Annotated in this window: 42 protein-coding genes (1 of these 42 running past the window's edge); 27 read left to right on the top strand and 15 right to left on the bottom strand. The window is 60.6% G+C overall.

Annotated elements, in window-relative coordinates:
* The 4 genes from CKO36_RS06415 to CKO36_RS06400 all read right to left on the bottom strand — a co-directional run.
* A protein-coding gene (locus tag CKO36_RS06415) for a carboxy terminal-processing peptidase (protein WP_200282120.1) crosses the window boundary here: on the bottom strand, positions 1–1,264 show its 5' portion. The gene continues 908 nt to the left of window position 1, outside the view; only the first 1,264 of its 2,172 coding nucleotides appear in the window; it begins with the start codon at positions 1,262–1,264; the stop codon falls past the left edge of the window.
* Positions 1,265–1,457: 193 nt separating this feature from the next.
* Entirely contained in the window at positions 1,458–1,931 is a 474-nt protein-coding gene (nudB, locus tag CKO36_RS06410; protein ID WP_200282117.1) for a dihydroneopterin triphosphate diphosphatase, read from the bottom strand.
* A gap of 43 nt (positions 1,932–1,974) precedes the next feature.
* Complete coding sequence (aspS, locus tag CKO36_RS06405) at positions 1,975–3,753, bottom strand: aspartate--tRNA ligase (RefSeq protein ID WP_200282114.1); 1,779 nt, start codon at positions 3,751–3,753, stop codon at positions 1,975–1,977.
* Positions 3,754–3,879: 126 nt separating this feature from the next.
* Positions 3,880–8,100 (bottom strand): glycosyltransferase, encoded by a 4,221-nt coding sequence (locus tag CKO36_RS06400; RefSeq protein ID WP_200282111.1) that lies wholly within the window; start codon positions 8,098–8,100, stop codon positions 3,880–3,882.
* Between the two features lie 264 nt (positions 8,101–8,364).
* On the opposite strand from CKO36_RS06400, the gene CKO36_RS06395 reads away from it, so the two are divergent.
* Positions 8,365–9,387: a glycosyltransferase family 2 protein gene (locus tag CKO36_RS06395; protein ID WP_200282108.1), complete on the top strand. Its 1,023-nt coding sequence runs from the start codon at positions 8,365–8,367 to the stop codon at positions 9,385–9,387.
* Between the two features lie 16 nt (positions 9,388–9,403).
* A complete protein-coding gene (locus CKO36_RS06390; protein ID WP_200282105.1) occupies positions 9,404–10,246 on the top strand; it encodes a glycosyltransferase in 843 nt (280 codons plus the stop codon).
* Between the two features lie 34 nt (positions 10,247–10,280).
* On the opposite strand, the gene CKO36_RS06385 is transcribed toward CKO36_RS06390, so the two are convergent.
* Together CKO36_RS06385 and CKO36_RS06380 are read right to left on the bottom strand one after the other, a co-directional pair.
* Positions 10,281–11,465 (bottom strand): BPSS1780 family membrane protein, encoded by a 1,185-nt coding sequence (locus CKO36_RS06385; protein WP_200282103.1) that lies wholly within the window; start codon positions 11,463–11,465, stop codon positions 10,281–10,283.
* Between the two features lie 49 nt (positions 11,466–11,514).
* Positions 11,515–13,452, bottom strand: coding sequence for a tetratricopeptide repeat protein (locus CKO36_RS06380; protein ID WP_242469427.1), 1,938 nt, complete (start codon positions 13,450–13,452; stop codon positions 11,515–11,517).
* A gap of 102 nt (positions 13,453–13,554) precedes the next feature.
* Between CKO36_RS06380 and CKO36_RS06375 the strand changes: the two genes are divergently transcribed.
* Entirely contained in the window at positions 13,555–18,555 is a 5,001-nt protein-coding gene (locus tag CKO36_RS06375) for an nSTAND1 domain-containing NTPase (RefSeq protein WP_200282101.1), read from the top strand.
* Positions 18,556–18,684: 129 nt separating this feature from the next.
* Here the strand turns inward: CKO36_RS06375 and CKO36_RS06370 are convergent, their stop codons facing one another.
* Positions 18,685–23,061 (bottom strand): TIR domain-containing protein, encoded by a 4,377-nt coding sequence (locus tag CKO36_RS06370; RefSeq protein WP_200282099.1) that lies wholly within the window; start codon positions 23,059–23,061, stop codon positions 18,685–18,687.
* Between the two features lie 235 nt (positions 23,062–23,296).
* Positions 23,297–24,661 carry a peptide-methionine (S)-S-oxide reductase MsrA gene (msrA, locus tag CKO36_RS06365; RefSeq protein WP_200282097.1) on the bottom strand — a complete coding sequence of 455 codons (1,365 nt, stop codon included), beginning with the start codon at positions 24,659–24,661 and terminating at the stop codon, positions 23,297–23,299.
* 278 nt (positions 24,662–24,939) lie between these two features.
* On the opposite strand from msrA, the gene CKO36_RS06360 reads away from it, so the two are divergent.
* Genes CKO36_RS06360 through CKO36_RS06345 form a run of 4 tightly spaced genes read left to right on the top strand, consistent with a single transcriptional unit; the run spans position 24,940 to position 29,976 of the window.
* Positions 24,940–26,589, top strand: a complete 1,650-nt coding sequence (locus CKO36_RS06360) for a tetratricopeptide repeat protein (RefSeq protein WP_242469426.1) — start codon at positions 24,940–24,942, stop codon at positions 26,587–26,589.
* Between the two features lie 3 nt (positions 26,590–26,592).
* On the top strand, positions 26,593–27,279 hold the full coding sequence (locus CKO36_RS06355) for a sensor histidine kinase (protein ID WP_200282095.1): 687 nt from the start codon (positions 26,593–26,595) through the stop codon (positions 27,277–27,279).
* A gap of 49 nt (positions 27,280–27,328) precedes the next feature.
* Positions 27,329–29,233, top strand: coding sequence for a VWA domain-containing protein (locus tag CKO36_RS06350; RefSeq protein ID WP_200282093.1), 1,905 nt, complete (start codon positions 27,329–27,331; stop codon positions 29,231–29,233).
* Positions 29,230–29,976: a hypothetical protein gene (locus CKO36_RS06345; protein WP_200282090.1), complete on the top strand. Its 747-nt coding sequence runs from the start codon at positions 29,230–29,232 to the stop codon at positions 29,974–29,976. The genes CKO36_RS06350 and CKO36_RS06345 overlap by 4 nt, the downstream gene beginning before the upstream one ends.
* A gap of 8 nt (positions 29,977–29,984) precedes the next feature.
* Here the strand turns inward: CKO36_RS06345 and CKO36_RS06340 are convergent, their stop codons facing one another.
* Genes CKO36_RS06340 through CKO36_RS06330 form a run of 3 tightly spaced genes read right to left on the bottom strand, consistent with a single transcriptional unit; the run spans position 29,985 to position 33,615 of the window.
* On the bottom strand, positions 29,985–31,454 hold the full coding sequence (locus CKO36_RS06340) for a TrkH family potassium uptake protein (RefSeq protein ID WP_200282089.1): 1,470 nt from the start codon (positions 31,452–31,454) through the stop codon (positions 29,985–29,987).
* A gap of 16 nt (positions 31,455–31,470) precedes the next feature.
* The gene (locus CKO36_RS06335; protein ID WP_200282086.1) at positions 31,471–32,835 is read right to left on the bottom strand and encodes a DUF3422 family protein; all 1,365 of its coding nucleotides are present in this window, start codon (positions 32,833–32,835) and stop codon (positions 31,471–31,473) included.
* A 57-nt stretch (positions 32,836–32,892) separates the two neighbouring features.
* On the bottom strand, positions 32,893–33,615 hold the full coding sequence (locus CKO36_RS06330; protein WP_200282082.1) for a DedA family protein: 723 nt from the start codon (positions 33,613–33,615) through the stop codon (positions 32,893–32,895).
* 189 nt (positions 33,616–33,804) lie between these two features.
* Here CKO36_RS06330 and CKO36_RS06325 point away from each other — a divergent pair, with 189 nt between their 5' ends.
* The 18 genes from CKO36_RS06325 (at position 33,805) to CKO36_RS06240 (ending at position 52,932) form a co-directional block, all read left to right on the top strand.
* Positions 33,805–35,205, top strand: a complete 1,401-nt coding sequence (locus tag CKO36_RS06325) for a Na(+)-translocating NADH-quinone reductase subunit A (RefSeq protein ID WP_200282079.1) — start codon at positions 33,805–33,807, stop codon at positions 35,203–35,205.
* The gene (locus CKO36_RS06320; RefSeq protein ID WP_200282076.1) at positions 35,202–36,422 is read left to right on the top strand and encodes an NADH:ubiquinone reductase (Na(+)-transporting) subunit B; all 1,221 of its coding nucleotides are present in this window, start codon (positions 35,202–35,204) and stop codon (positions 36,420–36,422) included. Before CKO36_RS06325 ends, CKO36_RS06320 begins: the two co-directional genes overlap by 4 nt.
* On the top strand, positions 36,412–37,263 hold the full coding sequence (locus CKO36_RS06315; protein WP_200282073.1) for a Na(+)-translocating NADH-quinone reductase subunit C: 852 nt from the start codon (positions 36,412–36,414) through the stop codon (positions 37,261–37,263). Before CKO36_RS06320 ends, CKO36_RS06315 begins: the two co-directional genes overlap by 11 nt.
* 4 nt (positions 37,264–37,267) lie before the next feature.
* Complete coding sequence (locus CKO36_RS06310) at positions 37,268–37,930, top strand: NADH:ubiquinone reductase (Na(+)-transporting) subunit D (protein ID WP_200282071.1); 663 nt, start codon at positions 37,268–37,270, stop codon at positions 37,928–37,930.
* Positions 37,931–37,935: 5 nt separating this feature from the next.
* The gene (gene nqrE / locus CKO36_RS06305) at positions 37,936–38,547 is read left to right on the top strand and encodes an NADH:ubiquinone reductase (Na(+)-transporting) subunit E (RefSeq protein WP_207161398.1); all 612 of its coding nucleotides are present in this window, start codon (positions 37,936–37,938) and stop codon (positions 38,545–38,547) included.
* A gap of 4 nt (positions 38,548–38,551) precedes the next feature.
* Positions 38,552–39,772 (top strand): NADH:ubiquinone reductase (Na(+)-transporting) subunit F, encoded by a 1,221-nt coding sequence (gene nqrF, locus CKO36_RS06300; protein WP_200282068.1) that lies wholly within the window; start codon positions 38,552–38,554, stop codon positions 39,770–39,772.
* Positions 39,773–39,787: 15 nt separating this feature from the next.
* Complete coding sequence (gene nqrM / locus CKO36_RS06295; RefSeq protein ID WP_200282065.1) at positions 39,788–39,985, top strand: (Na+)-NQR maturation NqrM; 198 nt, start codon at positions 39,788–39,790, stop codon at positions 39,983–39,985.
* 71 nt (positions 39,986–40,056) lie between these two features.
* Positions 40,057–40,473, top strand: coding sequence for a CBS domain-containing protein (locus CKO36_RS06290; protein WP_200282062.1), 417 nt, complete (start codon positions 40,057–40,059; stop codon positions 40,471–40,473).
* A gap of 217 nt (positions 40,474–40,690) precedes the next feature.
* Positions 40,691–42,082: a ribulose-bisphosphate carboxylase gene (locus tag CKO36_RS06285; protein ID WP_200282059.1), complete on the top strand. Its 1,392-nt coding sequence runs from the start codon at positions 40,691–40,693 to the stop codon at positions 42,080–42,082.
* 379 nt (positions 42,083–42,461) lie between these two features.
* Entirely contained in the window at positions 42,462–43,946 is a 1,485-nt protein-coding gene (locus tag CKO36_RS06280) for an Eco57I restriction-modification methylase domain-containing protein (RefSeq protein WP_242469425.1), read from the top strand.
* A complete protein-coding gene (locus tag CKO36_RS06275; RefSeq protein WP_200282056.1) occupies positions 43,943–44,896 on the top strand; it encodes a BsuBI/PstI family type II restriction endonuclease in 954 nt (317 codons plus the stop codon). The genes CKO36_RS06280 and CKO36_RS06275 overlap by 4 nt, the downstream gene beginning before the upstream one ends.
* A 33-nt stretch (positions 44,897–44,929) precedes the next feature.
* Positions 44,930–45,739: a CbbQ/NirQ/NorQ/GpvN family protein gene (locus CKO36_RS06270; RefSeq protein ID WP_200282055.1), complete on the top strand. Its 810-nt coding sequence runs from the start codon at positions 44,930–44,932 to the stop codon at positions 45,737–45,739.
* A gap of 18 nt (positions 45,740–45,757) precedes the next feature.
* Positions 45,758–48,010 carry a nitric oxide reductase activation protein NorD gene (locus tag CKO36_RS06265; RefSeq protein WP_200282053.1) on the top strand — a complete coding sequence of 751 codons (2,253 nt, stop codon included), beginning with the start codon at positions 45,758–45,760 and terminating at the stop codon, positions 48,008–48,010.
* 186 nt (positions 48,011–48,196) lie between these two features.
* Positions 48,197–48,811, top strand: a complete 615-nt coding sequence (locus CKO36_RS06260; protein ID WP_242469424.1) for an IS607 family transposase — start codon at positions 48,197–48,199, stop codon at positions 48,809–48,811.
* Positions 48,808–50,199 (top strand): RNA-guided endonuclease TnpB family protein, encoded by a 1,392-nt coding sequence (locus CKO36_RS06255; RefSeq protein ID WP_200282049.1) that lies wholly within the window; start codon positions 48,808–48,810, stop codon positions 50,197–50,199. Before CKO36_RS06260 ends, CKO36_RS06255 begins: the two co-directional genes overlap by 4 nt.
* Before the next feature lie 113 nt (positions 50,200–50,312).
* Positions 50,313–51,197 (top strand): ATPase, encoded by an 885-nt coding sequence (locus CKO36_RS06250; protein WP_200282047.1) that lies wholly within the window; start codon positions 50,313–50,315, stop codon positions 51,195–51,197.
* Between the two features lie 11 nt (positions 51,198–51,208).
* Positions 51,209–52,282 carry a homoserine O-succinyltransferase MetA gene (gene metA, locus CKO36_RS06245; protein WP_200282045.1) on the top strand — a complete coding sequence of 358 codons (1,074 nt, stop codon included), beginning with the start codon at positions 51,209–51,211 and terminating at the stop codon, positions 52,280–52,282.
* 404 nt (positions 52,283–52,686) lie between these two features.
* Positions 52,687–52,932 (top strand): hypothetical protein, encoded by a 246-nt coding sequence (locus CKO36_RS06240; protein WP_200282042.1) that lies wholly within the window; start codon positions 52,687–52,689, stop codon positions 52,930–52,932.
* An 87-nt stretch (positions 52,933–53,019) separates the two neighbouring features.
* Here the strand turns inward: CKO36_RS06240 and CKO36_RS20250 are convergent, their stop codons facing one another.
* Positions 53,020–53,688 carry an FHA domain-containing protein gene (locus CKO36_RS20250; protein ID WP_207161397.1) on the bottom strand — a complete coding sequence of 223 codons (669 nt, stop codon included), beginning with the start codon at positions 53,686–53,688 and terminating at the stop codon, positions 53,020–53,022.
* A 149-nt stretch (positions 53,689–53,837) separates the two neighbouring features.
* Between CKO36_RS20250 and CKO36_RS06230 the strand changes: the two genes are divergently transcribed.
* Positions 53,838–54,089: a type II toxin-antitoxin system prevent-host-death family antitoxin gene (locus CKO36_RS06230; protein WP_200282035.1), complete on the top strand. Its 252-nt coding sequence runs from the start codon at positions 53,838–53,840 to the stop codon at positions 54,087–54,089.
* Complete coding sequence (locus tag CKO36_RS06225) at positions 54,076–54,411, top strand: type II toxin-antitoxin system RelE family toxin (RefSeq protein WP_200282032.1); 336 nt, start codon at positions 54,076–54,078, stop codon at positions 54,409–54,411. Before CKO36_RS06230 ends, CKO36_RS06225 begins: the two co-directional genes overlap by 14 nt.
* A 106-nt stretch (positions 54,412–54,517) precedes the next feature.
* On the opposite strand, the gene glmS is transcribed toward CKO36_RS06225, so the two are convergent.
* The 3 genes from glmS to CKO36_RS06210 all read right to left on the bottom strand — a co-directional run bounded on the left by glmS (position 54,518) and on the right by CKO36_RS06210 (position 57,592).
* Entirely contained in the window at positions 54,518–56,380 is a 1,863-nt protein-coding gene (gene glmS, locus CKO36_RS06220) for a glutamine--fructose-6-phosphate transaminase (isomerizing) (protein WP_200282029.1), read from the bottom strand.
* 3 nt (positions 56,381–56,383) lie between these two features.
* Complete coding sequence (locus CKO36_RS06215) at positions 56,384–56,947, bottom strand: hypothetical protein (RefSeq protein WP_200282026.1); 564 nt, start codon at positions 56,945–56,947, stop codon at positions 56,384–56,386.
* 258 nt (positions 56,948–57,205) lie between these two features.
* Complete coding sequence (locus CKO36_RS06210; protein ID WP_207161396.1) at positions 57,206–57,592, bottom strand: DUF5615 family PIN-like protein; 387 nt, start codon at positions 57,590–57,592, stop codon at positions 57,206–57,208.
* Positions 57,593–57,671: the final 79 nt, after the last annotated feature.

The following is a 57,671-nucleotide window of genomic DNA, read 5'->3' as shown; positions in this document are numbered from 1 at the left end:
CAAGCTCGGTGACCAGTGTGCGCACATCGCGGGTGGTGCTGCGAAAATTTTTGCGGCCGGCGGATTCGGCGCGGAAATCACGATAAAAGGCCGGGACTTCAATCACTCCGATCTTCACATCCCGGGCATTGTCCGGGCCGTCGATCACATAGGATTTGGCCGCCTGATCCTCCAGCTTAATCTCGTTGCGAACCAGGGATACTTCACGCATGTGCCCACCGCCGGAGAGTCCCGCCTTGGGCAGCAGTTGCAGGCGCACCACGGACCCCTTGGGGCCGCGTATTTTATCGACCACATCTTGTAAGCGCCAACCAATGACATCCTCGAAGTCCCCATCAACGCCCTGGGCAACACCAACGATTTTGTCGCCGGTTTGCACCAGGCCCGATTGACGGGCAGGCCCACCCGGGATAGTGCGCTGAATCACAGTGTATTCATTATCCGCGCGCAATACGGCGCCAATGCCTTCGAGTGAGAGGCGCATGCTGATGTCGAAATTCTCCGAAGTACTCGGCGACATATAGGCCGTATGCGGCTCCAGGCTCTGGGTGTAGGCATTGACGAACGTCTGGAATACATCATCGGCATCAAATTGATGAATGCGCCGACTGATGCCTTCATAGCGTTTACGCAGTTGTTTGCGGATATCGGCATCGTCTTTGTCGGCAAGTTTGAGCGTCAGATAGTCATTTTTAACCCGCTGGCGCCACAGTTGGTTGAGCTCTGCCTCGTTTTGCGGCCAGGGGGCTTCGGCACGATCAAACTGGTACTGCTCAGGCTGTTGAAAATCAAAATTCTGTTGCAGCTGTCCCAGGGCGAATTCGACACGATTGTCGACGCGCATGCGATACACCCGAAAAATATCGAAGGCAACATCGACCCGACCCTGAATCAGCTCATCGTCGAGCTTATTGGCGCTGCCGAGAAAGCGTTTGATATCCCGCTCCAGGAAAAAAGAGCGATTGGGGTCAAGCGCTTCGAAGTAGTGGTGCAGGGCGTCGGTTGCAAAGGCTGGATTGAGCTGAAAATCCCGATAATGGAAGCGCTCCAGCACCTTATTGATGACCACAGCGGTTTTGGTCTGCCGCTCGGTCGGGAACAGGGTCGCGAGACTGACATCCACGGGTCGCGCCACGGCGTTCAGTGTGGTGCCGAGAGCAATCAGCAGTGCCAGGAGCAGGCTGAACGAACGCTTGGGTGGGCAAGGCTGTGGCAGTCGGGCGGCCAGCCAGCCAAGGACTGGTCGAAGCGCGAACTCTTTCATGAGGCGGACTCGTCGTAGTTGTCGCGAAGATGGATGTGTTGGATGCGTTGGCGGGTCTTTGGTTCAAGACCCAGGTTGATCTGTCCGATCCAACACGCTCTTTTCACTAGAGTAACGGCAACAGATAGACAGTTCAATGCAGGTGCGATCAGCGGCGATGCTGGGAATGCGCTTGCCTGAAGCCGGGCCGGATTCAGGCGGGTGTGACGCAACCGGCGAGCCAGCGCATGGCCTCACGGTTGGTCCAGGAGCTTGCCAGCTCCAAGGCTTGGCTGAGGCCGAGCCATTGATAGTGACTGTGCTCCTCGGCATTGAGCCGGATGAGGCGGCGTCCTGGCAGTGCAAGCGCAAACCAATGCTCACGGTTGAAGCAGTGGTTGGCGCGGTAACGCGCACGCCAAGCGGCGATAATCGGAAACAGCCGCGACTGTTGTAAATCAATCAGCTGTCCGCTGCCGAGCAGGCCGGTTTCTTCACGCAGTTCGCGCACGGCGGCCAGACGTGGGCTTTCCCCCGGTTGCAGGCTACCGGTGACGGACTGCCAGAAATGGGCCGGGCGAATGCGCTGCATAAGCAGAAATTCACCCGCCCGGGTAAACACCACCACCAGCACTGAGGCCGGACGTTTGAAGTTGGGCGCTTGCGTTGCCTGGGTCAGGCTTGCCATGATTGCGTTGCTCTTGTGGGCTTGGGGCCAGCGTGGCTCAACTTCAGGTGCTTGAGCGCAGGCGCAACGCCAGCTCTTTGAGCTGCCCCTGATCAACCGAGGCCGGGGCACCGGTGAGCGGACAGGACGCCGCTTGGGTCTTGGGGAAGGCCATCACATCACGAATGGAGGAGCTGGCGGTCATCTGCATCACCAGTCGGTCGAGCCCGAAGGCGATGCCGCCATGCGGCGGACAACCATACTTAAGGGCCGTGAGCAGGAAACCAAAGCGGTCATTGGCATCTTCCTCGCTGATGCGCAGCAGGGAGAAAATCTGTCGCTGCACGTCCTCGCGATGGATACGGATGGAGCCACCACCAAGCTCAGTACCATTGAGAACCAGATCATAGGCGCGCGACTTGCACGCTCCCGGATCGCTTTCCAGAAGGTCAAGCTGATCCTCGCGCGGCGCGGTAAACGGATGATGCAGCGCCTGCCAGTGACCGGTTTTCGGATCCTGGTCAAACATCGGGAAATCGACTACCCACACCGGGTGCCAGCCGTCTTGCGCCAGTCCGCGGTCATGGCCGAGCTTCACCCGCAGCGCACCCAAGGCTTCATTCACCACCCGCGCCTTGTCAGCGCCGAAAAAGATCAGATCGCCATCGACCGCGCCGGTGCGCGCCATCACACCGTCAATGGCGGCGTCGGTGAGGTTTTTCAGGATCGGTGACTGCAAGCCTTCGCGGTTTTTGCCCGCCCAATCGTTGACCTTGATATAGGCCAGTCCGCGCGCGCCGAAAATCCCCACATACTTGGTATAGTCGTCGATCTCCTTGCGTGAGAGCTTGGCACCGCCCGGTACGCGCAGCGCCGCCACCCGACCGTCCGGATCCTGAGCCGGAGTGGCAAACACCTTGAATTCCACTTCTTTCATTAAGTCCTTGAGATCGACTAGCTCCAACGGCACGCGCAAATCGGGCCGGTCGGAGCCGAACCGCTGCATGGCCTCATCGTAAGTCAGGCGCGGGAAGGGATCGGGTAGCTCGGTGTCGAGCACTGTACGGAAGAGTTCGCGCACCATTTGTTCCATCAACCCGGTCAGCTCGGCCTCATCAATGAAGGAGGCTTCAATGTCGAGCTGGGTAAATTCCGGCTGACGATCGGCGCGCAGATCTTCATCGCGAAAACAGCGCGCGATCTGATAGTAGCGATCCATGCCGGACATCATTAACAGCTGCTTGAACAATTGCGGTGACTGGGGCAGGGCATAAAACTCGCCCGGATGCACCCGGCTGGGCACTAGGTAATCGCGTGCACCCTCAGGCGTGGATTTGGTCAGGATCGGGGTTTCGATGTCCAGAAAGCCCTGCTCGTCGAGAAAACGCCGCAGGCGACTGGTGACCTGGGCGCGCGTGCGCAGCCGCTGTTGCATCTCCGGGCGACGCAGGTCGAGGTAGCGATAGCGCAGGCGCAACTCCTCGTTGACATCGGCATGGTATTCGTCGATCTGGATCGGCGGGGTCTCGGCGGCGTTCAGCACCTCAAGTTCGCTGGCCAGGACTTCGATCTCCCCGGTGGGCATCTCGGGGTTGATAGTCCCCTCGGGGCGAGCGCGCACCCGGCCCGCAATCCGCAGCACATATTCGCTGCGCAGGCGTTCAGCCTCGGTGAACATCTCCGCGCGATCCGGGTCAAATACCACCTGAATCAATCCGGTGCGATCACGCAGATCGACGAAAATCACCCCACCATGATCGCGCCGGCGCTGCACCCAGCCGCACAGCGTGATGGTTTGATCGATGAATCCGGCGTCGATGGTGCCGCAATAATGGCTGCGCATGGCTGTCGAAATCCTTGGTCGATGGTCGCAGAACAGAAACCAGCCCAAAGCCGGTTCGGCTCTCTAAGATAAACCGGCTAGCATAGCCATTCGCGCCCATTGAGACAAGTGATGGCGCAGGAGTTTCTAGCGGCGCTGTTCGCCTTTCAGCACGCCCTGTCCAAAGGCAATGCTCAGCAGCAGTCCGTAAACTTTGGCTGGCCAGGGCTTGCGGGACACGCGATCCAACAGGCTTAACACCGGACTGGCGAGCTTGAGCAGGGCGCCCAGGCGGCCAAATCTGCGCTGCACACTGACGCTCCCCATCGACGGCAGACTGAGCAGGTTGGGTTCCAAGGCCAGGAAGGTATGCAAGGATTCACCAATCTGCGCCTGGCGCTTTAGGAAGGTGCGCAGGCTCATCTGGTGACTGTGAACCGCGCGGGCGGCTGGATGATAGATGATGCGCAGTCCCTGTGAGCACAGCCGTAAGCCGAGTTCACAGTCTTCCCAGCCATAAACATCAAAGCGTGGGTCAAAGGGATTGCTGCCAAGCGCCTGACGGTGCAAAGAGATGTTTGAAGTATAGAAGCAGGTGAAGGGCGCTTCGTGCTGCGCTGTGAGCCATTTGTAGCCAAATTGGGCACCATCATAATTGACATGCTCCAGAAAGGGTGTGCTGCGCACCGTGGTTTCATCCCAGGCTGTGAGACCAAGAATAGCCACATCGCCGCTGCGATTATGCCTTTGGTGACCGCGCAGGTGCTCACTGATGAAGTTGGCATCGGGTGTAATGTCATCCCCGAGAAAGAGGATAAGATCGCCCCGCGCCTTTGTAATTCCGTGGTTACGAGCAATGCCCTGTTTCATGTTGGCCTGTTGCACGAGCTGGAAGGCGATAGGTAATGCACCGGATTGATCGCGCCAGCTTGCCACTGCCTTGGCGGTACCGTCGGTGGAGCCATCGTCAACCACGATTACCTCAAAACCGCTCACGGTTTGATTGGCTAGCGCATTGAGTGTGCGCAGTAGCACGGTTTTACGATTGTAACTGGGAATAATGACCGACATGGACTCAGGTCCATAGGTCGGTTGTATTTTGTGCTGTTCGACAAAGACCAGCTCACGCAGAGCACAGCCGAGCAAGCGCGTCTCCTGTTTGGGATAGACTTGCTCCGGCGACCAGAGTGAAGAACGAATCTCAATTTCAAGCAAGCCGTTGTTGTCTGCTTGCGCCGGGAGCTGGAGACGCATCCAGCGCGAACGCGGGTCAAATTCCCAGCGTCGCGCCTCAATACCTGGCTTGGCGTGACTACCGCAACGTACCTCGATCCAGGGCGTCTGCTGGCGATGATCCGTGCCAGGTGTGCGAACGCTGAGCGTCAACTGGCCGCTGGCCTGGGGCGGGAGCCACAGTCGACACCGCGCCAAGCCATTGGTCCAGCGCACGGGCACCGGATCAAGACAGCATGGCAACATGTGCTCGTCCTGCCCAGGGGCAAAGGCATCAAGCGGCGAAGTTTCGGCGGGATACCAGCCGATACCCAGACGGCGACTGATGGTTTCATCGGTGATACAGAGTTTGGGCGAGCGGATGGCGTCGGGTTCCGCCATTGCCGCCGCAGGGAGCGGTAAACAGGGTCCCCAGGGTGGTCGCGACGCGAAGGTCATGAGTCCGGACTCGAAAAAGGCCCGATCATCCATGCAGCGCCGGCGTTGAATGCGCCAGCGCTGCACCAGGGTGCCGGGCAGATGCAGGAGATTCCAGCCCAGAATCAGCGTCATGCTGAGGAACTGCCGGGTTTGCAGCCAGAGGCGCACCAGATCAAACAGCGCATGGGCCAGGCGGCGTGGCTGATAGCACTTGATCAGCGTGCGCAGATTGTGGCGCATGCCGAGGCGGTCGCGGAAGTGACTCGGTTGCAAGGTTGTGGTGGTACCGCCAAAGGCATGACGTACCACCGAGGCAGGACAAACATGCACCTGACCACCTGCGAGCCAGAGGCGCCAACCGAGATCGACATCCTCGTGATACATGAAAAAGGCCGGATCAAAGCCGCCCAGGCGCAGGAAATCCGCCTTGCGCATCAGCATGGCCGCTGCAGTGGGGAACAGCGTCGGAAAAGAAGTCAGCGCGCAGAGTTCCTGCACCCGGGGGTGATCGGTCGAGAAACCAAACAGGCGGTCATAGCTGTAACCCAAGCGGGACATACCACCGCCAAGGGCATTGACGATGTTAGGATGCTCAAGCAGCACCAACTGCGAGCACACCGCCAGGATTGGCGTCGGTTGGGCCGGTTGCTCCAGCGCGTCATTGAGCGGCAGCAGCCAATCAGCGGCCACCTCGGTGTCATTGTTAAGGAAGGCGATTTTGTGCCCTGCAGCGGCCTCCACACCCAACTGATTGGCCCGGCCGAAGCCGAGATTCTCTCCGGCAGCAATCACCTTAACTTGGGGAAAATGCGCAGCCACCCAGGCCAGGCTGTCGTCGCTGGAGCCGTTATCGACTAGGATCAGCTCCACGCCAAAGCGCGGCGCGGCCACCTCCACGGAAGCGGTTAGTGCCGGCAGGCAGGTTTCCAGATGAGCGCGGCCGTTGTAATTGACGACAATCACGGAGATTTCGGGTGTTGAGCCGGCCTGGGGCTTGGGTGTGTCACCCGCATCAGTGGAGATTTTGGTGAGATCGGTGCTGGCGGAATCGGAACTGGTTTCGGCCTGATCAGAGACGCTCTGGGATGGTTGTGCCACTACCGCATACTCAGCGGCGGTGGAGGCGACATCATCCTCGGCTTGGAAGCGGATATCATGGACGCCGACGCCCATTAAGCGCGCTTCCTGATGCCGGCCGGCCTGTTCCGGGCAATGGGTTGAGGAGCGCAGTTCGAGTGGAATGGAGCCCCGCGCATCAGCCTGAGCACTGACACACAATAATTTCCACTCCGTTTTGTTTGAAAAAATAAAGCGCTCTGATTGACGCTCGCCGTTCGGACCAGGAAAACTCAGCTCAAGCCATGGGGCCTCGCCGGTGTATTGGGTTGGTGTGCAGAGTCGCAGCCACACCCAGCCGGTGCGAGACGCCTGGGTTTGCAGCCGACAACGGGCCAGGCCGTTCGTCCAACGGACCGGGATATGTTCGCCACAGGGTGGCAGAAAATCGGCTACTGAGCGGTGCCCTGGAAAGTGCCGCCTAGCGAACTCGGTTGAATACCAACCGCAGCCCAGCATGGCGCTGGCTTCTGCGGTGGCAAGACGCAGAGCGGTTACAGTCGTAGGTGCTGGGCTGGTGTCCGTGCTCGGGCTGGTGTCCGTGCTCGGGCTGGTGTCCGTGCTCGGGCTGGTGTCAGCTGCACCCTTAGCCGGCAGTTCCGGTCCCCAAGGAGGCTGATGTCCGAAGGTCATGAGTCCGGACTCGAAAAAGGCCCGATCATCCATGCAGCGCTGGCGTTGAATGCGCCAGCGCTGCACCAGGGTGCCAGGTAGATGCAGGAGATTCCAGCCCAGAATCAGCGCCATGCTGAGGAACTGCCGGGTTTGCAGCCAGAGACGCACCAGATCGAACAGCGCATGGGCCAGGCGGCGTGGCTGATAGCACTTGATCAGCGTGCGCAGATTGTGGCGCATGCCGAGGCGGTCGCGGAAGTGACTCGGTTGCAAGGTTGTGGTGGTACCGCCAAAGGCATGACGTACCACCGAGGCAGGACAAACATGCACCTGACCACCTGCGAGCCAGAGGCGCCAACCGAGATCGACATCCTCGTGATACATGAAAAAGGCCGGATCAAAGCCGCCCAGGCGCAGGAAATCCGCCTTGCGCATCAGCATGGCCGCTGCAGTGGGGAACAGCGTCGGAAAAGAAGTCAGCGCGCAGAGTTCCTGCACCCGGGGGTGATCGGTCGAGAAACCAAACAGGCGGTCATAGCTGTAACCCAAGCGGGACATACCACCGCCAAGGGCATTGACGATGTTAGGATGCTCAAGCAGCACCAACTGCGAGCACACCGCCAGGATTGGCGTCGGTTGGGCCGGTTGCTCCAGCGCGTCATTGAGCGGCAGCAGCCAATCAGCGGCCACCTCGGTGTCATTGTTAAGGAAGGCGATTTTGTGCCCTGCAGCGGCCTCCACACCCAACTGATTGGCCCGGCCGAAGCCGAGATTCTCTCCGGCAGCAATCACCTTAACTTGGGGAAAATGCGCAGCCACCCAGGCCAGGCTGTCGTCGCTGGAGCCGTTATCGACTAGGATCAGCTCCACGCCAAAGCGCGGCGCGGTCACCTCCACAGAAGCGGTCAGTGCCGGCAGGCAGGTTTCCAGATGAGCGCGGCCATTGTAATTGACGACAATCACAGAGATTTCGGGTTGCAGCATAAGACTTGTTCAGGCGGGCGCCGGTTGACAGGGAAAGGGCGAGATTCGGGAATGGTGCGGGCTGATCGTCACAGCGATCAATGCAGGCTTACATAAGAAGGGTGGCGATGATGCAGGATACATGGCAAGGCATCTGTGGCCAGGGAATCATTGTAATGGAGCGTTATCATAGAGATCAATTACTTGGCGCCTTATCCGGTGTTTGGTTTGCATAAGTGGTTGTTCGGTATTCTCGAACCGTGATTTTGTGGGGAGGCTCAACCCTTGACGACGGATGTTTGTCTGTTACTCGCCACGTACAATGGTGCTTGCTACCTGCGTGAGCAGCTTGACAGCCTGTGTTACCAGAGTTTCCGCGATTGGACCTTGTTGGTGCGCGATGATGGTTCGCGCGATGCAACCCTGGCCATTGTGCGAGAGTATGCCCAGGCTGATCCACGCATTCGCATGATTCACGACCATCGCGGCAATCTGGGTCCGGTGCAAAACTTCCGGGCGCTGTTGGAAAATGCCTGGGCGATGGGTTTTAACTCTATGTTTTTGGTTGATCAGGACGATATTTGGGAGTCGCGCAAGGTTGAACAACAATTGCGCTTGCTTGCTGAGAGCGAACAGGAATATGGGGTAAGCACCCCCATTCTGGTTCATTCGGACTTGCGGGTGGTGAATCGCCGTGCTCGGGTTGTGAGTCCATTCTTTATGAACTATCAAGCGATTCACCATGAATCCCTTGAAGGAATGCGGGTGTTGTTAGTGCAGAATTTTGTGACAGGCTGTACCGTGGCTTTGAATCGACCCGCCTTGCAGTGCGTGCTGCCCATTCCCGATCAGGCGGTGATGCATGATTGGTGGTTGGCGCTGATGGTCGATGCGACCGGGCATATCGTGTTTCTTAATGAGCAGACTGTCAATTATCGTCAGCATCCGGGTAACCGGGTCGGAGCCGTCAGTTTATGGCGAGGCCTGTTGTTGTTACTGAAAAGATTGCATAAAAATCGCAGCCTGGTGCTGGATTTTGTGGCAAGCGTGCGGCAGGCATCGGTAGTGCTCGACCGTTTGCGTACGGAGGGACTGTTTAATCCAGCATCCGAATCCCATCGTTTAGTGCAGAACTACTGTGATCTGTTCACTCAACCAATGCCGTGGCATCTGCGTTTGCAACGGGTGCGCCAGCTGGGCGTGAAGCGACAATTTCTGCCGCGGCGTCTGTTGCTCTATCTCCAGATTGCATGGTTGGGCAATCGCGCCATTCTGCAACCCAGCGGCACGCCAACAACCCGTCGCTAGCTGCTAGGCAAGCCTCGTGTCTTCGTTAATGGTCTCTGTGGTGGTTTATGACTCATCTGAGTCTGACCTGCGTTCCATGCTGGCGTCCCTGGCCAAGGCCGCAGAGGCGGCTGTACAAGCTCGGCTTCTGAGCGAGATCTGTCTATTTCTGGTGGACAATAGCCGCTCAACGCCCGTCACGGGAATGCTCGAACGGCTGCGGCGGGAATGGTCGGCGCCCCTAACCGCGCACACCGAGCTGAGGGTGGAAGTGCTCTCCGGGCATGGCAACCTGGGTTATGGTCGTGGCAACAATCGAGCGCTTAAGCAGGCGGCTGCGGCTTGCTATTGCCTGATTTTGAATCCCGATGTTGAGTTGGAACCGAATGTGCTGGTCGAAGGTATTGGCTATCTGAGGTCACACCCGGCAGTGGCCATGGTGGCGCCGGCTGTTATTGAGGCGGACGGAAGGCTCACCCATCTGTGCAAAGCCTATCCGACAGTGTTTGATCTCTGGCTGCGTGGTTTCGCGCCATCCATGCTCAAGCGCTGGTTTCATCAGCGGCTGGAGCGCTATACCCTGGAATTTTTGTGGGGGTCTGAGGTTCCAGCGGATATTCCCATTGCCAGCGGGAGCTTCATGCTGTGCCAGGGTGCAGCGCTGCGCCAGGTCGGAGGCTTTGATCCGGGTTACTTTCTGTATTTCGAGGATTTCGATCTGTCCCTGAGGATTGCAACCCAGGGGGCCGTGCGCTGGCTGCCCGCCATGCGCATTCGTCATGCAGGCGGGCAGGCCGCACGCAAAGGCGTCTGGCATGTGTGGCAGTTTACCCGCTCAGGTGTGCGCTTTTTCAATCAGCATGGTTGGCACTGGATGTGATGACCCGCCCGGCATTTGCCCGCGTGCTGGGCTGTCAGGGTTGCGAGATGAAAATATCCTGATAGGCGGCGTACATGGATGCGATCAGCACGGGGGACAGAATTAACAGGCCAAGCCCGAAGGGGATGAGCGCGAGCAGCATGAGCAGAGCACTGATCAGGCCATAGATCAGCAAGGGCCACATGTTTTTCAGGCAGCCCATGAAGCTTAATTTCATCGCGGCGATGGCATCCAGGTTGTTGAGCATGACCAGGGCCGGTGCAAACCAATAAGCCATCATCAGAGGAACAACCAAGGCCAGGGCGAGCAGAAGCATCAGCAGCATGTTCGGCCCCAAAGATTGCAGCATTAAATCGGGATTACTTTCAATGGCTTGCGCACTCAAGCCGCTTGTGGCGCTGATGACCGGGCCAAGCATCAGCAGCGCCATGAGTACGCCAATGAGAATGGACCCGAGCAGATACAGGGCGCCAACCCCGATCAGGGGCGCGGTGCGCCTGGAAAAGCCCTCGAACAAGTGGTTGATGCGGAATTCGCCGCCTTGGTGTTGTTCATGCGCACCGACCATCAAGCCCGCCATGAGGATCGGGCCTATCAGTACTGATGCCAGACCGCCGATGAGGGGCACCAGAGCCAACGCAATATTGATCAGAATAAAGATCATCACCGCCCCAATCCAGACCAGCGGCGCCTGTTTGAACAGCGCCCAGCCGGCGCTGATCCAGCCCAGGCCATGGCCTGCCGGCATCCGGGTGGGCTGCGGTGGCATTCCTGGCATTGGACTGTCCGCCGCCGTGGGTGCCGATGCGCTGAGTGGGGAATCTTTCCCCAGGTTTAAGGGGGAGGATGGCGGGGGTTTGCGCTCGGCGGACTGGCCGGCCAGATAGGCCTCCACCAGTACGCCGCAGCTGGTGCAAATACCTTGGTTGATTTTAGTGGCACCGCATTTGGGGCAGACCTGGGGAGCGGCGCCAAAGGGGGTGCCATCGGCCGAGTCGATACGCGTGACCAGTCCGATGTCGGTTAGGACATCGCGGTAATGGGTGGCGGCGGCAGGATCCACCTCCTTCTTGAGGACTTTTTCCTGACCGGAGCGAATTAGCTTGCGTGCCTTGTCCTCAGGCACCTTAAACACAGTGGCGAACTTGATCGCTACCTGTTCCGGATCGACGTTTGGTTGCAAGTCACCGGTAAATACAACGCTGCATAGTTGGTTCATGACAATCCCCTCTGGCCGTGACGACTCGGGTGCGGATTTTACCCGTTGTTTAGGCGGTTAGTTTTTTCATCCAGGCCAGCAGGCCGGGTTCGGATACCCAGAGATCGCGCATGGCTTCGCGATAAAGCCAGGCTTGGTCATCGCTACCGGGAATCACGCGATTCTCGCCGGGTGGCGGGCGTTTGATGCGTTTGCGCATCAGGTAGCGCGGCACCCGCGGCAAACGACCAAAGGCATCATGTAAAACGGCAGCCGCGCGCTCCGTCTGGCCCAGACGGTAGAGCGCGAGCACCTCACCATAGGCCAGCTCGGCGCGGACATCGGTCGGGAAGCGACGCGCCAGGGCGACGGCTTTCTCATTCTCGTGCTGGCGCAGATAGTGGTTCATCAGCTCGGCGCGGATGCCATGGTCATCATCGGGATTGAGCTGGAGCAGTTGTTCGAGCAGGGCGCCGGCGGCTGCGGCCGCGCCTTCCTCGACACGCAACCGGTAGAACCGAAACAGCAGCCGCAACAGGGGGCGATTGCCAGGCACTGACCAAGGCAGCTGATGCGGACCCTGCGTGGAAAGGCTGCGCTCCAAAATGCCCTGGGCACGGTGCAACAGCGGGCGCAGCAGCCGGGTGCGAATCCAGGGCAGGCGGCTTTCGGGATGTTCCTCAATCGCCGTGGCAAGATCATCGAGAATATCCAGGCTGTCGATGGCCTGGGGACGATGATTGAGAAAATTCAGCCAGCCGTTGCTCTCCCAGATATCACCATCATCCAGCGAGCTGAGCTGGGTGGCAAAGGGTTTGGAGGCGGTGAAGCTGCGATGCCAGGCGCGTTCACTGCGTTTTAACAACAGCGGCGTGGTCAGAATGGCCGCCGGGGCATTGGGCACGGTGCCGGGGGGCAGAGGCAGCTCCTGTTCCGGGAACAAGGCCAGTTGTTCGTCGAACAGAATAATCGGATCGCCGCGCAGACGCTCAAAGCTGTACGCTGGCAAGGGGCGCCGGTGATGCGCTTCAATCCAATCGCGCAGGATCACCAGCCGGGGGTCCATGGCCTCGGCATGGGTGGCGGCCAGTGCGTCCTGGGGATCGCTGATGGCGTGGGTCAGGAACTCCAGGGTGCGTGCGGCGCCTAAGCCGGTGCGGCGTAACTTACCGCGCCAGAAACGCGCCCGCTCCCGGGCCAGATCGTCGCGGTGTTGTGCGGCCAGCAGGGTGATTTCGAGCAAGGCATTGGCCGGACTGTCGGGCGCATGGCGTAGTGCCTGCTCAAAGGCGGCATGGGCTTGGTCGAACTGGCCGGCGTCGATGTAGGTGGTGCTCAACCGCTGCCAGGCGGCGGCTTGCAGTTCGCGCCCGCCGGCTTGGGTCACCCGGTGCAGAAAGTTTTGGCGTTTGTTGCGAAACTCCAGCACCTCATAGGCATCGCACAGCATATCGAGTGCGTCCTCATAGCGTGCGTCGAGCTGAGCGAGATCCTGATCAAACAGAGGTTCGAGCAGATGGGCAGCACGCCCGGGACGCTCGTCTTCCAGCCAGCGCTCGGCGACCCGCGCCAGCAGGTGACCGGGGATGGCGTTGTGGTTGAGCGCGCTGGCGAGCGCTTGGTCGTCGAGTTCGTCAAGCAGGAGTTCCCACACCAAGTCTGCGGGCATTTCCGGCAGTTCGCCGGCCTGGGCGCAGCATTCGCCGAAGGGGCGTCCGGAGCCACACAGACAGGGCTGATCCGTCGCTGGTGTGGGCACCGGGCGCAACTGGTAGCCGTATTTGGGCAGAGGGGTAGCGTTCCAGATGGCAATGCCGAGCAGAGCGCCCAGCCGGTTGACTTCATCCGGGGTTAGCTCGTTTTCATCAACCTCAAGGAATTTTGGAATGGCGCCGCGTGCCCAGTCGAGAAAGGGCGATAAATCCTGGTCACGGAAGATTTCCCCGACTGCGGCTAGAATCAGTTCTTCCATGCGTTCGGCGTCCTGACTTTCGCGCTGGATCATCATGACAACCCCCGGTTCACTGCGGCCCTCGCGTCGCGGCCTCATTCTAGCGCGAGAGGCCCCTTGAGTGTCGAGTTTGTTGCCCAAGCCTCTAGGTGCCATGCGATGAAAGACGATCAGGTGCGGATTTTTGTTTCTTCCCCCACCGATGTTGATCATGAGCGCATGATTGTCAAGGATGTCATTGAGCGTCTGGCGCAGGATTATCTGGCCTATTTCCCCCTGCGGGCCATTCTGTGGGAAGAGGAGGCACTGACAGCAGATCGCACCTTCCAGGCCGGACTCACGCAGCCCTCAGAATGTGACATTGTGCTGGTGATTCTGTGGACGCGCCTGGGCTCCCCTCTGCCGGATGATCCCTATCAGGGCATGACGGGCACCGAATGGGAATTCGTCGATGCCGTCGAGAGCTTTCAGGCGCGCGGCCGGCCCGAGGTGCTGGTCTATAAAAAGGCGGCGCCCAAGCTGGTCGATATTACCCATGCCGAGTCAGCACAGGAGGCCATGGCCGACCGCCGCCGGCTGGAGGACTTCTTCCGCGCCCACTTTTTCAATGAAGACCAAACCTTCAGGCGCGCCTTTCGCACCTTTGACAGCGATGCGCAGTTTCGTGAACTGGTCGAGGTGCAGTTGCGCAAGCTACTCAATCGGCGTATCAGCGCCGAACGGCGTACGGCCGCCGGTGAACACCAGTGGCACGGCAGTCCGTTTCGCGCCGGACAGCCGTTTGAACCGAGCGATGAGCGGGTGTTTACTGGGCGCGAGGCAGAACTGCGCGAGCTGATTGAGCGCATCGAAGCGCGTGCCGATTCGGGGGCGGCGTTGGTGCTGCTCAGTGGACCGAGTGGCAGCGGCAAGACCTCATTACTGCGGGCCGGACTGCTACCCAAGCTGACGCGGCCGTTTCGCTTCCAGTCAGTGGCCAGCGTGCGCACCTGTCTGGTCAGTCCCCCGAGCGCTGCTGAGAATCCGCTGGCCACCCTGGCCACCGCCCTCGGTGCCGCGACCTGTCTGGGTGATCCGCTGCGCGGTTTCGGCCTGGATGCCCCCGCGTTGGCAACACTGCTGGCCAGTGATCCAGCGCTGGCGACCCGGCAACTCATTGCGGCACTGCGCGAGGCTGCCCGCACGCAAATGCTGGAGGAACCCGCACGTCTGGCGGTGATGGTTGATCCGCTTGATGCTTTGTTCGCACCACCTGATCATACCCAGGCGACACTGACGACAGATCAGGAGGCCGTCGAACGCCATCTGCAGCACTTTGCTGCGGCGCTGGTGGCGCTGGCGCGCAGCGGTGACTGCTGGGTCATTGTTGCCATGCGCAGCGATGCGCTGTGCCAGCTTGCACGTCTGCCGGCACTGGCTGCGCTGCTTGATGAGTCTGGCTGGCAGCGTCTGGAACCGGTGCCCAGCGCCCGCATTCGCCAGATCATTGAGATTCCAACCCGCATCGCCGGGATTGAACTCGATGCTCAGGTCAGCGGGCCGGGCCACGGGCTGGTCGAACGGATCGAAGCCGAGGCCGACACCCTGCGCCACTGGGCACCACCGCTCCAGGCGCTGCTGCACACCGCTTATCTGAGTGCAGTCGCCACTGCGGGCACCGATCAGGAGCCGGGCCGCCTGAGCATTGAGCCGTGGCGTGCGCCGGGCGGCCTGGCCGGTCAAATGCTCGAACAGGCCGAGGCAGTGTGGCGCGCTGGGCTTGATCCACAAGCGCGCGCCGCCCTGCCTCGGCTGTGCCGGGCGCTGATCAGCCTGGGCCATGAAGGTCAGGCCCTGGCGCGGGCGGGTGATTTGAGGGTGCTGGAGCAGGATCCCTCTACCTGGCGCCTGCTCGCGGCTTTGATCGAGGCGCGCGTGCTAACCGCCGAGGCCGAGTGTGATCCGAGTCGGCGGCTGCGCTGCGAGCATCCCGACTATTCGCTGCGCGCCGCATTGGCGGGTCTTTGGCGCCATGGCCAGCGCAAGCGCTCGGGAGATGCCGCTGCGCCAGCCGGAGAACTGCCAGCGGCCTCTGTCGAAACTGATGACTCGCCTGGTACGCCAGCCATTGACTGGAGTCGCTATGCTGGAGTGGTGCAGGTTAGCCACCCCGTGCTACTCAGTCACTGGGAGCCGATCCGCGCTTGGTTGGGTGACCCTGAGCATCGCGCCCTGCTGCGGTTGCGCGAATCCTTGACTCGGCAGGCACATCTGTGGAAGCGCACTAGTTGTAATCGCGAATATTTGTTCGGCGCTGCCGGCTATGCCGCTGCACAGCGCTTTGCCGCGCGCTTCCCGGATGAACTCGAACCCCTGGAGCGCGAATTTTTGCAGCAAAGCGGTGCCTATCTGGCCTTTGTGCGTCGGCGTAATCTCGGGGTGCGGGCTTTCGGTGTCGTGCTGATTCTGCTGCTGCTGACTGCCAGTACGGCCGCCTGGATTGCCCAGCGCAAGTCGGAGAAAGCCCGGCTGGCCATGCACCAGGTGCAGCTCAAGGAGGCCGATTTGCAGAGTCGTGGCGGCAATACACCACAGGCCGTTGCCAAGGCTCTGGCCGCCGGTGTTGATCTGCCCGCCGAGGCGGTGCGCACCCTGAGCGAGGCCTTCAGTCGCAATCGGCTGCTCGCCATGACGGCCGCGCCCTCGTCCTCGCTGGAGCGGCCCTTACGGCCAGCGGCGAATGCGGCTGGTGACCGGCTGGCCACCTTGCAGCCCGGGCAGGGGGCGCGCTACTGGCGGCTCAGCGCCGGACGTGTTCTGCCTGCCGATCCGCCCGTGCTGAGTGATGGGCGTCTGGGTATCCATTCCCTGGTGATGGCGCTGCCGGACGATCTTGTCTTTGGCATCGCCGAGGCGGGTGTCTATCGGTTGCCGGCCGCTGCCGGAGATCCGCCAAGCTACCCCTGCGGTACTACGGCGGGTGCGGTTGTGGCGCTGGACCCCGCGCGGCAGCGTCTCGCGCTGGCGACTCCCGCAGCGGCGGGGCATCAGGGCGTGTGTGTGCTGGATTTGACCCAGCCGGGTCGCGTGCTCTTTCAGCAAGCCTTGAGCGAGCAAGCCTTGCGCGGCCTGAGCTTCGCACCCGATGGCCAGGCCCTGCTCACGGCCTCGACACTTGGGCGCACCCATCTGATTGATCTGGCCGGGCCGGAGGGCACAGCATCCATCCGTTTGTCGCTGCCGCGCGACGGTCCTCTGGGCCGCCCCTTTAATCAAGCCCGCTTTGATCCCTCGGGACAGCGCATTGGCATCGCGGCGGCTGATGAGCAGGTGCGGTTGTTTGAGCGCGATGGACGGGAGATCGGCGCTCTCAACAGCGCGATGATCGATGGACAGCCGGTGCGGATTCACAATAGCGCGGTGCGGGATCTGGCCTTTGCGCCCGATGGCCGTGCGCTAGTGGCGGTGGATGACGAGGGGCAGGTGGTGCGCTGGTCTCTGACCGATCCACCGCAGGCCGTGGTGCTGGGTCAGCATGAACTTAGTATTGTCAGTGTGGCTGTAGGCGATCCCAATGCGGTGCGCACCCGACAGAATGATGTCGCGCGCGCGCCCAATACGCTGGTGTTGACCGCCTCGCTTGATGGCACCGCGCGGCTGTGGAGCCTGGCCACCGGCAAGCCCTTGGCGGTGTTTGGCCATGATGGCGCACTGAATTGGGCGCGCTTTGCCGACGCGTCGCAGCGTGTGCTGAGTTTCTCGCAACGCGATGCCTCCCTGCGTTTGTGGAGCGTTCAGCCAGTCTCTCGCCTGGCGTTTGAACTCAGGCACGCGGATCCGGCCAACCATGTTTGGCATCTCGACACCACAGCAATGCCGCCCGCCTTGCTGGCCGCCGCTGCGACGGAGCCGTCCGGTCCATCCACTCAGGCGCCAGTACAAGGAGCGGCCAATCCCTTCCTGCTGGCCACCGCCGGCTATGACGGGCAGGTGCAGGTCTGGCGCTATGATCGGGATGGGGAGCCGCCGCATTTAAGCTATCGTTTCGCGCAACAGGAGGAGACGCCGGCAAGCGGAGCTTCGCCCGAAGCGGTGCGTCCGGTGCGCCGGGTGCAGTTTTCGCCATCCGGGCGACGGCTGGCGGCGGCCCGTTTTGATGGCAGCGCGCGGGTGCATGATCTGCTGACCGGACGTTCCTGTCGCCTGCAGGTGATGGCTGCTCACGCAACCCAGGTGGATGCACCGAGCGCTGGCAAGGTTTTTCAGGTGCTCTTTGCCCCCGACGAGCGCTGGTTGTTGACCACCTCAGATGATACAACCCGCCCGGTGCGGCTGTTCGATCCCCGCGTCTGTGTGCCGATTGACGGCATTCCCGTGCTCGAACAGCCCGGCGCGGCAACCGAGGCGGCTGCGGTGCGTCAGCTCGGGGCTGACACCTTGGTGGCGGTTGGTGATGAGGCGGGGGAGGTGCGTCTGTTGCGCGCCAATCCCTCCGGCGCATGGCGCGAACACTGCGCTATGTCAGCCGAAGTGGGGGCGATCAGCGCTCTTGCCATCGCACCGGATGGGCGCACGCTGGCTATTGCCGGTGAGGACAGCCGGCTGGGCATCCTGTCCCTGGAAGCCGAGGGCTGTGGTCGGCTTGAATATGGCAGCGGTCACAGTGATCGGCTCTACAGCGTTGCCTTTTCCCCGGATGGTACGCGGATCCTCACCGCCTCGCTCGATAAAACGGCGCGGCTGTGGACAAGTGCCGGGCAACCGCTGGCGGTTCTGCGCGGCCATCAGGATCGCATTTACAGTGCTTCTTTCAGCCCCGGCGATGGGCGTTGGCTGCTGACGGCTTCGCGTGATGGATCTTTGCGTGTATGGCGTTCGCCGTCTGCCGATGAGCCACCGGGCGTTGTCAGATCGCTGCGTGATTTCCTGCCGTTGCAAGCCGATCTGGGGGGCGCGGCCTTTGCCGGGTTCAGCCCCAGTGGTCGCTATGTTGCCGGAGCTTACTGGGACAATGCCGCGCTTCTGTGGCGCATGTGGCGTGAGGATGACCCGCAGGATGCTAATTTTTTTGCGCGCTGGGGTCAGGATCGTGCCCGACTTGCCTTGCTGAAAGAAGCCTATCGCTTCCGGCGTGATAATCAGGTCAGCGAAACGACTGTACAGACAGAGACCGAGTTGTGATTGGCTGCTTGCTTGATCTAGTCACGCTGACGCAGCCGTTCCCTGTCTATGGGCCGACGTAAGGAGGCCCAACAAGCGGCATCCTGAAGAACTTCCCCTGTAGGTCGGGTTAGCGCAGCCTAACCCGACCTACGGTGCGGCTGTCAGGCACTCGATCAGGAGCAGAATCTCGGCGGACATGCTGTAGGTCAGTCCCTCGGTGTCGGCCAGGGCGGGGTCGCGGCTGCCTTGGCAGATGGCCAGCAGGGGCTGGAGGAAGGGGCGCAGGGCGTTGGGCAGGTCCGGGTGCGCGGCCAGCGCGTTCAGCCGCGCCTCGGCGGTGGCCGGATCACCGGCGAGCAAGGGCTCGCTGACCGCCAGGGCCAGGCGGCCCGAGACGGAGTGGTTCTCGCCGCCATCGCGTCGGTAGGCCAGATAGGCCGCCACGGCCTTGGCGCGGGCATCAAAGGCGGCCGCAGGGTTGCCGGCGTCGGTCTCGATACGGGCGAGGACGCCCCAGGTCTTCCAGGGCTCGGCGGCATGACCGAGCCCTGCCTTGCTCTCGCTGGCCCGGCGCACCTCCCGACGGGCCTCGTCGAGCCGGCCGAGCCGGCGCAGGGTCGCGGCCAGGTTGCTTCTGACGACACCCTCACCGGCCAGATCCTCGATCTCCACATAGCGATCCGCCGCCTGGCGGTACCAGGCCACCGCCTCCTCGGGGCGGTGGAGGACATCGTCGTAGAGATTGCCCAACTGCCCCAGTGTGCTCGCCTGCTTGGCCTTGTCCCCCAGCCGCACCTCGAGCGCCAGCGCCTGCCGATAGGCATCCTCCGCCGCCTCGCCCCGGCCGGCCGCCTGCAGGGCCATGCCGGTCTGGTGCCAGATCACGGCCACGGTGCCCGGCTCGCCCAGTGCCTCGAAGCGCGTCCGGGCCTCCGCGTAGGCCGCCAGGGCCTCGTCGAGGCGGCCCTGCAGGAGCCGTACCGTGCCGAGCTGGCCCTTGCCTGCCGCGACATCCCGCTCGGCACCGCGCTGCTCATCAAGCCGGATGCCCCCCTCATAGGCCGCCGCCGCCTCGTCTAGCCGGCCCAGGTTGCGCAGACAGTCGCCGCGCTCGGTGAGACAGATCGAGGCCATGCGCTCGGCGGCCCGGTTGGACCGCTCCCGGGCGATGGTCTCGAAGCCCTGCCGGGCCTGCGCCAGCAGCGGCAGGGCGGGCTCGGCGGCGCCGGCCGTCTGCAGCACCCGGGCGAGCAGCCACTGGGCTCCGGCCAGGTCGTAGTCGGCCCCTGGGTAGGCCGCCGGTCCGGCCGCCAGAGCCCCGTCCAGCAAGGCCCGGGCGCCGTCGAGGGCGGCCTGGAGCTGACCGGCCGCCAGTTGCTGCTCGATGCGGGTACGCTGGGCCTCGAAGGCCGCATGGCTGGCGCCGTGGCCCTGGGCGCCCAGCGCCTGCGCCGCCGTGTCCCGGGCGCGGGCCAGGCGCTCCTGCAGGCGCGGTCGGCCGAGCCACTGGAAGAGCTGATGCAGCGCGCTGGTCAGATCGATGACGGACTCCGGGTCCCCGGCGGCCTCGACCCGCTCCAGCAGGGCCAGCAAGTTGGCCAGCTCCAACACCGTCAGGGTCGCGGCCAGCTCGGTGTTTTGGCTCCGCTGCTGCTTCAGGAAGGCGACATACTCCCCCATGGCCTGCTGCCAGCGCGCCTCGAGATCCGCCCACGCCGGCGCGTCCAGCTCGCGCAGCAGGTAGGGACAGAGCGCCGGGTTGAGGGCCAGGTGGTTGTAGGGGCCGGCGGTGGCGAGTCCGGTGTCGATCAGGGCCTGGGCCAGGTCGGCGACCTCGGTCTGCTCCCAGCCCATCATGGCGCGCAGCAGGCCGAGGTGGACACCGCCCTGAAAGACCCCCAGCACCCGCACCCGCTCGCGCTGCTCCGGGCTCAGCCGGGCCAGTGACAGGGCGACGCTGGCATAGAGCGACTGCTCGCGCTGGCCGGGCCAGCGGCGCTCCATCTCCTCCATCAGCGCGACCAGCCGCTCGCGGGTGGCCTCGACGCCTTGGGCGCGGAGGCTCGGGGCGAGCAGGGCCAGGGTGCGGGCGTGGCCCTGGACGCTGTCGATCAGCGCCTGGATGGCCTCGGTCCGGGCGTCGGGGAGACCGCTGCCTTCCTGACCCAGGACCTTCTCGATCAAGGTGATGGCGTCCGCGTTCGCGAGCCGGTGCAGCTCGCGGCGGTTGCGGGCGTGGTCGAAGGGGGCCGGGAGCGGCTCGCGGCTGGTGAGCAGCAGCCGGGTCTGGCCCGTGTCGAGCAGCCCATGGGCCAGGGCGAGGATGGCCTCGAGGGTGTCGCGGGTCTCCCGGACCAGGGTCTCGGGGGCCTGGGCGTCGAGGCTTCCGGGCAGCAGGGATTCCAGGTTGTCGAGCACGATGAGCGTGCGCTGCTCGCGCAGGACGCGCTCGATGGGTTGGCGTGCCTTGGCGATGTCCTCGAAGGCGGTGACGCTGTAGTTCGGCACGAGCTGGCGCCCGAGCGTGTCGAGCACGGCCTCGACCCTCAGGTGCTGCTCGACCGAGACGAAGGCGATGCGCGCGACCGCGCCGGTGCGCAGCCGCCAGCGGGCCAGTTCGCAGGCCAGGGCGGTCTTGCCCTCGCCGCCCTGGCCTCGGATCAGTGCCCAGCGCTCGCTGTGCAGCAGGCGCTCGAGGGCCAGCAGCTCGCGCGAGCGGCCGATGAAGCCGGTCTGGGGCGGGTCCGGCAGGTCGCCGAGGCGGCGGGCGAGGTCGTCGCGAATGGCCTCGAGCGTGCGCGGCGCTGGCGTGCGGGTAAAGAGTCGAGGGTCGTCCTGCTCCTGATAGAGCACGGGGACGAACCAGTCCTGCAGCCGCAACTGTCCGGCGCCGAAGACCTGTCCACGGGCGTCGTCGTCCTTCAGGGTGCGCTGGCCTTCGAGCATGGCGTCGCCGATGCGCTGTCCGGCGGCCAGGGCCGCGTAGAAGGGCGTGACGAAGCGTCGGGCCGTCTCGACCAGCACCGAGTGTGTCATGGCGACGACACCGGCGACGCCGACCTGGAGCAGCGCGCTGGCGACGGACTCGGTGGCGTCCTCGGCCTGGGCGGTCTGGCAGGCCTCGAGGAAGACCAGCGGGATGCGGTGGTCGCGCAGCAGCGGCCCGAGGTCGTCGGTGTAGCTGGTGCGGTGGCCGCGCCGCTCCAGCTGGGCGAGGTCGGCCGGGTCCTCGAAGCAGAGTCCGCCCAGTCCTTTCTGGCGGTCGTAGACCCCGTGGCCGTCGAAGTGGATAACGTGGACGGGCTCGCCCCGCTCGCGGGCGCTGTCCAGTGCCTCGCGCAGGGCCGGCAGGGTCGGCGGTTGCAGGATGCTCAGCTCGACCAGACCGCCCAGGTGCTCGATGGCCTCCACCAGCGGCAGGGCCGAGACGCGGTGATCGATGTAGCCGCAGGCGTCGTCCTCGGGCCGCGGGCTGACCAGCAGGATGCGGATCGGCGGGTCCAGCGGTGGGCGGTCGTAGCCCCGGGTGCTCGGCAGGCGGCGGCGCACGCGGGTGGGCCGGGCGCCCTGGAACAGGAATCCCTGCCCGTCGTTCAGCAACTCCCAGGGCAGGCCGAGCAGGGCGGTCGCGGCCTCCTGGGCCTCCCGTTGCTCGGCCTCGTTGGTGCCGGCCAGGGTTGCGGCGTCCACCTGCACGGAGAAGCGCCGGGCGGCGTTGGCGCTGACGCCGTTCCAGGCGGTCAGCACGTTGGCGGTCTGCCCGCTGGGCATGGCCGCCTGGTAGAGCTGCTGGCCCCACTTGACCAGATCCTGCTCGACCTCTCTGGCGCGCGCCTGGTAGGGCTCGCCCGGCCAGAGTGGGTATTTCTCCAGATACCAGGCCAGCTCATCGGCCTCGATCGGACCGATGGGGGCGACCAGGCGCCAGTCCTGCTGGCTGCGCACCTCGCGGGCGCCGGTCTGCGCCGGCTGGTAGACCAGCCGAGCGCGGGCCTGGGCGCGGCGGATATTCTTGTCGTCGACCTGGAAGCCGAGATCGGAGAGCTCCAGGACCAGGTCTTCGAGGGGCCGCTCGTCCTGCTGAGCCACGGGTTCGATGTCGGCGATCAGCTCTCGGCCCAGGGCAGCCAGGATCTTCGGCAGGGCCTCGGCGATGCCGTCGGGGGCGCTGGACAGCGGGATGTAGGCGGGCGCGGCACCAAAGTATCCTGAGAAGGCCCCGAGCTTGGTGCCGTCCAAGGTGAGCGGGATGACCCGGTATTGGTCCGCGCCTTTCTCCTGCTGGACGTCCAAAGCGAGCGTCAGCTCGGCACAGACCCAGTCGGATTGGAAGGCATCCGGGCTGATCAGGACCAGGAAGGCATCCGCGTTACGGATCGCCAGTTCGATCTCAGGATGGAGCCGATCGCCGCCGACCAGCTCGCGAGAGTCGATCCAGACCTGGATCCCGTTCAGTTCCAGGACGCGCTGCAGCGCACGGACCTGATCGTCGTCTTCTGTAGCGTGAGAGATGAAGAGCCGCATCCTGCCGTTCCTGTGCGCCGATGGGGGCTCTATTCTTGGCCATTCGTAACGAAAAAGGCAACTACGGATCGTCTTTGCATAGGTTACCCAAGTTGCAACCTTGATGGTTCGGCGTCCATCGGAGTTTGCTAGCGTACAACGACTGGCGAGGAACCCCGATGGACACACAGATTATATTCGTATACTGCCTTTGTGACGATCTATTGAAAGCACTCGGGTCATCGTGAACCTGGCCTCAGAGTGCTTGCGGATCGGGGATAAAGCGCAGCACGGCGCTGTTGATGCAGTAACGCTTGCCGCTTGGTGCCGGGCCGTCATTGAAGACATGACCCAGGTGAATGCCAGAGCTTGCACTGCGCACCTCGGTGCGACTCATGCCGTGGCTTAAGTCCTGGTGCATGGTCACAGCGCCTGCGATGGGTTGAAAGAAACTGGGCCAGCCGGTGCCGCTTTTGAACTTCGCGTCACTGCGAAACAGCGGAGCGCCGGTGACCGGATCAACATAGGTGCCGGGGCGGTGATTGTCGAGCAGCGAGCCGCTGTACGGTGCTTCGGTGCCCTTGCCGTAAGCGATCTCAAAGGCTTCTGGGCTCAGGGTTTGCTTGGCAAGCCACCGCCAGAAGCGGTCCGCATCGCCGGTATAGCCGGTGTAACGCGCGCTTTCCTTGCCTTGTTCAAATAGCACGATGGTTGGAGTGGCCCACAGGGGTTCTGATAGCACCCAGTCTGTGGGTGGCTGCGTCGACAGGGTGCGGCGCACAGGAACTGGCGCTGACCAGTGGGCCAAGATTTCCTGGTTAAATAGCACACAGTAACCGCAGTCTGGTGCCTCAAAGGCGATTAACTGCCGGGTGGTGGACAGTTCGCTGCCGACCAGAGGCTTGCGCTCAGCATCAGCCGGCGGGCTGTGTGTTGGTGTTGATGCCGAGGCTAGGGTATCTGGGTACTTGACGCCGGTACCGCCCAACCCGCAGTAACCCTTGGGATTTTTTTGTAAATAATCCTGATGCTGGGCCTCGGCGGGGTAGAAGGTGTTCAGTGGTGCGATCTCGGTGGTGATGGCTCCGTAGCCAGCGGCGCTCAGGGCGTCCTGATAGATGGCCTTGGTGCGTCGTGCGACAGCTTCCTGGGCTGCTGAGTTGAAGTAAATGGCGCTGCGATAATTGGAGCCACGGTCATTGCCCTGGCGATTACCCTGGGTGGGGTCATGGTTTTCCCAAAAACCAATCAGAATCGCCTCCAGGCTGGTTTTGCCTGGGTTGAAGCTGACCTGTACCACTTCTGCGTGATTGCGCAGCTGGCCCCGGCGCTCGTCGCGCAGAATTTGTTGGTAGCCGGGGTTGGGCCGCTCACCGCCGGCATAGCCGCTGACAACATCGGTGACGCCTGGCAGTTCAGACATGCGCTTCTCGGCTCCCCAGAAGCATCCCATCCCCAGAACAATGCGCTCCTGATCAGGATTAAGCGGCTGGGCCAGGGATTGTCCTGAGGCCAGCAGCAGGGATCCCAGGCCAAATGCGCTGATCAGTGCCATGACGCGGCTTGCCAAGCCTTTGCCAAGGCGGCCGGGTGGTGGTTCGGTGCGGTGATTATTGGTCATCGGGGAAAATCCTCATCAGTGACAGGCCTTAGCCATTAAGGCTGGCTCTGTATCAGATGCGAACCCTCTGGCCAAAGCCAAGGGGGTGCAAGAATCACCGGTTCAGTCGCGCCTGAAACAGCGCAAATGGGATTCTGGCTCGCACTACTTCAGGTTAGGGTTTATTCTTAAAGAATTATCCCGGGGCTGCTGCGGCAGCCGAATACCCTGATGCGCTTCTGGTGTTGGATACTGGCTCAAGGCTAACGGATGGCCTTGACACAGACCAATCCCGATGATTGGACGCTAACGAAAAAATGTCAACAACATCAAATCAATTAAGTCAGAAAAGTGTTCTCGTAGTCGATGATTATGCTGAAATGCGTAACGTACTGCGTGCTATCCTGCGCTCATTGGAGATCAGCAACTTTGAGCTGGCCTCCAACGGCAATGAGGCGCTGACAATTATCAGGAAGCGCCGCCCCGATATCATTCTGTGTGATTACAACCTTGGCGACGGCAAGGACGGCCAGCAGGTGCTTGAAGAGGCGCGTGATCGGCAGCTGATTGGGGTCGAAACCATTTTTGTCATGCTGACGGCGGAAAACACCCGCGAGATGGTTATGGCTGCGGTGGAGCATATTCCCGACAGTTTTCTAACCAAGCCATTCACTGCAGAGTTGCTGAAAACCCGGCTCGAAAAGCTCATTCAGCGCAAAGCCAGGCTCTCTAAAGTTGATCAGGCGCTGCTGGCAAAAAATTACACCGGCGCCATTAACGGGCTGAATTCCCTGCTGGCCGATAAACCCAAAAATCGCCTGGAACTGCTCAAGATCAAGGCCGAGGCTTTGATTAGTGCAAATCATCTGGAGGAGGCGCGCAAAGTCTACCAAGGCGTTTGCGACGAGCGGGATGTGCGTTGGGCCAGGATTGGCCTGGGTAATGTGCACTTGTTGAAAAAGGAGTATCCAAAAGCTGAGGAAATTCTGCGCGGACTGATCAGCGAAGATCCTGCCATCATCCATGCCTACGATTTGCTTGCCAAGGTATTGCTGGCTGAGGGGCGTCTGGAAGACGCCGAAACAATTCTCGAACAGGCGGCGGAGTTATCACCACGTGGCTTGAAGCGGCAGGTGATGCTCGCCGAGCTGGCGTTTAAGGAAGGCGATACCGAGTCGGCGGAGAAGTGGTTCAGAAACGCCGTCAAGCTGGCGAAACATTCCCACCACAACCATCCTGCGATTTACGGCGGGCTAGCGCTGTCCCTCACTGCCAATGGCAAGCACCCCGAAGCCGTGAAGGTTGCGCATGAACTCTCACGCAATTTTGTTGGACATTCAGAGGTCGAGTTTTATCGCGCTACGGCGACGGCGATGATTAAAGCCAACCAGGGCGAATTGAAAGAAGCTGCTGCCGCCTTGGCGATCGCCGAACTGGAACGGGATGCGGTCAGCGGCGCGCGTGCCTCTCAGCTGGGACTGGAGATGATTGGTGTCTACGCCAAGCTTGGACAGCGTGAAAAAGCCGAGGCAATCCTGCACAATGCCATCGCCAACAACCACGATGATGAGGGTGTGCTCAAGCAGATCAAACAGATCTGCGAGAACGCCGGCCTGGAAGAAACCGACGAAAAACAGGTCAACCAAATTCGCCAAGAAGTCATTAAAGTCAACAATGCCGGGGTGCGCCTGATCAAAGAGGGCAACTATGAAGCGGCGATCAAAATGCTGCGTGACGCAGCAGACAAACTGCCCGGCAATAAGACTGTGAGCCTCAATACAGCCAAAGCGCTCATCATGAAGATGGAACAGCAAGGGGTACAGGCTGATGATTTGCACTTACTGCGTGACTACATTGAGCAGGTGCGCATCGTGGCCCCGGACGACTGGCGCCTGGCCGATGTATCCTCGCGCTTGCAGCGACTCATGGCAAATAAGGAGAAAGTCTGAATTATGGCGATGGATTTTTCCGACATGCTGGCATCGTCGATTCATGACATCAAAAACTCTTTGAGTCTGATATCGACCACCCTGTCCGGGATGATTGATAATCCCAAAAACACCTTTGCTGATACCCATCAGGCGACGCTGCTTCAGCATCAAGTGCAGCGTGTTAACCACAATCTGATGCAGTTGCTATCGCTGTATAAGCTCGGCGAAGGTGCGTTATCGATCGATATTGATGAGCAGAATGTCGAGGATCTGTTTATCGAATGTTTGGCCAACAATCAGACCATCTGCCAAGCACTGGGCGTTACCCTCAGCTATGAATGCGATCCGATGCTGAATGGCTTTTTTGATCTCGAAATGATTCGCAGCGTCATTGACAGCACCATTGGCAATGCGCAACGCTACTGCAAGGCGCGTATTCAACTCTCGGCTCGCGAGGAAGACGGTTTTCTTGTGATTCGTGTTGAGGACGATGGGGAAGGTTTTCCCGCAGCCTTTCTGCATCACGGCACTGCCGATGAGCATCTGACCCTGGATCAGCCGCGTGCCACCGGGCGTACCCGTCTCGGCTTGATCTTTGCCGAAAAAATCTGCGATCTGCATCGTTCCGGGGAGCGTAAAGGCCATATTGACGTGAAAAACAACTGCGGCGGTCTGCCGGGGGGTTGTTTTGAACTGTGGTTACCCTAAACCCAACAACCTGTCATCCTGAGTTATGCACCGCCTTTGCCGTATTAGAATGCTCACCCTCGCGCGACTCACCGTCGCCCTGGCGCTGTTGTTTGGTCCTTTGTCCGTGGTCGCTAGCAGCGATCTGCGCATGCTGATTGATGTGTCCGGCAGTATGCGCCAAAACGATCCACAAAACCTGCGCGTTCCCGCCTTGCGGCTGGTCAGCGAGTTGTTGCCACTCGACAACCAGGCCGGTGTGTGGCTGTTTGCCAATGCCCCGCAACCTCTGGTGGCGCCTGGTGTCGTTGATGAGGCTTGGAAGCAGCGCACCCGCGGGCAGTTGCGCCGCATCCACTCCAACGGCAACTACACCAATATCGAAAGCGCCATCAATGCCGCGCTGGAAGGCTGGTCATCGCCCCCGGCGGCTGACGAAGAGCGCTACCTGATTCTGCTCACCGATGGTTTGGTTGATGTTCCCGATGTTGCGGGCGAAAACAGCGATGCCGCCTCACGCCAGCGCATTCTGGACAGCACCATTCCCCGCCTGCAAGACCTGCAGGTCAAAACCAATGTGGTGGCACTTTCCGATCAGGTCGATGCAGCACTGGTCGAGGCTTTGACCCAGCAAACCGGCGGCTGGCTTGAAGTGGCTGAAGACTCCGAGGCCCTGCAGCGCGCGTTTTTGCGCATGCTGGAGCAGTCCGCACCCCCGACCACTGTTCCGATCGAAGGCAACCGCTTTACCATTGACACTGGTGTGCGTGAGTTCACCTTGCTGGCTTTTCACGCCCCTGGCGAGCCGGTGTCTCTGATCACCCCGGATGGCAAGACCATCACCGCCGGGCGTATTCCGCTGGCTGGGGCGATGAGCGTCTCCTGGAATGACGGACAGGATTACGATCTGGTCACCATCACGGCTCCCACGCCGGGCGAATGGGAGTTACAGGGCAGTCTGGATCCGGACAACCGGGTCGCGGTCATGACGGATCTTGGTCTGGCAATGGAACCGCTGCCAAATTCAATTCCTACTCAGGCCAACTTCGTTCTGGAGCTCTGGCCTACCGAGCAGGGTTCTCCGATCAAGCTCAAGGACTTCCTAAATCTCGCCAGCGCCAAGGTCGAATTTAACGTTACAGCCCAGCACACGGAAACCAGCGCCAGCTCTGATCCGGCCGCAGCACCCCAAGGATTCAATCAGCAGGGATCCGCTCAGAGCGCAGCGGGCAGCCTGCCGTTAGCCGCACCTTCGGCAACGATTCCAGCGCTGGCGCTGATGTTGCCGCTCGATCCGAACACCCTGACCTATCGCATGGATGTTCAGTCCGGCACTCTCATGCCTGGTACCTACCGAGTGCGCGCGCTGCTCGAAAGCCCGACCTTCAAGCGTCAGATCACCCGCAGCCTACGGGTCACCGGCAACCCGCTCAAAATCAGCTATCAGCCCGACATGCCACCACCGGGGGAGCTGGGCGATGCGCAACTTGGCGTACAGCTGGAGTTCGATTCCAAGCTAATCAGACCCGGCAGCCTGTTTGGCTATCTGCGTCTCGAAGGGCCGGAGGGCAATGATTCTGTACTGGAATTCAATGCGCTGAGCCGGGATTCGACCCACTATGAGATACCCATCACTCGGGCCGGTGCTTACAGCGCCAGCGCGCGTCTGCGGGCCGAAACCGTGGCTGGCGAGGCGCTGATTTTGGAGTCGCCCAGGGAAAGCTTCCTGTTCGATTTTCGCGACGGTCGTCCGCCGAAAACAGCCAATAAGGGCGCGACGGACGAGATTTCCTGGCCGCTGCTGGCCGCAGTAGTGGGTGGTGGCACCCTCGCGTTTGCGGCGTTGATCGGCCTGGTGCTGCTGATCACCCGGGCGCCTTCCGCAACAACAAATAAAAAGGCGAAAAAAAAAGGCCAATCCAGCGACGACACAGCAGACGATGACGATGACGATGAAGGGGAGGCCCTGACATGACGACGCTTGAACTGGCCAGCTTGATCATGTCCGCCGAGTTCGCGTTGGCCTCAGCGGTGATTCTGTTCGTGGTGCGTCGCCGTCAGCGCCGCGCAGCAGCGGATCAGCACAGCCAAACGGCTGATCTCAAGAGTACCGTCCAGGGTGAACTTCCATCACGACGCGAATCCCTGACCAAGCTCTTTCAGTCCAATGCGCAGCTCAAGGGTCGCAAGCTGACCACCACTGTGGATACCTTCTTGGCACGCGAGCAGGCCTTTTACGACGCCATGCTGAATATCCATTTGAATGAGAATGGCAAATCGCTGCGCGATATTCCCGATGAATTACGCAAGGTGCTGAGTCCCTGGGCGGAACTTCAGGCCAACACCAACCAGGAAGTGACTGCCTTGGGTGATCTGCGTACTGAGAATGCCGAACTGGGCGAACAGTTGCAGCACAATAAAGAGGTCATCGAGCGCCTGCTTGAGGAGTATAACGCCACCTTCAACCGCTTCCAGAAAAGCGATGATGATGATGACAATAACAAAGGCGCTGAAGCCGATGCAGAGGAAGCGGCGCCGGCTGTTGATGAGCCTGAGGAAGAGGGCATGCTGGCACCGCCACTCCCCGAGGCTGATGACGACGACAGCCAGCCCGTGCAGCTGCTTGATGCCGTTCCCGACGACAGCGACGAGGAAATGATTATCACCGAAGCCGATGAGGGGGATGAACTCGCTGACCTGTTTGACTCCCGTTCCTGATCATCTGATCAATTGCGCCAATACGCGGGCAGGAACAGAATCAACAGGGTAAAAATTTCCAGGCGCCCGGCCAGCATACTAAAGACGCCCAGCCACTTGACCACCGGGTCCATGGTGGTAAAGGTCGCGGACACCTCGCCCAAGCCAGGGCCCAGCAGATTGATGGTTGCCACCACGGCACCAAAGGCGGTTTCCAGATCCAGCCCCGCCGCCATCATGGCGACGGTGAGCATGAGTGCGGTCACGATATAGAGCACATAAAAGCCCCATACCGAAAAGAGCACGTCATCGCGTACCGGCCGTTTGCCGATCTTCACCATCGCCATGGCTTGCGGATGGGCCAACTGAAACAGCTGCCGCACGCCGAGCTTGGCCAACAGCATCACCCGCAGCACTTTAAGCCCCCCGGCGGTTGAGCCACCGCAGCCGCCGACAAAGGCGAGAATTACCAGAATCAGTGGAATATGCAGCGGCCAGTCGGCAAAGGTCGCGGTACTGTAGCCTGTCCCGGTCAGCACCGAGGCGGACTGAAAGGCGGCGTAACGCAGGGCACCCCAGGCTCCACTCCATTCGTTATTCCAGTTGCCGCTGAAGCCCCCGGTCCACCAGAGGCTGAGCGCCACCAGTCCAGCGCCACCGGCGAAAATCAGCCCATAAGCTCGCACTTCCGGATCGGTGAAATAAATGCGCAGATCAAGCTTGCGCCAAGCGATAAAGTGCACTACAAAGTTCACGCCACCAATGATCATAAACACAATCGCAATGACTTCAATGGTGGCACTGTCGAAATGGCTGAAGCTGGCGTCATGGGTGGAAAAGCCACCAGTCGCGACTGTGGTAAAGGCGTGACCAATCGCGTCAAAGGTATTCATGCCGGCCAGCCAGTACAGCAGGGCGCACAGCAGCGTTAGTCCCACATAAAGCAACCATAGGGCGCGCGCTGTCTCGGCAATGCGTGGGGTTGGCTTTTCATATTTGGCCACACCCGAGGCCTCGGCACGATAGAGCTGCATGCCCCCCACGCCCATCAGTGGCAAGATAGCCACCGCCAGCACGATAATCCCCATGCCACCCAGCCATTGAATCTGCTGGCGATGATAGAGGATCGACTGGGGCAGGGCATCGAGTCCGACGATCACCGTCGCCCCGGTGGTGGTAAATCCGGAGATGGACTCAAAGACCGCATCAGTCAGACTCAGATGCAGCCCAAGGACAAAGGGCAGTGCGCCCACCAAACCAAGGACGACCCAGAATAGGGTGACAATCAGAAAGCCCTCGCGCACCGAGACCCCGCTCTTGACCCCCAGGTTAAACACCCACAGCAGAGCGCCGGTGACTACGGTGATTAACAGTGACAGGCCGAACACTCCCCACTGACCGTCTGCATAGAGCAGCGATACGCCCAGCGATGGGACGAACCCCAGGCTGTAGAACATCAACAGAATGCCGAACAGCCGCAGAATCGCGCGCCAATGCATCTAAAAATCCGGTTTGTCAGTCATGCCGGTCGGCGGCAGATGGTTTGGTCTCGCGGCGCAGATGACGCTTGGTGTGGTGCAGCGCAAACCAGGTGAATCCGGCAATGACCGGGACCGCCAGCGCCAGTCCCAGCGTGGGGTTAATTGGATAGCCGGCGGTTGACAGCCCTTTGAGCACATAGCCCAGCAGCCCCGCGCCATAGTAACTGATGGCAATCACCGACAACCCCTCAACGGTTTCCTGTAACCGCAGCTGCAAGTGTGCGCGCTTGTCCATCGAATGCAGCAAGCTGCGATTTTGCTCTTGCAGGCTCAGCTCGACCCGCGCCCGGAGCAGTGCAATCAGCCGCCCGGCCCGCTCGGCCAGGCGCTGCTGGCGCTCACCGGTGGAGACGCAGGTGGCAATGGCCGGCGCCAGACGTGCCTCCAGAAACTCGGTGAAGGTCTGCAAGCCTTCAATCCGCTGCTGACGCATTTGTGCCAAGCGCTGCTCGACGATGCGGTAATAGGCACCGGAGGCCTCGAAACGATAGGAGGTCTGTGCGGCGACCGACTCGATTTCGGTTGCCAGCGCCGTCAGCTCGGCCAGCAGGGTGCGCTCATCGGGCAGATTCGCGTCCTCCGCAGCGGCACCATTGGAACCATCGGCACCATCCCGAAGCGAACTCGAGCGGGCAATGGCCTTGGCAACCTTGGTCAGGCGCTGGTCGGCATCGCTTAACAGGGTGTTGGCGCGGCGCGCCAGCGGCAAGCCGAGCAGCGCCATGGTGCGATAGGCGTTGATCTCCAGCACCCGCTTGACCAGACGCCCGGCCTGAGCATCGGACAAACTGATGTCCCGCAGCAGGATATAGCTGTGGCCATCGTCGTGGATGCGCATATCCGAATAGGCTAGGCCGACACCGCCTACTACGCGGGAACCAACGACCGGATTGCCGCTGAACAGAGCCATCAGGGCATGGGTATCGCGTTGCGGAGCATCGCGCGCTTCCAGCGCCAGTACCACCGAGCTGATGACCTCACCGGGCATTTCATGCAACCAGTCGGCGGGCAGATCATCGAGCGGACTGCGCGCAAAGGGGTCGCTGACATCCTCCTCACTGGCAAAGCTGTAGCTGACAAACTCCGTGTGCCGCTCCCAGCGCAGATGCAGCACTCCAAGCTTGGCATAGTGATATTGTCCGAATTGCTCTGGCACCGGCGCGCCGAAATGCTCCAGCAGTCGCTTAAGATGGGCCTCGTTGCGTCCGCTGCCGCGCTCTCCGCACAGGGAGGCGAGGTGCGCGACCCGTGCCGGGGCGCGCAGCGGCTCGAAGGTACGCGCGTGCAGCTCTTCGGTCAGGGCGTGGCGCAGAGGGTGATCACGAAACGGGGCAGACATGCAAGGACTCTGGGTTAGAGGATGGATGCGGTTGGCGCGAAACCATTATCGCGTGAATCACTGGCGCCTGTAACCGTTGAAGCGCCCCCAAAACAGATAGATCAGCATCAGGATGACCGCTACCACCGCGAAACCGGCCACCCAGGGGTTGATCTGATGCGTGATCTGGTAGATCTGCGGCAAATGCTCGCGCAGGTAAAAGATGCCAAAGCCCCAGACGCTGACGTAACAGAGGGCACCGGCGACATTAAAGGCCATAAACACCGCCAGGCGCATTTGCAGCGCACCTGCGACCAGACCGTTTAACTGACGCAGCCCGTCAAAAAAGCGCGCGAACAAAATCAGGCTGCCACCATAGCGCTCGAACAGTCGGGCAATGCTGGCCTCATGCGCGGCATTCACCGGCAGCCGGCGCAAGAGCGCGGTGCCACCAAAACGCCCGATCACATAGCCCAGGGTATTGCCCAGCACGGCGGCCAGGGTCGCGCAACCGAGCACCAAATAGATGTTCAGCCGTCCTTCAGCGGCTTCGAGCGCCGAGGCCATCATCAGGGTTTGTCCCGGCGCCGGCAAGCCAAAGCCTTCCACCAGCATGGCGACAAAGGCAGCCGCATACCCATAGCGATCCACCAGCGGGCTGACATCATGCACCGCCGCTGCCAGCTTTTTGCCCACATCGGTGCTGGCATGATGTACCCAGGACGGATGTGCTTCGCTGTCGGTGGCGCCAGCCAGCACCGGCAGCAGAAGCAGCAGTGACAATACCAGCAAGCGCGCCATCCGGGGCACGTGCGAATTTATGTTCAGTATGGGTTGGGTGAGCATCATGTGATAACCTTTTATACACAAATAGTTGGATTTTTAAGAGCACATTTGCTCCCGGGGCCTGATTTCCGCAATACTACCCGCACTTGATCAGCCCCGCATTTCGATCAACCCCACATCGATCAACCAGGAGTAACTCTGTCCATGCCAAGCCGCCTGGCCCAGCAGATACGCATCAAACGCGGTCTGTCACTGCCAATCACCGGTGCCGCCGATCAAAGCCGCGCAATCGAGCCCGCACCTGCGGTCACCCGCGTTGCGATCAGTGGCTACGATGTGCTGCGTCCGCGCCGCATGCCGGAAGTGCTGGTGCAACCCGGCGACCGCGTCAAGCTCGGCCAGCCGCTGTCGCGTGGCAAGGCCTATCCCGATGTGCTGTGCACCTCGCCCGGTGCCGGCGTGGTCGAAGCGGTGCATCGTGGCCCGCGCCGCCTGCTCGAATCTGTGGTGATTCGCCTGGATGCGCAGTCGCCGGATGACGTTGAAGACGCTGTGACTTTCAATCGCTACTCGCGCGAAGAGCTGGCGGTCCTGAATGCCAATCAGGTGCGCGAGAACCTGCTCGTCTCCGGCGCCTGGTTGTCCCTGCGCACCCGGCCTTTCAGTCGGGTGCCGGCACCAGACAGCCACCCGGCCGCGCTCTTCATCACCGCGATGGATACCCGCCCGCTGGCCCCCGATCCGGCGCTCTTCATCCATGAGGCTGCCGAGGATTTCGCCGATGGCGTGCTGGTGCTCTCCAAGCTGACCCAGGGGCCGGTGTATCTTTGTACCGCTCCCGATCAGACGTTCAAGTTACCACCCGAGCCGCGCGTGCGGCAGGTGGAGTTTGCCGGTCCCCATCCCGCCGGACTGGTGGGCACCCATATTCATTTTCTGCATCCGGCTAGCTTGGAGCGGCGCGTCTGGCACATCGGCTATCAGGATTGCATCGCTATTGGTCGCTTGTTTAAGACCGGCGTAATTCATCCCGAGCGGGTCATCAGCTTGGCTGGCCCCATGGTGGCACGCCCGCGCGTGATCCGCACGCGCTTTGGCGCCAGTACCAATGAACTGGTGACCGGAGCCCTGAACAGCGAACGCGAAGCGCGCGTTATCGCCGGCTCAGCGCTGGACGGACGCCCGGCGGTCGGGCACAGCGCCTTCCTCGGGCGCTTCCACAACCAGGTCACCGTGCTGTCCGAGTACCGGGAACGCGAATGGCTCGGCTGGCTGGTCCCGGGTGCCAACAAGTTCTCGGCGCAGAATGTCTATCTCGGCGCACTGCGCGAGAAGGCTGATTTCGCACTTAACACCAACCTGAACGGCAGTCCGCGCGCCTTGGTGCCCATTGGCACCTATGAGCGCGTCATGCCGCTCGACATCCTGCCGACCCTGCTGTTGCGGGCGTTGGTGGTCGATGATGTCGAGACGGCACAAACCCTCGGCGCTCTGGAGCTGGACGAAGAAGACCTGGCGCTGTGCAGCTATGTCGATGTTGGCAAACACGATTTCGGCCCCATGCTGCGCCGCAACCTCAACACGATCTGGCGGGAGCTGCAATGAGCAAAGCTTTGCGACGTTTCCTCGACCGCCATGAGCGGCATTTTCTGCGCGGCGGGCGCTTCGAGAAATTCGGCGCCCTGTTTGAGATGGTGGACACCTTCTTGTTCACCCCCTCAACGGTCACCGCGCACGCGCCGCATGTGCGCGATGCCATTGACCTCAAACGGGTGATGATTTTCGTCTGGCTGGCGGTGCTGCCCTGTGCGCTCTTTGGCATGTACAACGTCGGCTTGCAGGCCAACAGCGCTATGGCCACCATGGGCCTCACCGAGGTTGAGGGCTGGCGCGGCGTGCTAATCGGTTGGCTTGGTGCCGGCGGCTGCGATCCTCACAGTGTCTGGGACAATTTCTGGCACGGATTCGCCTACTTCCTGCCCATCTATGCCGTCACTATGGCTGCGGGTGGCTTTTGGGAAGTGCTGTTTGCCATGGTGCGCAATCATGAGGTGAACGAGGGCTTTTTTGTCAGCTCCATTCTGTTTGCGCTTACCCTGCCGCCCACCATTCCGCTGTGGCAGGTGGCGTTGGGCATCTCCTTCGGCATTGTGATTGGCAAGGAAGTGTTTGGCGGTACCGGCAAAAACTTCCTTAATCCGGCTTTGGTCGGGCGTGCCTTTTTGTTCTTTGCCTATCCGGCGCAGATTTCCGGCGACGCGGTTTGGACGGCAGTCGATGGCTTCAGCGGTGCCACGCCCCTGACGCTCGCCGCCAGCGGTGGCGTAGATGCCATCACTGCCGCTGGCATCAGCTGGTGGGATGCCTTCTTCGGCACCATCCAGGGTGCGGTCGGCAGCACCTCCACCCTGATGATCCTGATCGGCGCCGCCTTCCTGCTGTTCACCCGGGTCGCCTCTTGGCGCATCATGGCTGGGGTGCTGCTGGGGATGGTGGTGTCCACCCTGGTGTTTAACCTGCTCCCGAGTGACAGCAATCCCGCCATGGCCGTGCCCTGGTACTGGCATCTGGTGTTAGGCGGCTATGCCTTTGGACTGGTTTATATGGCCACCGATCCGGTGTCCGCCTCCATGACTGATACTGGCAAATGGCTCTATGGGGCGCTGATCGGGTTGATGACGGCCATGATCCGGGTACTGAATCCCGCCTATCCGGAGGGCATTATGCTGGCGATTCTGTTCGGTAATTTATTCGCGCCACTAATCGACTGGTTTGTGGTGCAGGCCAATGTGCGCAGGAGGGCTAAGCGCCATGTCGGCTGATACTTGGAACGCCGCTGTGCGCGACTGGCTGACCCGGCTGTTTGCGCGTCCCAATGAGGATCCGCTCAAAACCGTCGCTGTTGCGCTGATCCTGTGCCTGGCCTGCTCGGTGGTGGTTTCGGCCGCCGCCGTGGGGCTGAGGCCGCTGCAAGAGCGCAATGCCAGCCTGGCGCTCAAGCGCGAGATTCTGCGTGTCGCCGGCCTGGATAAGCCCGGTCAGGATGTCGAGCGCGCCTTTAAGGCCATTGAAGTGCGCTTGGTGGATCTGGACTCCGGTGACTATGTGGATGCTCCCGATCCCATGAGTTATTCCTACCGCGACGCGGCCAATGATCCCAGCGCCAGCATCGCACTGGGCGAGCAGGATATCGCCGGTATCCGGCGGCGGCCGCAGCAGATGCCGGTGTATTTGGTGCGCAGCCAGGAGGCCATCGAAACCGTGATTTTACCGGTGTATGGCTATGGGCTGTGGTCCACTATGTACGGGCTGGTGGCGCTTTATCCAGATGGGCGCCGGGCCAAGGCGCTCACCTTCTATGAACAGCGTGAAACGGCCGGGCTTGGCGGCGAAGTGGCCAACCCGCAATGGCAGGCTAAGTGGCAGGACAAGACGCTGATCAGCCCGGACGGCACACCCGTGATTCGCGTCGTCAAGGGCAGCGTCGATCCCAGTGCCGCCAATGCCGATCAGCGTGTCGATGGCCTCTCGGGCGCCACCCTGACCACGAACGGCGTCACGCATCTGATGCAGTTCTGGCTCGGCTCCCAGGGGTTCGGCCCCTATCTCGAACACCTGCGCGCCTGTACCCTGGCCGACGCCAACCACCAGGCGGAGGGTTAAGTCAATGGATGCCAGCCAACGCAAACTGCTGATTGCGCCCATCGTCGATAACAACCCCATTACGCTGCAAATTCTGGGTATTTGCTCAGCGCTGGCGGTGACCACCAAGGTGGCGCCGGCTATTACCATGAGCCTGGCGCTGACCTTTGTGCTGGTCGGCTCCAACCTGATTGTCAGTTTGATCCGCCAGCACATGCCGTCGAGCATTCGCATCATCATTCAGATGACCATCATCGCCTCACTGGTCATTCTGGTTGATCAGGTGCTCAAGGCCTTTGCTTATGAACTCTCCAAGCAGCTCTCGGTGTTTGTTGGACTCATTATTACCAACTGTATCGTGCTTGGACGAGCCGAGGCCTTTGCCTCCAAGAATCCACCCTGGCCCAGCGTGCTGGATGCCCTCGGGCACAGCGTTGGCTACAGCGTCATTCTGATTTCAGTCGGTGCCATTCGCGAGCTGTTCGGCTCCGGCAGTCTGCTGGGCGTGCAGATCATGCCGCTCACCAGCGCTGGCGGTTGGTACGAAGCCAATGGTCTGATGCTGCTGGCTCCTGGTGCTTTCTTCATTATCGGTTTGATGATCTGGGGGCTGCGCACCTGGAAACCCGAGCAGTTGGAGAAGCCTGACTACCGCATTCACATCGTCCATCGCACCGAGGTGCTCTAGCCGATATGATCGAGCACTATCTATCCCTGCTGTTTAAGGCCGTCTTCGTTGAGAATCTGGCCCTGTCGTTTTTCCTTGGCATGTGCACCTTTCTGGCGGTGTCCAAGCGCATCTCCACCGCGCTTGGGCTGGGTATTGCCGTGGTGTTCGTGCAGACCATCACGGTGCCGGCCAATTATTTGATCAATGAGTATCTGCTGCGCGACGGGGCACTGGCCTGGGCTGGGCTGGGCAGCGTCGATCTGAGCTTTCTGGGGCTCATCACCTATATTGGTGTGATCGCGGCTATGGTGCAGATTCTGGAGATGATTCTGGATCGCTACTTCCCCGCTCTGCATGCGACCCTTGGCATTTTCCTGCCGCTGATCACCGTCAACTGCGCCATTCTCGGTGGCTCGCTCTTTATGGTTGAGCGTGGCTATGATCTGGGCGAAAGCCTGGTGTACGGGTTTGGCAGCGGACTGGGCTGGGCGCTGGCCATTGTGCTGCTGGCCGGCATCCGCGAAAAACTCAAATACAGCGATGTGCCAGCCGGTCTGCAAGGGCTTGGCATTACTTTTATCACCACCGGACTCATGGCCATGGCCTTTATGTCCTTCTCGGGTATTCAGCTCTAGCCTCATGTTGGATGTCACCCTCGGAATTCTCGTTTTCACCGCCGTTGTCCTGCTGCTGGTCGCGGTTATTCTTGGTGCTCGCAGTCGCTTGGTTCCCAGCGGCTCGGTGACCATTGACATTAACGAAGAGCGCGCGATCAGCGCGCGGCCCGGCAACAAGTTGCTCGGTGCCCTGGCCGATGTGGGACTTTTCGTCTCCTCAGCCTGCGGCGGCGGTGGCACCTGTGGCCAGTGCCGGGTGCGGGTGCTCGAAGGCGGTGGTGAACTGCTGCCGACCGAATCGAGCCTGATCAGCAAGCGCGAAGCGGCCGAAGGCTATCGTCTGGCCTGCCAACTGGGCATCAAGCAGGATCTACGCATTGAGCTGCCGCGCGAGGTCTTTGGGGTCAAAAAGTGGGACTGCCGGGTGCGTTCCAACCGAAGCGTTTCGACCTTCATCAAAGAGCTGGTGCTGGAACTGCCGGCTGGCGAGCAAATGGACTTTCGCGCCGGTGGTTATATTCAGATCGAATGTCCGCCCTACCGCACGCCCTTCCGCGACTTTGATATCCCGGACGCTTATCGCGCCGACTGGGATCGCTTCGACCTGTGGCGCTATGCAGCGGAGAGTAAAGAGCCCGCCATGCGCGCCTACTCCATGGCCAATTATCCCGGCGAACAGGGCATTGTGATGCTCAATGTGCGCATCGCCACGCCGCCGCCAAACAAGGCGAATGTGCCGCCGGGTATTATGTCGAGCTACATTTTCAGCCTGAAAGCCGGTGACCGAGTGATGGTGTCCGGTCCCTTTGGCGAGTTCTTCGCCAAGGAAACCGACGCCGAGATGATTTTTGTCGGCGGCGGGGCGGGTATGGCGCCGATGCGCAGCCATATTTTCGATCAGCTCAAGCGGCTGGATTCCAAGCGTAATATCAGCTTCTGGTATGGCGCGCGCAGCAAGCGCGAAATCTTCTATCAGGAGGACTTTGATCAGCTGGCCGCCGAGCACCCTAACTTCAACTGGAATATTGCGCTTTCAGACCCGCAGCCCGAAGACAACTGGGAAGGGCCTACTGGCTTTATTCATCAGGTGCTCTTTGATCACTACCTGAGCCAGCATCCGGCACCGGAAGATTGCGAATATTACATGTGTGGCCCACCGATGATGACGGCTGCTGTGATTGGCATGCTCAAGCATTTGGGCGTCGAGGATGACAACATCCTGCTGGATAACTTTGGCGGCTAACCCCGGGATCCGTTCATGATCGAGTTTTTTGCCGCCGTCTTAATCTTCCTGCTTGCCTTCCTGGGCATGGCTGTCGGCGTGCTGCGCGGCACCCGGGGAATCACTGGCAGCTGCGGTGGCCTGGCCCATTTGCCCGGCATTCACTCCGATTGCGGCGGCGCCTGTCGTGCCTCGGGTACGCCCTGCCAGCGTCGCTCCAGCACCGATTCCTGAGAATAACACCCAAAGGATAACAAGAACCTTACCCAGCCCGCTGGGGCCACCGCTGATAAGAGGATAACGCCATGCTTGAGACTCGGACCGCGAAACAAATTATGTCGCAGCGGCTGGTGACCTTCCGCGCCGACATGGATGTGCTTGAAGCCGTGCGCACCCTGATCGACAAGCGCATTTCCGGCGCTCCGGTGCTCGATCAACTCGGCAACCTGGTTGGCATGCTCACCGAGCGCGACTGCCTGAAGGTGGCGCTGGATGCCAGCTACTATCGCGAGAGTGGCGGCAAGGTGGAAAGTTTCATGACCACCGATGTGATTGCTGTGAACGCTGAAACCCCGGCGGTTGAAATCGCGCAACGCTTTGCCAACAGCCATTTGCGCCGCCTGCCGGTGACGGAGGGCGGGCGCCTGATCGGCATTATCAGCCGTCGCGATGTGCTGCGGCAGCTTGAGGCCAGCTGGCAGCCGGATGCCAACCGTGCCTGAGACATCGGGTGCGAACTGAAATTCAGCGGTCCACAACCTGAAAGTGCCCAATTAACCGCCTGATTAGTGTGGTATTCTAGGCGGTCGCGAAACGTAGGATCGCAGCTGGTTCTAGCTCAGAACCAAACAATAAATTATTTCAGTATATAATAATACTCTCTTGCACTGCGGCTCGCGGCCGTACCTAACACCAAAACAGTACTGAGGAAACATCCCGATGGCATTAGACCAATCCTCCCGTTACGCCGATCTCAGCCTGAAAGAAGACGAGCTGATTGCCGCTGGCAAGCATATTCTGTGTGCGTATAAAATGAAGCCGCAGCCTGGCCACGGTTATCTGGAGTCGGCTGCGCACTTCGCCGCTGAGTCCTCGACCGGCACCAATGTGGAAGTCTCCACCACCGACGATTACACCAAGAACTTCGACGCCATCGTCTATCACATTGATGAGGCGAACGAGGAAATGCGCATCGCCTATCCGATCGATCTGTTCGATCGTAACGTGATCGATGGCCGCATGATGCTGGTGTCCTTCCTCACCCTGACCATCGGCAACAACCAGGGCATGGGCGACATTGAACACGCCCAGATGTATGATTTCTTCATGCCGCCGCGCGCCATCCAGTTGTTCGATGGTCCCGCCAAGGACATCTCCGACATGTGGCGCATGCTCGGTCGCCCGGTGGTCGATGGCGGCTACATTGCCGGCACCATCATCAAGCCCAAGCTCGGTCTGCGCCCGGAACCCTTCGCGGCGGCAGCCTATCAGTTCTGGCTCGGCGGCGATTTCATCAAAAACGACGAGCCCCAGGGCAACCAGGTGTTCTGTCCGGCCAAGAAGGTCTATCCGCTGGTTTATGATTCCATGAAACGGGCGATGGACGAAACCGGTCAGGCCAAGCTGTTTTCGGCCAACATCACCGCCGACGATCACTTCGAGATGTGCGCGCGAGCCGATTTCATCCTCGAAGCCTTCGGTCCAGATGCCGACAAGGTGGCCTTCCTGGTCGATGGCTATGTCGGCGGCCCCGGCATGGTCACTACCGCCCGTCGCCAATATCCCGGCCAATATCTGCACTATCACCGTGCCGGTCACGGCGCCGTGACCTCGCCGAACTCCAAGCGCGGCTACACCGCCTACGTGCTGGCCAAGATGTCGCGTCTGCAGGGCGCCTCGGGCATCCATGTCGGCACCATGGGCTACGGCAAGATGGAAGGTAGCAAGGATGACCGTAACATCGCCTACATAATCGAGCGTGATAGCTACACCGGCCCGGCTTACCATCAGGAATGGTACGGCATGAAGCCTACCACCCCGATCATCTCTGGTGGCATGAACGCCTTGCGCCTGCCCGGCTTCTTTGAGAACCTCGGCCACGGCAACGTGATCAATACCGCCGGCGGCGGCGCCTATGGTCACATCGACAGCCCGGCCGCTGGCGCTCTGTCGCTGCGCCAGGCCTACGAATGCTGGAAAGCCGGCGCCGATCCCATCGAGTGGGCCAAGGAGCACCAGGAATTCGCCCGCGCCTTCGAGTCCTTCCCGCACGATGCCGATGCGCTCTATCCCGGCTGGCGCGACAAGCTGGGTGCGGCGGCGCATAAGTAAGCGACGCCCCAACACGATTGACGCCCCCGTATTGACGGGGGCGATCACTGTGGTTCTCTATCTAATGGTATGAATCAACAACAGCTATTACAGGAGCTTTCGTCTTTGCCTCCGATTGCATAACAGGAAGTTGCTGATTTTATTGTTTTTTAAAACAAAATTATACGCAAGCGCCAGTATTCAAAACCGAGTCGCCGCCCATTGAGGAAGAACCTTTTGCCGGCATGTGGGAGCAGCGCATCGATTTAATGGACAGCTCAGCCTAGGGCAGGAAAGTGTGTTAACGCGAGTGGGGCTGAGCATTGTCCTCACTAGTCATCGTCGATACGAACATCTTGATTGATACCGGGATGGGTATTGATTTCACCGAGATGCATCCTTGCTAGCAGCGGTTGAACAAATAAGGCTCGATATTTCAAGAAACACCGAGGCGAAAAAGAAGTCGCTGCTTGGTCAATTTCTTACGCCAGAAAGAACTGCGACCTTCATGGCTGGGCTTTTTCCTGACTCCGGCGGATTCTGTCGATTGCTGGACGCTGGAGCTGGAATTGGTTCTTTATCTGCTGCTTTCCTGGAAAAGTGGAGAAATGGTGGGTTTCATTTCCGAGGTGTTGAGCTGGATGCTTTCGAAATTGATCGCACCTTACATCCTCATTTAGCTCAAACCTTTGTTAAGTACCGTGATCACGGTGATTTCATCGCTAATATCAGAGATGATGACTTCATCCATGCCGCGACTGAGGCACTTTCGGGTGATCTTTTCTCTCAACCACTCGAGTGCTATACGCACGCAATTCTCAACCCTCCTTACAAGAAAATGAGCAGCCGTTCGGCGCATCGGTTGGCTCTGCGGCGTGTCGGTATTGAGACGGTCAATCTGTATTCCGCCTTTGTTGCCTTAGCCGTGGCTATGACCGTCCCAGCTGGGCAGATCGTGGCTATCATCCCGCGCAGCTTCTGCAACGGACCGTATTATCGACCGTTCCGCAAGTTTATCCTTGACCGTGCTGCCATTCGGCATATGCATCTGTTCGAGTCCCGCTGTCAGGCGTTCAAGGACGACGCGGTTCTGCAGGAGAACATCATCATTGGTTTAGAGCGTTGCGGGCAGCAGGGTCTCGTGACCGTTTCGACTTCATCCAATGATACCTTCTCCGATCTTGTGACCCATGAACACCCGTATGAGCGGATCGTTTTCCCGGATGATCCTGAGCGATTTATTCACGTCCCCAGCTCTCCGGAGAAAAATGCCCTTGAGCAATCTCCGGCAATCCGCTACACCTTGGGTGACTTAGGGCTAAAGGTATCGACTGGACCCGTGGTGGATTTCCGACTAAAACCGTACCTGCGGGGCATGCCGGAACCGGGTACCGTGCCCTTGCTTTACCCGGTTCATTTCAGCAGCAGCGGCACGACATGGCCCATTGATAGCAAGAAGAAACCTAACGCGATTGTACGCGACGCTGACACGGAAAAGTGGCTTTACCCGAGCGGATTCTACTGTGTGGTGCGGCGCTTCTCATCCAAGGAAGAAAGGCACCGGATTGTCGCAAGCGTCGTTGAACCTGTGGCATTTGGTGATGCGCCCATGCTGGGTTTCGAAAACCACCTCAATCTGTTCCATGAGAACAAACACGGCTTGCCCGAGCGGCTGGCTCGTGGGCTATCCGTGTTCCTGAACACGAGTGCCGTTGATGACAGTTTCCGGCGCTACAATGGGCATACGCAGGTCAATGCAACCGACCTTAAGCGGATGAAATACCCGAATCGTGAAATACTGATTGAGCTTGGCGACTGGGTTATGCAGCAAGGAGAACTCACGCAGACGGAGATTGATGCAAAACTTGCGGCTTTAGTCGAATGAAGGGCAAGAACGACCACATCAAGGCCGCACATCAAATCATCATGTCGTTGGGCCTGCCAAGGGCGCAACAAAATGAGCGTTCCGCCCTGTGCCTGCTAGCCCTGTTGAATCTCACGCCTGAACAGGCATGGGCTGATGCGGAAAGCCCGCTTGTGGGCATCACGCCCATCATGGACTGGTCACGGCAGCACTATGACAAAGAATACGCGCCAAACACCCGCGAGACGTTCCGCCGTCAGACCATGCATCAGTTCTGCGACGCGGGTATTGCCTTGTATAACCCTGACAAACCTGACCGTCCGGTGAACAGCCCCAAGGCTGTCTATCAGATAGAACCCGCTGCACTGGCTCTGATGCGCACCTTCGGGGCGCCCACATGGCATGGTATGCTAGCAGCCTATCTGGCTGAGCGTGAGACGCTGATAGACCGCTACGCCAAGGCGCGCGAGCAGAACCGCGTTCCGGTTGAGGTTGCTCTGGGGAAGACGATCACCCTCAGTCCTGGCCAGCATAGCGAGCTAATCCGTGCGATTATTGAGGACTTCGCTCCGCGCTTTGCGCAGGGCAGTCTGCTGGTCTATGTCGGTGACACCGGCGACAAGTGGGGTTACTTCGACTCTGCTCTGCTGACCGAGCTGGGTGTCGATGTGGAGTCACACGGCAAGATGCCCGATGTGGTGTTGCACGACAGGACAAAAAACTGGCTGCTCTTGGTGGAGTCCGTCACCAGCCACGGACCGGTCGATGGCAAGCGGCACGCCGAGCTTGCCACGCTATTTTCCGGGGCGACTGCCGGACTGGTCTATGTTACAGCCTTTCCGGACCGAGTAATCATGGGCCGCTACCTTGGTGAAATCGCCTGGGAAACTGAAGTTTGGGTCGCTGATGCGCCGTCGCACTTGATTCATTTCGACGGCGAGCGTTTTCTTGGGCCATACCATGACGCCTAATTGGCAACCTTAATTGCAACAGAAACACAGAACATGACCGACCACGCCCAATACCTGATCCAGCAAGAACCCTTCTACCAACCCCTGCACCAGGAAGTGCAACTCTACCAGGCCGCCTGGGACGAGCGCCTGCCGGTGATGATCAAGGGGCCGACTGGGTGCGGCAAATCGCGCTTTGTCGAATACATGGCCTGGACGCTCGGGCGCCCGCTGATCACCGTCGCCTGCAACGAGGACATGACCGCCTCCGACCTGGTCGGGCGCTACCTACTCGACGCCAACGGCACCCGCTGGCTCGACGGCCCCCTGACCACCGCCGCGCGTATCGGCGCCATCTGCTATCTGGATGAAATCGTCGAAGCGCGTCAGGATACCACCGTGGTGATCCATCCCCTCACCGATCATCGCCGCACCCTGCCGCTGGATAAGAAAGGCGAACTGGTGCGCGCCCACGCCGACTTTCAGCTGGTGATCTCCTACAACCCCGGCTATCAGTCGCTGATGAAGGATCTCAAACAATCGACCAAGCAACGCTTTGCCGCGCTGCACTTCGATTATGCCGACCCCGACACCGAAGCGGGCATCATCGCCCGCGAGACCGGTCTGGCCCAGGAACAAGCCCTGTCCCTGGTCAAGATCGCCGCCACCGCGCGCAACCTCAAAGGTCACGGTCTTGATGAAGGCATCTCCACCCGGCTGCTGGTCTATGCCGCGCGCCTGATCAAGCGCGCCATCCCCCCGCGCCTGGCTGGCCGCATGGCCTTGGTCGATCCCATCACCGACGATGCCGAGATCCGCGCCACCCTTTACCACGCCATCGACGCCGTCTTTGGCACCGACTGAGCCTGAGCCGGAGCCGCGATGAGCGACCTCGACGCGCGCCTGCCCGCCTATCGCCAGCGGCTGGCGTGCAACTTCCCCCAGATCGAACCCATCTTCGCCGACTGTCTGCGCGATGCCGAAGCGCGGCTGTCCGAACAAGGCCTGGCCGACTATCTCGACGGCGCCGCCATGGTGTGCATGATCGGACGTGGCGTTGAGCCGGTGCTGGTTTATCTCCAGGAACTACCGCGCATCGCCGAGCGCCTGGGCGAAGACAGCCTGGAACTGGTCGCGCGCAGCGTCTGGCGCCTGTCGCGCACCCCTAATGGTGCCGCCATTCCGGTGTTCATGCAGAGCATCACCGGGGTGACCGCGCGCCTGGGCAGCTATGAGCTGTTCGAGCAAACCATCGACCTGCTGATGGACTTTGCCCGCCGCACCAGCGCCTCGATCCACAACAACCAATCCGCCACCCTGCCCAGTCCCAGCCTGCCCCTGCTGCTCGAGCGCCTGCCGCAACTGCTTGGCGTGCTGTCATTGAGCGGCCTGCGCCACTGGATCGACTACGGACTGAAGCACTTTCTCACCCACCCCGAGCGCCAAAAGGACTACTTTAGCCTGCAAACGCCCGACAGCCGCGCCGTCCTCCAGCGCGAGCGCCACGGCACCCTGCTGGTCGATCACGAACGCCCGCTGGAACTCTACCTGCGCGCCCTGTGGCGGGACGCCGACCTGCTGATTCCTTACTCCACCGCCTTCGATCAACTCCGTAAGCCAACCCCCTATTACGACGCCCTCGGCATCCGCCTGCCCGATGCCTACGACGCACGCGCCGGCATCAGCGGTCTCGACCGCTATCGCGCTGTGCTGGCGCACATCGCTGCCCACCGGCGCTGGAGTGGCTCCATCATCGCCGACAACTACAGCCCCTTTCAGCGCCTGGCGATTGATGTGTTCGAGGACTGCCGCGTCGAGCACTTGGCCATCCAGGAGTATCCTGGCCTGCGCCCGCTGTGGCAGGCCTTGCATCCTCAGCCCGCTGAGGACGCCTGCGATCCCGAGCAACAGGCGTGCATTCGCCATCGCTTGGCGCTGTTCTCACGCGCGGTGCTCGATCCCGCGCACGGCTACCGCAACCCGGATCTGCTGGAGTTCCTCGAACGCTTCCACGCCATGCTGGCCCAGCCCAGTCACAGCAGCGAAGACGCCGCCGCGCTGGCCATCGCCTTCATCGCCCGCACCCGGCGTCAGTCCGATCTCTCACCCCAGGTATTTTTCACCGACACCGAAGTCGATTACCGCGACGACAATCGCCACCTGTGGCGTTACATCGAAAGCGGCGACGAGGAAGAATCTTTTGACGAACCCCCGCGCCGCAGCGTCGAAGAACCGGATCGGCTGCCCCCGCGCCACTACCCGGAATGGGATTATCAGGGCCGCCACTACCGCCCCGACTGGGTGAGCCTGTATGAGAGCCTGCATCCCGCCGGTGAGGCCGCCCAGATCGACCAACTGCTCGCCCACCATGCCGGCCTGGCCAAGCGCCTGCACCAACTGCTGGAACGACTCAAACCCCAGCTCGCGGTGCGTCAACGCTACCAGGAAGACGGCAGTGAGCTGGATCTCGACATCGCCATCCGCGCCCTGACCGACCTGCGCTCCGGTTACACCCCCGACCCGCGCATCAACATGAGCCACCGCACCGACGGGCGCGACATCGCCGTCACCCTGCTGCTGGATCTGTCGGAATCCATCAAGCAAACCCCCGCAGGCTGTTCCCAAAGCATCCTTGAGTTGAGTCAGGCGGCCGTCGCCCTGCTCGGCTGGGCCATTGAAGCCCTGGGCGATGAATTCGCCATCGGTGGCTTCTCCTCCAACACCCGCCACGAAGTGCGCTATCTGCACATCAAAGGCTTCAGCGAACCCTGGGGCGTGCCGGTCAAGGCGCGCTTGGCAGCGATGCAGGCCGGCTGGTCCACCCGCATGGGCGCCGCCCTGCGCCATGCCGGGCACAGTCTGTCACGGCGCGCGGCGGATAAGAAACTGCTGTTGATCCTCAGCGATGGCGAGCCGGCGGATATTGACGAGACCGATCCGCAGCGGTTGATCGAAGATGCGCGCAAGGCGGTGCAGGAATTGAGTGGGGCGGGCATCTACAGCTATTGCATCAATCTCGATCCCCATGCTGATGACTATGTCGGCACCATCTTTGGGCAGCATTACAGCGTCATTGATCGTGTGGAACGTCTGCCGGAGCGCTTGACGCAGTTGTTTGTGGCTTTGACGCGGTAGGGTGTTCGTAACATCGAGATAAAATCGTGGGTAGTACCCCGTACGGCGAGCAGATCTTTGGTGTTCTGCTTGATCGCCTCGGCCGATGGGGTCTGCGTCTCGCGCTGGACGCGGTTTGGAGTTGGAGCTAGACTCTAGTCTTATAAAAAATGCGCGATAGTGTATTATTATCTCATGGAAAGCACCATGAGTACAGGCAAGGCGGCGAAGCGGCTGGGTGTTTCGGTCAAGACATTGCAGCGCTGGGAGCGCGAGGGGCGTCTCATTCCCGTGGCGCGCACCGACAGCAATCGTCGTCTTTACACCGAGGCCCAGTGGCGAGCGTTCATCGGATGGCGACAGACGCCCGAGTGTCCAGCGCGAATAGTGGCCTATTGCCGAGTCTCATCGGCCGCACAGAAGCCAGACCTGGCTAACCAGCACCGGGTGCTGGAAGCGTTTGTTGTGGCGAGAGGTTTAGCGAACGTCGAATTCGTCGAAGACGTGGGAAGCGGCTTGAACTTCAAGCGCCAGCGTTTTTTGGCACTGATGGATGAGATCGGGCAGCGGAGCATCAACACCCTGATCCTCGCCCACAAAGACCGGCTGACGCGCTTTGGGTTCGAGTGGTTCGAGCATTACGCCAAGACACACGGCTGCGAAATCCTGGTACTGAATCAAGAAAGGCTTTCGCCCGAACAGGAGCTGGTGCAGGACTTGATGACCATCGTGGATGGTTTTTCGTCGCGGTTGTATGGATTGCGAAACGTTCGCAAAACGCTCAACGAGGCACTTGGAAAACATCAGGACAACGTCGAATGAAAGTCACGCGGATTTTGCGCGCCAAGCGCCCGAACAAGGGCAAGGTCGCCGCGTTGCGCGAGCAAGCGCGACGGCTTGGGTCGGTGCGCACCGAGGTGTGGCAGCGATTTGGGTCTGTTGGTGGTGTGGGCGTTTCGGATCGCCAGATTCGCGATCGCTGGCTGAAGGAAGGCCGCCGCTTCCCGGTCTCGGCCAATGCTTGGAAGGAAACCTTGCGCGATGCCAAGGGCGACATCACCGCCAACATGGAGTCGGCCAAGGTCAAGGCGCGCCGCTGCATCTGGCGTCACACCCAGGATCAGGCTGAGCAAAAACGCCTGTTCACCGCGCTCAAGCGCAACGAATGGACAAGCGATCCCTACCTGTGCCGGATCATGCGTCGGGACTGGGCGCGCGGGCACAATCACACCCACAACCAGATCATCGTCCGCTCAGACAACTACACCACCTTCCAGTGCGGCGGACGCGCCTGGATCAAGATTCCCGGCCTCATCAAAGGCACTCGCATCGCCATCCCGCTCAACACCACCGCCGAGCCGACCGGCACCCTGCGGATTATCATCAAAAACGATGATCGCATCGAAATCCATACCACCATTGAGGTCGAGATCACCCAGGATTGCGGCACGCGCACCCTGGGCATCGACAAAGGCTACTCCGAGGTGCTGGTCGATTCCGATGGCGACCACCACGGCCCCGAGCTGGGCGCGGTGCTGACCAAGCAATCCGACACGCTCAAAGCCAAGTATCAGCGCCGATCCAAACTGCGCGCGCTCGCCAATAACACCCGTAACCCACGCAAGCGCGAGCACATTCGCCGCTTCAACCTCGGGCGCAAGACGCTGAATCGGCAGATAGACAAAACCCATGCGCGCATTCGCGACCTGGTGTTCCAGTCGGTTCACAAGGTCGTCGACAAAGCCGCTGTGATCGCGGCGGAAGATCTCACCGCCCCGATGGCGGGCAAGTCCTTCGGCAAGCACGTCAATCGTCGGCTGGCAAGCTGGACGAAAGGCGTCATTGCCGAAGCACTTGACAGTGTTTCAAGCCGTCGAGGTTCGACGGTCGTTCTGGTCAATCCGGCCTACACATCGCAAATGGATTCCCGCAACGGAGGCCTGCTGGGCCGCCGCCAAGGGGATCGGTTTCACTGTTTCGACGGGGTTGTGTTGCAGGCGGATCAGAACGCTGCGCAAAACGTGCTGGCACGGTTGTCCGACCCGGACATCGAGCGGTTCACGCCGTATCGAGCCGTGAAAGCGATCTTGCAAGCACGGACTGAGCGCCTGCGGTTGGGACTGCTCAACCAGGACTCCAGTTGCTCGCCCGGACAAAATCGGGTGCTATCAACGGAGAGCGAATTACCGAATGAGCACTTTCGAGTATGAAATTCGGAGCAGAAACAGGCCGCCTATGTCGCGAGCTGAAGTCTTAAGTCTGAGGCCTGAAGCCTGAAGCCAACTCATGAACATCCGATTCATTGCAGCAGGAGCGTATTGACGTGAAATTTACCCTGGAATCCTTCCGCCAATGGCCGAACCGGCGGGTTACCCTGCTGGGGATGTCCGGCGTTGGCAAGACTTATCTCTCAGGCCTGCTGCGCCGGCACGACTGGTTTCACTACTCGGGTGACTATCGCATTGGCACCCGCTATCTTGATGAGCCGATTCTGGATTTGATCAAAAGCCAGGCCATGCAGGTGCCCTTTTTGCGTGATCTGCTGCGCCGCGACTGGATTGCGATCAAAAACAATATCAAGGTCTCGGATCTGGGGCCGGTGTTGAGCTTTGTCGGGCAACTGGGCGATCCGGACAAGGGCGGCATGGGTCTGAAGGAGTTCACCCGCCGCCAGGCGTTGTACCGCGAGGCTGAGATTCAGGCGATGCGCGATGTGCCAAGCTTCATCGACAAGGCGCAGGAAATCTATGGCTATCAGCACTTCGTCAACGATGTGGGCGGCAGTCTGTGCGAACTTGATGAGCCGGACATTATCGAGCGCTTGGCACGCCACACCCTGATTCTCTACATCCAGGTGCCGGAAGAGGACGAGATCAAGCTCATTCAGCGCGCCCAAGCCGATCCCAAGCCGCTGTATCTGCGCCCGGATTTTCTGCTCTCGGCGGTCAAGGACTATCGGGCTGAGCACCAACTGGACTATGTAGCGGATATTGATCCCAACGATTTCACTCGTTGGGTGTTTCCGCGCCTGTTCCATTCCCGAGTGCCACGCTACGAAGCCATCGCCCGCCCGCATGGCTATACCGTAACCTCCAAGGAGGTAGCCCAGGTGCGCGACGAGCAGGACTTTATCGAACTGCTGGCCACGGCCATTGCCCGCAAAGAGACCCAGCCCAACACCGAGCCTGATGCAACCCAGCCGACTTGAGGACGCTGCCCATGCCGCTTGTTGCCCAAAACGATTTACCGGCCTACGAACGCCTGCGCGCTGAGGGACAGAACATTGTGCCCGGTGACCGGGCCGTGCAGCAGGATATTCGCGAGCTGCACATCGGACTGCTGAACATGATGCCAGACGCCGCCCTGCGTGCGACCGAGCGGCAGTTTCTGCGCCTGATCGGCCAGAGCAATCAGATCGCGCAGTTCTACGTCCACCCGTTCTCACTCGACGGACTCAAGCGCTCGGATCAGGCGCGTGCCTATATCGAGCGCTACTACGAGCCCTTTGAGCAGATTCGTAACGAAGGACTCGATGCGCTGATCGTGACCGGCGCTAATGTAACCGAACCCAATCTGGCCGATGAACCCTTTTGGGAGCCGCTGATCGAAGTGATGGATTGGGCCAGCGAACGGGTCACTTCAACGCTCTGTTCCTGTTTGGCGACCCATGCGGTGATGCAGTTCCGTTACGGACAGCGTCGCCAGCGCTTGCCGGACAAGCGCTGGGGCGTTTACGCGCATCGCGTCGTCGAACGGCAGCATCCGCTGGTCAGCAGCGTGAACACGCTCTTTGATGTGCCACATTCGCGCTTCAATGAAGTCACAAGCCAGCAGTTTCAGGCCGCTGGTTGCCATGTGCTGGTTGAGAGCCACGCGGCCGGGGTGCATCTGGCCGTCAGCGATGACGGCTTCCGGCTGGTAATGTTCCAGGGGCACCCGGAGTACGACCTCATTTCCCTGCTCAAGGAATACAAGCGTGAAGTGGGGCGCTATATCAGTGGTGCGCGCAAGGACTACCCGCCGTTTCCGGAGAATTTCTTCAACCCAAAGGCGAAGGCCATTTTGGAAGAGCATCGCAATCTTGTGGATCGCCACCTGGATCGTGGGCGTCCGGCACCAGAGTTTCCCGAAGCACGTATTGCTGCCGGACTGGATAATACCTGGCATGACAGTGCTGAAGGTGTCATGGGCAACTGGATGGGGCTTATCTATCACACCACGCACAGCGATCGGCGCATCCCCTTTATGGACGATGTAGATCCAAACGATCCGCTGCGCTACCGCAGCAGCTGATCATCGGTCATCAAGCTGTTTGCACCGCGCGTGAGGCACATTACCCGTTTTTGTTCCGCGAGGTGCGCGATTGTTGTTTTTCGCAAAAAGCTGTCTCTTTTCCACAACAAAACACGGTTTTTCAGCATCTTGGACCGCAGGCCAGACGGAGACTGTGATTCCTGTAGCAGTTTGCGGTTTTCTCCGGTTGTCAAGCGCACAGATCCAGACTAAACTTAGGGCCAAGAGACAAAACTGTTGCCTCGATAAAACATCGTCAGTTTTCGCACCTAGGGTTTGTCCGGATCGGGTTTTCCCCAGATGTGCCAGCTCGCGCGCTGATGCTGAAGGAAACGATACGACGACGGATGAAGAGGCCGTTTTAATCGACACACTTTGCTGAAAACTATCCAGGATCAAATTTTATGTACAACGAGCAGCAACAGGTCGTCCGCTACAAATGGAATCAACCGGCCGGTTCCGGTTTTCGGCTGCGCTACGACGCCATCGACCCCGAGCACAGTTACCACGTCGAGGAATGCGACAACCATATCGTGATGGACGATTGGGGCTGCGCCGATCTCGATGAAGCACTTAGCGTACTCAATCAGCATTTCGACATCAATATCACCGAAGAGCGCCATCGGGTATCAGCCAGACTGCTGAACTAAAAGCAAACGGCAGTCGCACGAAACCAAAAAAGGCCGCGCATTTGCGCGGCCTTTTTTGTGTGTCACGTCACGAGTCGATCATGCCGGTCATGCGAGCCTTGAATAGAGTGATTTCGGAGTCAGGATAATAAATTCATAACGTGCAAAAGTAATGACATCCTTGTCGCGCAAGAGCTGAGGCTCATCAGTCACTTTTGTGTGATTTACCATAGTACCATTGGTAGATCGATGATCGCGCAGCAAATACCCCTCAGGCTTGATTTCAATAATGGCATGCCGCTTGGAAACGGCAAAATCCACCATCACCAAATCATTATCGTACCCACGGCCAATGGTGAATACATTCGCCTTGGATGCATTGCTATCTTTCACCAGAGGATAGATGGCATTATGCAGACCAGGTGTTTCATCATCCGCTTCAGCATTTTCCTGGATCAGCATGAAGGTTTCGTTGGCCTCTTCTTCATCCACGCGCTCTTCCAAATTAATCCCTTTAATAGCAGCACCGACCAGTACCGGGCGTTGACACAAAAATTCCGAAAAGCGAGCTGCGCTACCCATTAACTTAACTTTCTTTAATATCTTTAAAGCCACTCGCCCCGAAGTCGTGAGGTGACTTTGAACTGTAGGCATGCCGGGCATGGGCTCGACCTCATACAAAGTGCCAACAAAAGAGCGCAGGCTTTGGAGGATAGCATAGTTTGAAGGCCGGCAGGCTGGTCTTCTGATGAACCAGAGCGGGCGCGGGATGAGCACGGCGATCTGGCGACTCTCCCATACACCCGGTCTGCGCGCTGAACTCGCCTCAAGGACGTACGTTTTTAAGGCGGGACGCATAACCGGCTTGATTGAAAAAGCGCCCGCTTTGGCGCTATATTTGTAGCCGACACTATCTAGGAGCGACTATGGACACGATCTACGCCGATTACTCCATTAGCATGTCCGAATTCAAACGCAACCCGGCGCAGGTTCTATGTACTGCCGGCGAGAAGCCAGTGGCGGTGCTTAGTCACAACCGCCCGGCCTTTTACATAATCACGCCAAAGCTTTTCGCGGCTATGGTAGAAGATCTGGTCGACCACGATCTGGTAGAGGTGGTACGTAACCGTCTGGCTTACGAAGACGAGGCCATTGAGGTCGATATTGACAAAATCTGACATTGATCAGGACACCTCCACCCGGTACCGGCTCAAATTTGTGCCGCCGGCACTGGCCGAATGGGAGGCGCTGGATGGTAGCATCAAGGAACCGCTTCGTAAGGCGCTCAAGAAACGTCTGGAGCAGCCGCACGTACCCGGTTCAGAGTTACATGGCAGCTTGCAGGGCTGCTACAAAATCAAGCTGCGAAAACTCGGCTGGCGTCTCGTCTATCGCGTGAAGGACGATGTACTGATCGTCATGGTGATGGCGGTGGCCAAGCGCGAAGATAGCATCGCTTATCGGCTTGCCGTCGAACGCTTGGCTTCGGATCAGCACTGATGGGTTAAGTCAGGCTGGACGAGTAACCGGCCAGATTGGACGTCTACGCGGCCCCTCTCCCCAACCCCTCTCTTGCGAGGGGAGAGGGGCTAGGATGAGCGACCGCTCACTCCACCGTCACGCTCTTGGCAAGGTTGCGGGGCATGTCGACGTCGTTGCCCAGCCGGATGGCGATTTCCATCGCCAGCAGTTGCACCACCACCAGCATCTCGAAGAACTCGAGCATAGGGTGACCGTAGGAGCGAATCTGGATGATGTCGTCGGCGAGTTCGAAGTATTCGGTGGTGATGGCGATGATCGTGGCATCGCGCGCGGAGAGTTCTTCGACGTTGCTCTTGACCTTCTCGTAGAGGGTGCTGCGGGCCATCAGGGCGATGGTGAACAGCTCGGCGTCGGCTAGGGCGATGGGGCCGTGCTTCATCTCGCCGGCGGGGTAGCCTTCGGCGTGCAAGTAGCTGATCTCCTTCAGCTTGAGGGCGCCTTCCAGGGCCAGGGGGTAGAAGAGATCGCGGCCGATGAAGAAGAAGCCGTGGCCGTGCAGATAGCGCTTGGAGAGCCGGTGCAGACGCTCATGCACCCGGGGTTGCACCTGCATCACGTTCAAGACCGCGCGCAGGGCGCTCAGCTCGCGGGCGTGGCGTTCGCCGCTGAGCACCGCGCGCTCTTGCCCCCAGTACAGGGCCAGCAGCCAGAGGGTGAGCACCTGCGCGGAGAAGGCCTTGGTGGAGGCCACGCCCTTCTCGATGCCGGCGCGCAGCAGCAGGGTGCGCTCGGCCTCGCGCACGATGGAGCTGTTGTCCACATTGCACAGCGCCAGCGTCGAGAGCCCCTGCGCCTTGGCCAGCTTGATCGCTTCCAGGGTGTCGGCGGTCTCGCCGGACTGGGAAATCACCACGAATAGACCGTTCGGGTCCAACACCGGCTCGCGATAGCGGAACTCGCTGGCAATCTCCACCCGCGCTGGCACTCGCGCCAGGCGCTCGAGCAGGTAGCTGCCGGTGAGCGCGGCATGGTAGCTGGTGCCACAGGCGCAGAGGGTGACCGATGCGATGGGCCGCAGCCAGTCGGCGTCCAGCTCATCAAGCAGCACCGCCTGCTTGCTCAGGCGTCCGGTGAGGATGTCCGCCAGCACCCGCGGCTGCTCGTAGATCTCCTTCTCCATGAAGTAGCGATAGCCTTCCTTGCGCGCCGCCAGGCTGCTGGCCGGCAGCGGCTTGGGCGCGAGCACTGCGGGCGAGCCGTCGGCGCCGAACAGGGTCAAGCCCTCAGGCGTCGCCACGCCCCAGTGGCCGTCTTCCAGATACAGCGTCTGGCTGCAGACGCCGACCAAGGGCGCATCGGAGGAGGCGAAGTGACAGCCATCCTCGGCGAAGCCCAGCTGCAGCGGGGAGCCCTTGCGGGCGAAGAAGATCCGGCCTGGCGCGGTCTCGCTGATCAGCAGAATGGCATAGGCGCCGTGCAGCGTGTCGAGCGTGGCGCGGAAGGCGGCCAGTGCGGGATCAATGGCCGGATCATCCGTGGCCGACGAGGACTCGACACGCTGATTCGGGGTGGACTCGGCCTGCGCGGCGAGGTGACGCTCGAACAGATGAACAATCACCTCGCTATCGGTCTGGCTTAGGAACGGCGTCTCGACCGCTTCACGCAGCGCGACGTAGTTTTCGATGATGCCGTTGTGCACCACCTGGCTGTGGGTGAGCCCGTGGGGATGGGCATTGGCCTCGGTGGGCTTGCCGTGGGTGGCCCAACGAGTGTGGCCGATGGCAGTGACCGGGCCGCTCGATTCATAGTCGCCGAGCTTGGTGGCGAGATTGTCGAGCTTGCCGACGGTCTTGAAGCAGCGCAGCCCGTCGGGTTGCAGCACGGCGAGGCCGGCGGAGTCGTAGCCGCGATATTCCAGCTCGCGCAGGCCGTTGAACAGCCGCACGACCGCAGGTTGATTGCCAATGTAACCAACGATGCCGCACATACTTCAATCCCTCTTTTGAGAACCCGTCACCGATCCCGCGTCCGTCACGCGGCATTGGGCGCTGAGCGCGGAAAGTTTGTGGTCAGGTGCCGCGACCGCGCGCACGAAGCCGCGCACCTGCGCCGCCTTTCCGGCCTGCTCTGGCGGCAGGGTAAAGCGGTGCGCAGGCGAAGGCTCATACCAGCGCATCTGGGTTTTCTTGCCCTCCACCAAGAGGTAGAACGCCCATTCAAGCTCACCGTCCAGCACGCTGGGCAACAGATCGCAATGCGCGTTGGTCTGATCCAGTTCTGCTTCGGCATAGACACGCAGCGGCACGGCCAGAATCTGGCGCAGTTCCGCCTCGGTGAGGCGGTGTTCCAGCCACTCGTGGTTGGCCGTCTCATCATCAGCGCCCCGCGAAGCCGAGAGCAATACCTCATCTCCCTGCCTGATCGCTGGGATCGGCAGAAACAGGCGTCTCCCCGGGCTGGATGTCTGTGCGAGGCGTTGACCATTGACCGCGAGCACAGCGGTCCAGCTCAGGCAACGGCCATCGCCCAGCGGCTCCTCGCCGGTTTGGATCAACAGGTCCAGTCGCTCGGGCTGAACCCGCACAGCCAGCGACGCAGACGCCGGCAGTACCTCCTGAAGCGTCAAAGTGCAATCCACGAGTGTCGCTTGTGTACCGCGAGGCTCGAACACTGGCGGTTGGTCAGCCAACGAAAAGCTCCACCAGTGATGCACCGCCCCGGTGGACTCAACCCGCAGGGTACAAGATCCGCGCGAGCCAGGCACCTTTGATTCCCTCTTTGATTCCCTGGAGCTTAACGCGGTAGTGGATAATCATGCATCGCCGAGTTCGATGATCACTTCACCGACTTCAAGCGCTGCCTGTGCATCCTCGAAGACGCGCAACAGAACCTCGCGAAGGCGCCGATTCGTCAGGTTGCCACAGGTCACCCAGAGCAATCGCGGCGGCGGACCTTGTTGCGACACGAGGTCGACGAAGTCGCTGTCTTTGCTGATCAGCACCACATCGCCGTCAGCGCGGGCAATATTGAAAATCTCTAAATCCTCGGCATCCTGCAAGCCAAGGAAACGCAACGACTTCGCCTCAACGCCAAAGCGCTCAGTCAGCCAGGGTGCCAGCCCTGGTGGCAATTGCGCGTCGATCCAAAAGATCACCTGATTATTTACGAATCTCAGCCTGCGAGTGCTGAGACGGCGCATACTGAGGCCATCGCAAGTTTCTGGAGAAGCGCTGATGGCACAAAACCCGATCCAATTTCAGAAGGGCTTGAGCTTGCAG

The organism is Rhabdochromatium marinum (assembly GCF_016583795.1).
In the GTDB taxonomy this organism is placed as follows: domain Bacteria; phylum Pseudomonadota; class Gammaproteobacteria; order Chromatiales; family Chromatiaceae; genus Rhabdochromatium; species Rhabdochromatium marinum.
Note: the sequence above shows the minus strand (reverse complement) of the source record. Positions and strands in the feature narration are given on the sequence as shown.

Excerpts from the sequence above, each read along its gene's own strand:
- nqrM (WP_200282065.1), top strand. The coding sequence starts at position 39,788 with ATGATCGAGTTTTTTGCCGCCGTCTTAATCTTCCTGCTTGCCTTCCTG.
- glmS (WP_200282029.1), bottom strand. The coding sequence starts at position 56,380 with ATGTGCGGCATCGTTGGTTACATTGGCAATCAACCTGCGGTCGTGCGG.
- CKO36_RS06325 (WP_200282079.1), top strand. The coding sequence starts at position 33,805 with ATGCCAAGCCGCCTGGCCCAGCAGATACGCATCAAACGCGGTCTGTCA.
- CKO36_RS06340 (WP_200282089.1), bottom strand. The coding sequence starts at position 31,454 with ATGCATTGGCGCGCGATTCTGCGGCTGTTCGGCATTCTGTTGATGTTC.
- CKO36_RS06320 (WP_200282076.1), top strand. The coding sequence starts at position 35,202 with ATGAGCAAAGCTTTGCGACGTTTCCTCGACCGCCATGAGCGGCATTTT.
- CKO36_RS06345 (WP_200282090.1), top strand. The coding sequence starts at position 29,230 with ATGACGACGCTTGAACTGGCCAGCTTGATCATGTCCGCCGAGTTCGCG.
- CKO36_RS06210 (WP_207161396.1), bottom strand. The coding sequence starts at position 57,592 with ATGCGCCGTCTCAGCACTCGCAGGCTGAGATTCGTAAATAATCAGGTG.
- CKO36_RS06315 (WP_200282073.1), top strand. The coding sequence starts at position 36,412 with ATGTCGGCTGATACTTGGAACGCCGCTGTGCGCGACTGGCTGACCCGG.
- CKO36_RS06310 (WP_200282071.1), top strand. The coding sequence starts at position 37,268 with ATGGATGCCAGCCAACGCAAACTGCTGATTGCGCCCATCGTCGATAAC.
- CKO36_RS06240 (WP_200282042.1), top strand. The coding sequence starts at position 52,687 with ATGTACAACGAGCAGCAACAGGTCGTCCGCTACAAATGGAATCAACCG.
- CKO36_RS06370 (WP_200282099.1), bottom strand. The coding sequence starts at position 23,061 with ATGCGGCTCTTCATCTCTCACGCTACAGAAGACGACGATCAGGTCCGT.
- msrA (WP_200282097.1), bottom strand. The coding sequence starts at position 24,661 with ATGACCAATAATCACCGCACCGAACCACCACCCGGCCGCCTTGGCAAA.
- CKO36_RS06385 (WP_200282103.1), bottom strand. The coding sequence starts at position 11,465 with ATGAACCAACTATGCAGCGTTGTATTTACCGGTGACTTGCAACCAAAC.
- nudB (WP_200282117.1), bottom strand. The coding sequence starts at position 1,931 with ATGGCAAGCCTGACCCAGGCAACGCAAGCGCCCAACTTCAAACGTCCG.
- CKO36_RS06355 (WP_200282095.1), top strand. The coding sequence starts at position 26,593 with ATGGCGATGGATTTTTCCGACATGCTGGCATCGTCGATTCATGACATC.
- metA (WP_200282045.1), top strand. The coding sequence starts at position 51,209 with ATGCCGCTTGTTGCCCAAAACGATTTACCGGCCTACGAACGCCTGCGC.
- CKO36_RS06255 (WP_200282049.1), top strand. The coding sequence starts at position 48,808 with ATGAAAGTCACGCGGATTTTGCGCGCCAAGCGCCCGAACAAGGGCAAG.
- CKO36_RS06330 (WP_200282082.1), bottom strand. The coding sequence starts at position 33,615 with ATGGCGCGCTTGCTGGTATTGTCACTGCTGCTTCTGCTGCCGGTGCTG.
- CKO36_RS06350 (WP_200282093.1), top strand. The coding sequence starts at position 27,329 with ATGCTCACCCTCGCGCGACTCACCGTCGCCCTGGCGCTGTTGTTTGGT.
- nqrE (WP_207161398.1), top strand. The coding sequence starts at position 37,936 with ATGATCGAGCACTATCTATCCCTGCTGTTTAAGGCCGTCTTCGTTGAG.
- CKO36_RS06400 (WP_200282111.1), bottom strand. The coding sequence starts at position 8,100 with ATGCTGCAACCCGAAATCTCTGTGATTGTCGTCAATTACAATGGCCGC.
- CKO36_RS06335 (WP_200282086.1), bottom strand. The coding sequence starts at position 32,835 with ATGTCTGCCCCGTTTCGTGATCACCCTCTGCGCCACGCCCTGACCGAA.
- CKO36_RS06260 (WP_242469424.1), top strand. The coding sequence starts at position 48,197 with ATGAGTACAGGCAAGGCGGCGAAGCGGCTGGGTGTTTCGGTCAAGACA.
- nqrF (WP_200282068.1), top strand. The coding sequence starts at position 38,552 with ATGTTGGATGTCACCCTCGGAATTCTCGTTTTCACCGCCGTTGTCCTG.
- CKO36_RS06290 (WP_200282062.1), top strand. The coding sequence starts at position 40,057 with ATGCTTGAGACTCGGACCGCGAAACAAATTATGTCGCAGCGGCTGGTG.
- CKO36_RS06270 (WP_200282055.1), top strand. The coding sequence starts at position 44,930 with ATGACCGACCACGCCCAATACCTGATCCAGCAAGAACCCTTCTACCAA.
- CKO36_RS06275 (WP_200282056.1), top strand. The coding sequence starts at position 43,943 with ATGAAGGGCAAGAACGACCACATCAAGGCCGCACATCAAATCATCATG.
- CKO36_RS06375 (WP_200282101.1), top strand. The coding sequence starts at position 13,555 with ATGAAAGACGATCAGGTGCGGATTTTTGTTTCTTCCCCCACCGATGTT.
- CKO36_RS06285 (WP_200282059.1), top strand. The coding sequence starts at position 40,691 with ATGGCATTAGACCAATCCTCCCGTTACGCCGATCTCAGCCTGAAAGAA.
- CKO36_RS06230 (WP_200282035.1), top strand. The coding sequence starts at position 53,838 with ATGGACACGATCTACGCCGATTACTCCATTAGCATGTCCGAATTCAAA.
- aspS (WP_200282114.1), bottom strand. The coding sequence starts at position 3,753 with ATGCGCAGCCATTATTGCGGCACCATCGACGCCGGATTCATCGATCAA.
- CKO36_RS06380 (WP_242469427.1), bottom strand. The coding sequence starts at position 13,452 with ATGATGATCCAGCGCGAAAGTCAGGACGCCGAACGCATGGAAGAACTG.
- CKO36_RS06265 (WP_200282053.1), top strand. The coding sequence starts at position 45,758 with ATGAGCGACCTCGACGCGCGCCTGCCCGCCTATCGCCAGCGGCTGGCG.